Here is a 57532-nt window from a genome sequence, read left to right as displayed (position 1 = left end):
GTTCGGGGCCAGGGCGGTGATCTGCTCGCCGACGTCCGGGTCGGTGAGGACCAGGGTGGCCGCGGAAAGCGACTGGGAGGCCCGCAGCGTCAGCAGGCCCGGGTCACCGGGACCTGCCCCGACGAACGTGATGCGGCCGGTGGTGCGCTGTGGCCCGGTCATGACGTGCTCCTTGCTCGGCGAAGGTGCTCCGGCGCCGTGAACGCGCGCCGGACGGGTGGCCGGGTGTCCCGTGACACCGGCCGATGGGTACTGCGATTCACGTGGAGGCCCCCAGGACGGCTGGTCGGCTGCCGGGGACGTGGCGGGTGACATCCCGCCGCCGCGGTCGGGGAGGAGTGGCCCGGACGGGGGCGGCGCCGGCCACCGACAGCGGCGCCGGGTCAGTGGCCGTCGCCCGCACGGTCGGGCCCGGGGGACGCCGGCGGGCCTCGTGGAACGCCAGCATCTGCAGTTCCAGGGCCAGGTCGACATGCCGCACCTCGACGTCCGCCGGGACCGACAGCGTCTCGGGCGCGAAGGTGAGGATGGATCGGACACCGGCGTCGACGAGGGTGTCGGCCACGGCCTGGGCCGCGTCGGCCGGGACCGCGATCATGCCGATGGTGATGTCGCGGGCCCGGCAGATCGTGGCGGCGTCGGCGATGTCGGAGACGGGCAGGGCGTCCGGCCCGGAACCCACGAGCTGGCCGATGCGCCCCGGGTCGCTGTCGAACAGCGCGGAGAGCAGGAAGCCGCGGCCGGCGAACCCGGCGTATCCGGCCAGGGCCAGACCGAGGTTGCCGAGACCGACGAGGGCGACCCGATGGGCCTGGTGAGCGCCGAGCGTGCGGGTGATCTCTTCGGTGAGGGTCCCGACGTCGTAGCCCACGCCGCGGATGCCGTGACTGCCGAGGAACGACAGGTCCTTGCGGAGCGTGGCGGAGTTGACCCCGGACGCCTGGGCGAGTTCCTCGGAGGAGATCGTCGTGGCCACGCGGCCGCCGTCGGTCAGGGCCGTGAGGCCGCGGAGGTACAGGGCCAGCCGGGCCACGGTGGCTCCGGGGATCTCTCGGGTGCCAGGGATGGCGCCCGGGACCCTGGCCTGGGCCGAACGGGTACCGACCCGACCTCCGCCGACCTGTAGCGTCACCCGCTGCCTCCCTGACGGGGACCCCGCCGGAGCCGTGGCGACCACCATCTGGTAGGCCGCCGGATGCCGGTCACCCTAGTTGCTCGTGACAGACGGAACAAAGTCGCGAACCATCGTCCTCCCACCATGTGGGACGACGCGGCAAGGTGTCACGCAGCGGTCGCAACACGGTCATCGAATGTTCCCGATCCCCCGCCTGCCGAGGTCCCCCGCCGAGCACCCTGGATCGGGTGCCACGCTCTGTTCCCGATCCACCCGCTCGGGTGGATCCGGCACCGGACGGTCAGTACCCGAGTGCAGCGCGCAGCGCAGCGGCCTCGACCGTGTGGTAGCCGTGCACGACGTCGTCGACCAGCACCACCGGCACCAGGTCGCCGTACTCGGCCCGGTCCTCCGGGTCGTCGTCCACGTCGACCTCCCGCCACATCTCCCCGCAGTCGGCCGACACCTGGGCCACCACCCGGCGGGCGTCCTCGCACAGGTGGCACCCGGTCCGGGTGAACAGGGTGATCCGGGGTCGCCGGGCGGACGCGTCTCGTCCGGTGGTCTCCACGATGTCTCCTCGACGGTCGTTCCGGGTGGGCCGGGTGGCTGGCTCAGAACAGGTCGTCGTCGGTGTCCTGACGGCCCCGGTCCGAGCGGTCCCCGGCGGCCGGCAGGCGGACCCCCAGATCGTCCAGGTCGCCGACCGGTTCGGGAGCGACCTCGGGGGCGACCTCGACGGCCTCCGGTTCGGCCGGTTCGACGGCCGCCGGCTCCTTCTCGGTCTCGGACCGTCGCGATCGGCCCTTGCGGGCACGTCCCTCCGCGGGCTTGCCGGGCGGCGGGGAGTCCGCCGCCGACGGGCCGGTCCCGTCCGCGGCGGTGTCGCGCGCCGGCGGCGGCTCGGTCGCAGCCGGATCGGGGACCACGGCCAGCCGGGGAACGGACAGACCCGGGGCCGTGGCGAACCGGCGGCGGGCCGCCACCCGATCCACTCGGCCCACGTCGGTCAACGGCAACTCGGCGACGAAGTGGTAGGCGACGGGCCGCTTGAAGGCGGGCAGCCGGGTGGCCACGTGCTCGGCCAGGACCCGCACCACGTCCTGGTCGCTGGCAACGGCCGGGCCGTCGCCCGTGGAGCCGTCCTCGTCCAGCGCCGGGAGATCGGACCGTTCGGCCTTCAGGACCACGACGGCGACGACCCGACTGTCGCTCATCGCCGACGGACCGGACCGCTCCCCGACGACGGCTGCGGCCCGCACCCACGGGTGGGCGAGCAGTTCCTGCTCGACCTCCAACGGGTACACCGGGAAGCCGGTCACCCGGAGCACGCCGCCGGCCCGGTCGACCACGTGCAGTTCCCCGTCGTCGAGATAGCCCAGGTCACGGGACACCCACCAGCCGTCCGCTCCCGGCCCGCCGCGACCGTCGGGCCAGTAACCGGAGAACAGCGTGGCGCCTCGCAGTGCGATGGGACCGACCTCACCGATCTCCCCGCCGTCCCCGAGCACGTCCAGGGCGTCGTCCCACCCGGCGCCACCGGCAGCCTCGGCGGGAGCGTCCTCGTCGGGGTCGGACACCTGAGCCGGCGTCGTGCCGGTCGCCTCTTGACCGGACACCCGCAGACTCAGGCCCGCCACCGGCCGGCCGGCCGATCCGGGCCGGGGCGGGTCGTCGGGCGCCCCGACCAGCGTGGTCGAGACCACCGAGGCCGACTCGGCCAGCCCGTAACTCGGCCAGACCGGGCCGACCTCGGCGAGCACGTCGGCCGTCCGCCGGTCGTCGCTCTCGAACGGCGGAACCCCCGACGTGAGGATCCGCACCGTCGACAGGTGGTCGACGATTTCCTGCGCCTCCCGCCCGGCCGCCAGCTGGTGGTAGAACGCGGCCGCCCCGGAGATGACGGTGACCCGGTGCTCGGTGACCGCCGCCAGCACACCGTCGATCGCGGACCCGGCCGCCGGCGAACGTCCCTCGGCCCGCACCGCGTCCAGCGACACCGCCGGGAACACCGCCGCGCCGCCGACCGCGGCGACCGGCAGGAACGTGGTGACCCACCCCGACAGGTGGTGCAACGGCAGCACCTGCAGCAGCCGGTCGCCGTCCCGCAGGCCGCCCTCCAGGCCCAGCAACGCGGTGACGGCGGCCCGCACGGCCCGGTGCGACAGCATGACCAGCCGGTCCCCGAAGGGACGCGCCAGCCAGGCCAGGTCCTCGCCACCGGCGGCGGGGCGTTCCGCCGGCCCGGCCGAGGCATCCCACCAGCGGGCGATGCGCTCGGTGTCCACGACCAACGGGAACCCGGTCGGCAGCGTGCTGGCGACCGCTCCGAACGCATCGACGCGCTCCGCCACCGCGCCGACGGCCTCCGGTTGCGGACCGATCGGCACGGCCACGGCCCCCGCCCGCGCGCAGGCCGACAGGACGAGGGCCAGGTCGGCGCCCGTGGGCAGGGCGATGACGATTCGCTCCCCCGGGGTCAGGCCGCGGCGGCGCAGGTCACGGACCCCGGCGTCCACGGCGGCGTCCACTTGGGCCCACGTGCGGGGCCCGCCGGCTCCCAGCACGGCCGGCCGGTCGGGATGGTCGGCGGCGGCCCGACGGATCAGGTCGGCCACGTTCTCGCCCGGCGTCGGGACCCGGGGCGGTCGCTGCTGGTCGTTCATCGCGGTCACCGCACCATTCTGAACCGCTCGCCGTCGGTGAGGGCGAGTCGACGGCGGGTAGCACCCCGCCGGGTGCGCCCCCGGAGCCCGATGACGAACCGCCGCTAGGCTGGCCGGGCCGCCGGGCGCGGCAGGCCCCGGATACCCTGGTCGGGCTCGGGGGCTTGCTGTCACGGGCCGATCACCGAGTGGGGGGACACGCCGTGCGTTTTCGCCGGACGCCGCTGGCTCCCCCGTCATCCGACGACCCGACGCCCACCGAGGTCGCTGGCGCCGCCTCTGCGGAGGCCGCCCACCTGGCCCTGGTCGAGGACGCCGCCGCCGAGCAGGCCGGCGCATCGCCCGGCGCCGACGTGTCGGTCCCGGATCTGACCGCCGCCGCCTTCTTCGACGTCGACAACACCCTGATGCAGGGCGCCTCGGTCTTCCACTTCGCCCGCGGACTGGCGGCCCGCGACTTCTTCCGCAGCCGCGACCTGCTGCGCTTCGCCGCGATCCAGGTGCGCTTTCGGCTCTCCGGCGAGAAGGAGAGCGACACGACGACGGCGCGGGAGGGCGCCCTGGCTTTCGTCGCCGGCCGTCGGGTGGCTGAGATCGTCGAGCTCGGCGAGGAGATCTACGACGACCTGATGGCCGACCGGATCTATCCCCGCACCCTGCTGCTGGCCCGCAAGCATCTCGAGGAGGGTCAGCGCGTCTGGCTGGTGACGGCGACCCCCGTCGAACTGGCCACCATCATCGCGCGCCGCCTCGGCCTGACCGGAGCCCTCGGCACCGTCGCCGAGGACGTCGACGGCATCTACACCGGGCGCCTGTACGGCGAACTGCTGCACGGCCCGGCCAAGGCGGCCGCCGTCCGGGCGCTGGCCGCCCGTGAGGGCCTGGACCTGCGCCGGTGCACGGCCTACTCGGACTCGGTCAACGACGTGCCCATGCTGTCGGTCGTCGGCACGGGCGTCGCGGTCAATCCGGACGGCGCCCTGCGGCAGATCGCCCGCGAACGGGGGTGGCAGATCCTCGACTTCCGGGTCGGCCGCAAGGCGGCCCTCATCGGGGTGCCCAGCGTGCTCGGGGCCGGGGTCGTCACGGCCGGGGTGCTCGCCGGCCGCTACGCCTGGCAGCGGCGACGGTCCTGACGGTCCGACCCGCGGCCGGTCAGCCCAGGAAGGGGTGCCCGCGCCGCAGCAGTAGCCGGTACAGCGTCTGCTGGATGGTCTCCCGGACTTCGTCGGTCAGCCCGAACACGACCGCCGGATCGTCGACCGCCCCCTCCGGGTAGTGGTCGGTGGCGATCGGCTCACCGAACTCGATGATCCACTTGCTGGGCAGCGGGATCGCGCCGAGCGGCCCGAGCAGGGGGAACGTCGGGGTCACCGGGAAGTAGGGCAGACCGAACGCCCGGGCCAGCGGCTTGATGTTGCCGATCAGCGGATAGATCTCCTCCGCGCCGACGATCGACACCGGGATGATCGGCACCCCGGTCCGCAGGGCGGCGGCGACGAACCCGCCCCGGCCGAACCGCTGCAGCCGGTACCGCTGCGAGTACGGCTTGCCGACGCCCTTGAACCCCTCGGGGAAGACGGACACCAGCTCGCCGCTGGACAGCAGGCGCTCGGCGTCCTCGTTGCAGGCCAGGGTGTTGCCGGCCTTGCGGTTCAGTTCCCCCAGGAACGGCGTCTCGAAGATGAGGTCGGCGCCCAGCATCCGGACCGGCCGGGACTGCGGGTGGTGATCGTGCACGGCCACCCCGACCATGACGGCGTCGACGGCGACGGTGCCGGAGTGGTTGGCGACCAGCAGCGCCCCGCCGGTGGCGGGGATGTTCTCCAGGCCCAGGGTCTCCACCCGGAAGTACTTCTCGAACAGCACCCGCAGCGGCGGCAGCAGGACGGTGTCGGTGAAGTCGGGGTCGTAGCCGAACTCGTCGACCGGGTAGTCGCCGGTCAGGCGGCGGCGCAGGAAGGCCAGGCCGCCGGCCACCGACCGCTTCCAGCCGGCCTCGTCGGATCCGGTCGCACCGTGCGCGTCGGTCGGGCCGGTCGCCCGCGGCGGCCCGTCGAGGCCGGCCGCGGTCGCCGGGTCACCCGGGGGGTCGAGGGGGCTCAGGCGGGTCACGGAAGCTCCTTCGGGCCGGTCGGCCCGGTCGGACGGCGCGGTGGGGCGCCCGGAATCGCCCCGGGCGGTCATCGGGTCCGCCGGGGACGGTGCGGTCGCGCCAGCGGGGTGACGACGGCGGCATCGGGGACGCTCACCAGGTGGCGGGTGACGGGAGCCGGCACCGTCGCACCGACCGGCTCGACCACCGGTTCGTCGTCCGGGGCGATGGTCGCGGGCGCGGGGTCGACCCGCAGCGTGCGGGCCACCGTGCGCTCGGCCTGTCGGATCAGGTCGGGGGTCAGCAGCGGCGGCAGGGCCGCGGCGAAGTCGTCGAACGCGGACTCGGTGGTGAACCGGGGAACGAACCCGACGTCACGGGTCATCCGGGTGGTGTCCATGACCCGGCCGGTGGCCAGCTGACTGACCAGCGCCGGGGAGAACCCCCCGATCCGCAGCTGCTGCATGGCCCGGGACAGCACGCCGAGACCGGCACCGGGCACCGGCAGCGGCACCCGTCCGGCCCGGTGGATCGCCTGGGACACCGTGAGCACCCCGTCACCGGCCGCGTTGATCGGACCGGCGACGTCGCCCAGTGCGAGGGTGTGCAGCAGGGCCACCGCATCGGACTCGTGGATGAGCTGGAGACGGGCATTGCGCCCCAGGACCAGCGGCACCACCGGGGTGAGCGCGAAGTAGCGGGCCAGTGGGGTGCGGATGGTGGGTCCGATGAGATCGGCGAACCGGGGCAGGGCGACCCGCACGTCCGGGCGCCGCCGGCTGAACCCGCGGACGTAGGCCTCGATGTCGACCGCGTCGCGGCCGGGACCGGATGACGGCACTGAACGGGCCGGGGTGTCCTCGGTGAAGACGGCCGGGTCCCGCGGCGACGAGCCGTAGACCAGCGACGTCGAACGGACGACGAGGGACCGCACGGTGTCCGAGCGCTGGCAGGCCGCGAGCAGTTGCATCGTGCCGAGGACGTTCATCTCCTTGGCCAGCGCCCGGGCCGCCGAGGAGGGGGCCGGCGCCGATGCCGAGGCGTGGACGACGGTGTCGACTCCGGCGGTCTCCAGCACCCGCGAGATCAGCGGGTTGCGGATGTCCACCCGCACGAACTCCGCATCGCCCATCCGGGACCGGGCCGCCGGTTCGGGCAGCGCCGCGTCGACGCCGACCACCCGGTCGACCCCCGGATCACGGGCCAGTCGGCCGGCCAGCTCGGAGCCGATGTACCGGGTGACCCCGGTGACGAGCACGACCCGTCCGGCCATCTGGCCCCGTCCCTCCCGCTGGTTGCCCGTCGCCGTCCCGTCCGACCCGCCTCCGGCCGAGTAGGCCGGACGGAGGGGCAACGGCACGAGGCCGACCGGTCCTCGACCGGTCGGCCCGATGACCGTCTGCACGGTCGGTCACCGCGGTGACGGCGACCGACACGGAAGACCTACTTGCCGGCCTTGCGACGCGCCACACGGGTCTTGCGCAGCAGCTTGCGGTGCTTCTTCTTGGCCATCCGCTTGCGACGCTTCTTGATGACGGAACCCATGCTGGTGCCCACTTTCCTTGACTGAACAGAACCGGCGAGGGCAGCCCGCCGGGCCGCCCGAACGCAGATGTCCCGGGATGCCCCGGGTGGAGACCGCGAGCGGGGCGATACCCGTCAGCATCCATGGGGACGGACGCGACAGCACCCCGACCGCAGTCGGTGTGCGGACGATCCTACCGGCCTCGACGGCACCCCATGTCCGGTCTCCGCGCAGGTCACGATCGCCGGGCGGCGTGACGGTCGTCAGCCGACGTCGTTGAAGGCGTCCCGCAGGTAGTCGTGCACGGTGCGTTCGGGGACACGGAAGGAGCGGCCGACCCGGACCGCGGGCAGCTCGCCGGAGTGCACCAGCCGGTACACGGTCATCCGGGACACGCGCATCAACGCCGCGACCTCGGCCACGGTCAGAAACCGCATCTGGCCGAGGTCGGCGGCGCGGTCGGACCGCCCGCCGGGCGTCTCGTCGACTCGATCGGGCATCGAGGCACCGTCTTTCTCGTGGCCGAGCCGACCGGCTTCCCCTCCGGCGGTTCGGTACCACGTGTTCGGACGACTTTAGCCCGGCGGCGCCTACCCGGAGCCCCTCGAGCCCCCCGACCTGGTGAAACCCGTCCGGGTGGAGCTGGGTGCGGCATCCGGGCCATGGGCCGGTGGGGGGCTGCTCAGGCCGGGTCGTGCGCGCGCCCCAGCTCGGCCGATCGCACCGCGGCCGCCTCGATGGCCGGGCCACTCAGGCCGGGTCGTGCGCGCGCCCCAGCTCGGCCGATCGCACCGCGGCCGCCTCGATGGCCGACAGCAGGGCCGCCCGCACCTTGTGGTTCTCCAGTTCCCGGATCGCCGCGATGGTGGTTCCGCCGGGCGAGGTGACCGCCTCGCGGAGGATGACCGGATGTTCTGCGGAATCCCGCAGCATCGTCGCGGCGCCGACCGCGGACTGGATGATCAAGTCGGTGGAGACCGCCCGGGGCAGTCCGAGCAGGATGCCCGCGTCGATCATGGCCTCGACCAGATAGAAGAAGTACGCCGGACCGGACCCGGAGAGTGCGGTCACTGCGTCCTGCTGCGTCTCGGGGACCCGGACGACCTTGCCGACCGAGCCCAGCATCTCCTCGACCAGATCCAGGTGCTCCGGCCCGGCGGCCGCCCCCGCCGAGATGGCACTCATGGCCTCACCGACCAGCATCGGGGTGTTCGGCATCACCCGGACCACCGGCGTCCCGGCGGGCAGTCGACGCTCGTACAGGGACGCCGGCAGACCCGCGCACAAGGAGACGACCAGGGTGCCCGGGCGGACGGTGTCGGCCAGCAGGTCCAGCAACGGCTCGATGTCCTGCGGCTTGACCGCGACCACCAGGACGTCGGCCCGCTCGACCGCTTCCGGGGTGTCGACCCCGGCCACCCCGTACCGTTCGGTCAGTTCCGCGGCCCGCTGGTCGTAGCGCTCGGTGAACAACAGGTCGGACGGCGCCCGGCCGGCCTTCAGCAGCCCCGCGAGCAGGGCCTCCCCGATCTTGCCGGCGCCCAGAATGGCGATGGTCGTCATGCCCGTCAGCGTGCCATCCGGCCGGGGCTGTTCACGCACCGACGCCCGGACGGCGCGCAGCGGCGGCGGCGTAGCCGATCGGGCGACGTTCGGTACCCCGTCCGGGTGCGTCGCCCAGCCGGACGGGACGAATGTTGGTAGACACACAGGGATAACGACGTGGGCGGAGGGTCACCCGTGACCGCCGCGGGTGACCGGTGGGGTCGGAAAGGGGTGCTCATGGGCATGCCCGGCTCCTCGGCGCACCCGGCGGGCCCCGGTCAGCCGCCCGATCCGGTGGTCATCGACCCCTGCCCGGGGTGCGGTCTGGTGGTCGGCCCGATCGACGGTCCGCGGCATCCGTACATCGGTAGCTCCCCGGGGTGCTGGTCGCTGCACATCGAGCTGATGACCAGCTTGAAGCCGGCCGACCGGGCGATCGGGCAACTGGCGGGCGACACCTATGCCGTCCAGCACCCGGGCATCCCGGAGCGCCGGGCCGTGCAGTCGGTCTGTGTGCACCTCATCAGCCTCGGCGCCCAGCTCGAGCGCGGCTGGCCGGCGGCCAAGGCGCCGGACCTGGTCAACCGGGCCATCGGCCACCCGGACTGGTGGGTGTGGCTGGATCCGCCGACCCCCCTGGGGTCGATCCGCGTCGACCAGGTCGTCGCGGCGACAGATGCGGTCGAACGCGACCGGCTGGTGCACGCCTGGGCCGACGACCTCTGGCGGGCCTACGAGCCGCACCACCGTCAGGTGCTGCAGTGGATCGACACCCTGCTCGGACCGGCCGGTGGACGCGGCGGACGTCGCCGCTAGTCGTACCCGGGTCAGTGCGCGACGCGGGCGACCAGAGCGGTCGCCACGGCGGCCCGCCCCTCTCCCCGCCCGGTGAGGCCCAGGCCGTCCGTCGTCGTCCCGGCCACCGACACCGGCGCCCCGACCGCCGCGCCGAGCGCCGCCTGCGCCTCCGCACGCCGCGGCCCGACCCGGGGCGTGTTGCCGATGACCTGAACCGACACGTTGATCGGCCGGAAGCCGGCGGTCTTGAGGCGGGCGACGACCTCGGCGATCAGGGTCACGCCGCTGGCCCCGGCCCACTGCGGGTCGGAGGTGCCGAAGACGGCGCCCAGATCGCCCAGCCCGGCTGCCGAGAGCAGGGCGTCGCAGACGGCGTGCGCGGCGACGTCACCGTCGGAATGTCCGGCGCAGCCGGCGTCGTCGGGGAAGAGCAGACCGGCGACCCAGCAGGGACTGTCGGCGTCGATCGGGTGCACGTCGGTACCGGTACCGACCCGTAGGTCGGGCAGCACGGGCGCCGGGGCGGACGGGGCCGGGGCCGGTGTCGTCGTCCGACCGGTGATCCGCACCATGCGTTCGGCCTCCTGCAGATCGTGGGGGGTGGTGACGCGCAATCCGGCCCGGTCGCCGGGCACGGTGGCGACGGGGATTCCGAGCCCGGCGACCAGGCCGACGTCGTCGGTTCCCGCGCCGCCGGTGGGCCGTTCAGCGTGTGCCCGCCTCAGCACGGCCGGGGCGAAACCCTGCGGCGTCTGCACGATGCGCAGCGTGCCGCGATCGACGGTCGCCCCGTCATGACCGTCGCCGTCGACGCGGCGGACGGTGTCGACCACCGGCATGACCGGCGCGACGGCCGGTGCGCCGGCGGTCACCGCGGCCGCGACGGCCCGGACGACGCTGGGCGGGACGAAGGCCCGCAGGGCGTCGTGGACGACGACGACCTGGGGTTCGGGCCAGCCCTGGGCGACCGCGCGATCGAGTTCAGCCAACGCGGCGGCGGTGGCGGCGAGGCGCGTGGGCGCTGCGGGGACGACGCGGACCAGCGAGCCCAGGAGCCGCCGGGCCCGGTCGAGCTGGTGGGGCGGGACGGTCAGCACGATGCGCTGCACACCGGAGGCGAGCAGGCCCTGCACCGCGTGGACGACCAGCGGCACTCCGGCGACGGAGGAGAACGCTCCGGCGTCGGCGCGGCGGTCGTCGGCATCGGCCGATTCGCAGGCGCAGACCAGGGCGACGATCGTCATGGAGGAGAGTGCTCCGACCGAGCACAGGGCCCGCACCCCTGGAGGTGCGGGCCCTGTGACGTCGGATCAGGAAGCGAGAACCTCGTCGAGGATGCCCTCGGCCTTGTCCTCGTTGGTGCCCTCGGCGAGGGCGAGCTCGGAGACCAGAATCTGACGGGCCTTGGCCAGCATCCGCTTCTCGCCGGCGGACAGACCCCGCTCGCGATCGCGACGCCACAGGTCGCGGACCACCTCGGCCACCTTGTTCACGTCACCGGAGGCCAGCTTCTCGAGGTTGGCCTTGTAGCGACGGGACCAGTTCGTGGGCTCCTCGGTGTGCGGAGCACGCAACACCTCGAAGACGTGATCGAGACCGGTGCGATCGACCACGTCACGCACGCCGACGATCTCGGCGTTGTCGGCGGGGACCTTCACGGTCAGATCGCCCTGAGCGACCTTCAGGACCAGGTAGAGCTTTTCGACGCCTTTGACGACCCGGGTTTCGGTCGCCTGAATGAGGGCCGCCCCGTGATGGGGGTAGACAACGGTTTCACCAACGTTGAAGACCATGAGCTTTCAAGACCCCTTTCGCTCACCCCATCCTACCACGCCTACGTCTTTCATGATCCCATCGTCGCAGGTCAGGGCCTATCGAGGAACTTGACAAACCGACCGCACCCTGTATCCGGCGGGTCCGTGCGACGCCCGACGGACGTCCGCCGCAGTGCCGCGGAGCCGGTCCGCGCAGGCCGGCTGGTTCGTGACGTTCGTCCGGACGCGCGCCCGACGCGCACCGGGCCACCGCGGCCGGTTAACCTGAGCCGCGGGGACCGCCGTCCCTGCTCGTCCCCGTTGCTGCATCGCTGTCCGAGAGAAGGGCAACCGCCGTGTCCTCCACCGTCCGTGCTCCGCGTCGACTCCTCGTGCCGGCCCTGGCGATGGCGGCAGCGGTGGCTCTCACGGGCTGCGCGGCCGGCCAGATCTCGCAGACGGCCGACCAGGTCGCCGCGATCGACGGCGCCAACGGCGCCGTCGGTAACCTGACCATCCTGAACGCGCAGCTGGCGCAGCCCCAGGGTGAGGCGATCCAGGCCGGTGGCAACGGTCAGCTGCTGATGTGGGTCTCCAACCAGGGCCTGGAGTCGGACACGCTGACCAGCGTCACCACGCCCTACGCGAGCGACGTCCGGATCACCGGCGCTGGCGAGATCCCCGGGCAGACCCTCGCCGACCTGGCCACCGGGTCCGGCACGCGGGTCGTCGTCCAGGACTTCACCCAGGAGCTCATCACCGGCAACTCGGTGCCGATGACCTTCACCTTCGCCAAGGCCGGCACCATCGACCTGAACGTCCCCGTGCAGCTGCCGGCGGAGCGTTCCACCGGTCGCGAGCCCATCGAGATCCTGCCGCCGCACCCCACCCCGCTGTGGGAGACCGGCAGCCACGGCGAGGGCGGGCACTCCGAGGGATCGGGGTCGGAGGATCACTCCGAGAGCACCGGCACGCAGCTGAACGAGGGCGCCGGGACCACCGCCGCCGTCACCGAGTCGTCGGCCCGTGGCGAGTCCGGTTCCGGCTCCACGGCCGAGAGCTCGTTCGTCCCCTCCGGCACGGCCTTGGCCGCCACCACGGGCGGATCCGAGGGCGAGTCCGGCGCCAGCGACGAAGGCCGCTGAACCCACCCCCACCGCGCGACTGCTCGTTGCGCGGGAGCGCGGTTGCGTGTCCGGAAACCCACTGTCGGACGGTCGCACTAGCGTTCGCCTCATGAGTCCGACCTCCGCCGGCCGTGGCCGCTCCGCCCAGGGCGGTTCTTCCGCCTCCTCCGGTTTCACGTGCACGGAGTGCGGCCAGCAGACGCTGAAATGGCACGGGCGCTGCCCGGAATGTCAGGCCTGGGGCACCCTCGCCGAGGCGGCCCGGCCCCGGTCGCCGCTGCGGCGGGTCGGTGCGGTCAGCGGCCCCCCGGCCGTCGCGGCCCGCCCCATCGCGGAGATCGACGCCACCTCGGCCCGCCCACGGGCCACCGGTGTTCCCGAGCTCGACCGGGTGCTGGGCGGCGGCCTGGTGCCGGGCGCCGTCGTCCTGCTGGCCGGTGAGCCCGGGGTCGGCAAGTCGACCCTGCTGCTCTCGGCGGCCCAGGCCTGGGCGGCCGCCGGCGGTGGACGGGTACTGGTGGTGACGGGTGAGGAGTCGACCAGCCAGGTGCGGCTGCGAGCCGGCCGGATGGGCACCCTGCACCCCGACCTCTTCCTGGCCGCCGAGAGCGAGCTGGGCGCCGTCCTCGGCCATCTGGACCAGGTCCAGCCGCGGCTGCTGATCGTCGACTCCGTGCAGACCATCGCCGCGGGCGACGTGGACGGGACCGCCGGGGGCGTGACCCAGGTCCGGGCCGTGGCCGCCGAACTGACCGCGGTGGCCAAGGAACGTGACATCGCCTGTGTCCTGGTCGGTCACGTGACGAAGGACGGCGCGATCGCCGGGCCGCGGGTGCTCGAGCACCTGGTCGACGTCGTCCTGCACTTCGAGGGCGATCGGCATTCGAGCCTGCGGGTCGTCCGCGGCGTCAAGAACCGGTTCGGCCCGTCCGACGAGGTGGGCTGCTTCGAGATGGTCACCGACGGCATCGTCGGCCTCGCCGACCCCTCCGGCCTCTTCCTCACCGGCCGCTCGGTCCCCATCCCCGGGACGGCCACCACCGTCGCCCTGCACGGCCGGCGGCCATTGCCGGTGGAGGTGCAGGCCCTGCTGACACCGTCATCGGGGGAGGCGGGCCGGCGCACCGTCTCGGGTCTGGACAACGCGCGCACCGCCATGACGCTGGCGGTGGTGCAGCGGTGGGGTGGCGTCCGGTTGGCCCAGCAGGACGTCCTCACCGCGACGGTGGGCGGGGCCCGGGTCACCGAGCCGGGCGCCGATCTGGCCGTCGCGCTGGCCGTGTGGTCATCCGCACGGGACATCCCGCTGCCGGCCGGTCTGGTCGTCCTCGGGGAGCTCGGCCTGTCCGGTGACGTCCGGCCGGTCGCCGGGGTGGAGCGGCGGCTGGCCGAGATGCGGCGGCTCGGCTTCGACCGCGCCATCGTGCCGGTGTCGACCGGGGGGTCGCGCGCGACCGGCCGCTCGTCCGCGCGGCTGCGGGTGGAGGGCATGCGCATCCAGGAGGTCGCCGACCTGGGCGAGGCCCTGCAGTCGTTCGGCGACGGCACCATCGACTGGCGGTCCCGGCGCGGCAGCTGAGGTCGCGCGGCCAGGGGTGCGGTCAGGGGTGCGGTCACCCGCCTGGGCCGGAGCCGGTGCAAGGGTCACCGCTGCCCCACCGGTCGGCCCGGTCCCCGGCCGGCGGCGGTCCGACACCTAGACTGACCCCCGGACCGACGGGCAGGGGGACGGGTGGACGACCGAACGAGCGTCGCAGCGCAACGCGCGGTGCTGGCCCGGGTCGCACCCGGAACCGCCCTGCGGGACGGTCTGGAGCGCATCCTGCGCGGCCGCACCGGGGCGCTGGTGGTGCTGGGCTTCGACCAGGCCGTCGACGACCTGTGCGACGGCGGCTTCCGGCTGGACGTCGAGTTCTCCCCCACCCGGCTGCGCGAGCTCTGCAAGATGGACGGCGCCGTCGTCGTCAACGACGAGGCGTCCCGCATCCTGCGCGCCAACGTCCAGCTCACGCCGGATCCGAGCATCCCGACCGTCGAATCCGGTACCCGGCACCGAACGGCGGAACGGGTCGGGCTGCAGACCGGCCGCCCGGTCGTCGCGGTGAGCCACTCGATGTCGATCATCAGCCTGTACCACGGCGGTCGCCGGCACGTCGTCGCCGATCCCCCGACCATCCTGAGCCGCGCCAACCAGGCGCTGTCGACCCTGCAGCGATACCGGGCACGGTTGGACGAGGTCGCCCGCGCCCTCTCGGCCCTGGAGATCGAGGACTTCGCCACCCTGCGGGACGCCATGACGGTGCTCCAGCGCCTGCTGATGGTGCGCCGCATCGCCGACGAGATCACCAGCAACGTCGTCGAACTGGGCACCGACGGCCGGCTCCTCGGGCTGCAGCTCGAGGAGATGCTGTCCGGCACCCACGGCCTCGCCGAGCTGCTGATCAGCGACTACCTCCCGGCCGACACCCCCCGCGAGCAGGTGGAGGAGATCACCGAGCAACTCGACCAGCTGGACGAGGCCGCCCTGCTCGACCTGACGGCGGTCTCCCGCGTGCTGGGGTTGCCCACCGCGGCCGACGCACTCGACCTGCCCGTCAACCCGCGCGGCTACCGGCTGCTGGCCAACATCCCGCGGCTGCCCCCCGCCGTCCTCGACCGGGTCATCGCCCACTTCGGCAACCTGCAGGGCCTGCTGGCCGCCACCGCGGCCGACCTGCAGGCGGTCGACGGCGTGGGCGAGGCCCGGGCCCGCACCGTCCGCGAGGGTCTGTCCCGGCTGGCGGAGTCGTCCATCGTGGACCGGTACGGGGCCTCGCTCTGAGCGACTGCGCGCCGGCCCTGCGGTCGGCGTCGGTCAGCCGGTGATGGCGAAGGCCGCCGGCGGGCTGGACAGGCCGCCCAACTGGGCCACCAGCGTGTACTCACCGGGGGGTGCCACGGCTCGGTCGCCGGTGCAGCCGGGCGCCGAGGTGGTGCCCGACCATTTCACCGTGAACGAGACGACCTGCCCCGGGGCCAGCTGCTGCACGTCGCTGCCCTGACCCGGGAAGCAGTCGGCGGTCGACCAGACCCGCGCGCCGTCGGCGGCGAACACCGTGAAGATCTGCAGTGGGCCGGACAGGTCGCGGACGCAGGGTTGGGCCCCCCGGTTCGTGACCGTCATCGTCAGCCGGGGTTGCTGCCCGGCCGCGAACGTCGGGGCGGACGGGGCCCCTCCGACCGCCGTGTCGGCGTCCGCGCACAGCAGCCGACCCTGCGGGTCGTAGGAGGGGGGCGGGGCGGCCGGCGTCGGCTCCGGGCTCGGAGCGGCCGCTGGTGAGGCTTCCGTCGGCGACGCCGCGGGGGCGGCGGATCCGCTGGCCGTGGCCTCGACCGACGCCGATGGGCTCGGGGCCGTCTCGGACGGGCTCGGCGACGAATCGGACACGGACGCCGACGCCGACACGGACACGGACGCCGACGCCGACGCCGACGCCGACGGGGATGCCGAGGGCAACGCCGAGGACATCGGCAGCACCGACGGCAGGGCCGAGACACTCGAAGCGGCCAGTTCGCCGGTCAGGGTGGGGACGGCGGAACCGGAGCCGAGCGCGGTGGCATCGGACTGCTGACGGGCGGAACTGGAATTGCGGTTGGCCAGGAACCACACCATGCCGATGAGCACGAGTACCGCGACGAGCACGAGACCGACGCGGCGAATCCAGTACACCCGGGACGACAGAGGGCCGACGGGGTGCATCACTCGGGCGACGGTAGTCTCGCCGCAGATCCTTTTCCGGGAGCAACGCCGGGACCCCCGCCGGGTTGCCCCGGTCACCTCGTGGGTAAGGAGACCGTCGTGACGGCGATCGAAGAAATGCTCAACCGCAACAAGACTGCGGCCGAGTACCACGCGAGTGGGTTGACCCCGATGCCCAGCAAGAAGCTGGCCATCGTCATGTGCATGGACGCCCGCATCGACGCCCATCTGGCGTTCCGGCTGAACCCGGGCGAGATCCACCTGATGCGCAACGCCGGCGGCATCATCAGCGATGACGTCATCCGTTCGCTGGCCATCTCCCAGCACGCCCTGGGCACCCGCGAGGTCATGATCGTGCACCACACCGACTGCGGCCTGGCCCGCCTCAAGGAGGACGAGTTCCGGGCGGAGCTGGCCAAGTTCGCCGGTTACCGGCCGACCTGGTCGATCCAGGCGTTCCTGGATCCGCACGACTCGGTGCGGGAATCCCTGCGTCGCGTCCGGGATTCACCGTTCCTGCACCACACGGACGCGGTGCGGGGCTTCATCTTCGACGTCGAGACCGGGCTGCTCGAAGAGGTCTTCGTCGACGAGCACCCCACCGGCCAGGTGGCCGCCGGGGCGGACAGCGCCTCGGCTGCGCACTGACCATGCCGTCCGGTGGCGACCCGGACCTCCGGGTCGCCACTGCTTCCGCTGCCGAGCCGGACACCCAGGGCACGCGGGGCGACGGAGCGCTGGCCGTCGACCGGCTGCTGCCCTGGTTCGCCGAGCACGGTCGGGACCTGCCATGGCGCGACCCCGATGCCGGCCCGTGGGCCGTGCTGGTCAGCGAGATCATGTTGCAGCAGACGCCGGTGGTGCGAGTGCTGCCGGTCTATCGGGCGTGGTTGCAACGGTGGCCCCGGCCGGCTGACCTGGCCGCCGATGCCCCGGGAGACGCCATCCGGGCGTGGGACCGGCTGGGTTATCCCCGCCGGGCGTTGCGGCTGCACGCCTGCGCCACGGCCATCACCGTCGATCACGGCGGGGTCGTCCCGGACGACGTCCCGACCCTGCTGACGCTCCCCGGCATCGGCGAGTACACCGCCCGCGCGGTCGCGGCCTTCGCGTTCCGCCAGCGGGTGCCGGTGGTCGACACCAACGTCCGGCGGGTGCTGACCCGGGCGGTCCGGGGCCGGGACGAGCCGCGCGAACCGGCCACCACCCGCGACCGGGCCGAACTGGAGACCTTGCTCCCGCCCGACCCGGAACAGTCGGCCCGCTACTCGGCCGCGCTGATGGAACTCGGCGCGCTGATCTGCACGGCACGCTCCCCCGACTGCGATCGGTGCCCGGTGCAGGACCGCTGCGTCTGGCATCGGGGCGGACGGGTCGCCGGGGTCGCCCGGCGCGCGGTGCAGACCTGGCACGGCACGGACCGGCAGATCCGCGGGCGGATGATGGCCGTCCTCCGGGCCGCCGAGCACCCCGTCGCGACCACCGACCTGCTCGCCGTCGCCGACGACACCGATCAGGCCCGGCGGTGCCTGGACGGTCTGCTGGCCGACGGCCTGGCTACGGCCGCGGCCCCGGACCCGGCCACCGGCGCGGAGACGATGACCCTCCCCCGCTGACCGGCGCCGCCGTCGAGGGCGCGGGACAGAGCCCACCGGATCGCGGAGGTCCGACGTCCTGCTGCGGCACACCCGGCGACGGCCCGGAACGGCCGAACGGCCCGGCCCCGCGGGTGCGGGACCGGGCCGTTCGTCAGCGCCGCTAGAGACCAGGCGTCAGCCGGCGTCCTTCTCCAGGGAGATGTCCCCGGCATCGCCGGCCACGCCGGCAGCCACGGGCTCCGGCACGGCCTTGTCCTCACCGCGGAAGGTGAAGACCTTGGTGGGCTTGCCGGTCAGCTCGTCGGTCGCCTCGGCGACGTCGACCAGCACAACCTGCCCGGGACGGACCTCGTCGAAGAGGATCTTCTCCGAGAGCTTGTCCTCGATCTCGCGCTGGATGGTGCGACGCAGCGGGCGGGCGCCGAGCACCGGGTCGAAGCCCCGCTCGCCGAGCAGCGTCTTGGCCGCGTCGGTGACCTCCAGGGCCATGTCCTTGTTCTTCAGCGCGGTCTCGACGCGACCCAGCATCAGGTCGACCATCTGGTTGATCTCCACCGGCGTGAGCTGATGGAAGACCACGACGTCGTCGATGCGGTTGAGGAACTCGGGCCGGAAGTGGCGCTTGAGCTCGTCGTTGACCTTCTGCTTCATGCGCTCGTAGTTCGACTGGTCGGTGTTGCCCTGGGCGAAGCCCAGACTCACGGACTTGGAGATGTCGCCGGTGCCCAGGTTCGACGTGAACACGATGACCGTGTTCTTGAAGTCGACCGTGCGGCCCTGACCGTCGGTCAGCCGCCCGTCCTCCAACACCTGCAGCAGCGTGTTGTAGATGTCCTGGTGCGCCTTTTCGATCTCGTCGAACAGCACGACCGAGAACGGCTTGCGCCGCACCTTCTCGGTGAGCTGGCCGCCCTCCTCGTAGCCGACGTATCCGGGGGGCGCCCCGAACAGCCGGGACGCGGTGTACCGGTCGTGGAACTCGCCCATGTCGACCTGGATGAGCGCGTCCTCGTCGCCGAAGAGGAACTCGGCCAGCGCCTTGGTCAGCTCGGTCTTCCCGACGCCCGACGGGCCCGCGAAGATGAACGACCCCGACGGACGCTTCGGGTCCTTGAGGCCGGCCCGGGTGCGGCGGATCGCCTGGGAGACGGCCTTGACGGCCTGGTTCTGCCCGATGATGCGCTTGTGGAGCTCGTCCTCCATGCGCAGCAGACGGGTCGTCTCCTCCTCGGTGAGCTTGAAGACGGGGATGCCGGTCCAGTTGGCCAGCACCTCGGCGATCTGCTCGTCGTCGACCTCGGAGATGACGTCCAGGTCGCCGTCCTTCCAGGCCTTCTCGCGCTCGTTCTTCTTGGTCAGCAGCTGCTTCTCCGAATCCCGGAGGGCGGCGGCCTTCTCGAAGTCCTGCGCGTCGATCGCCGACTCCTTGTCCTTGCGGACGGCGGCCAGCTTCTCGTCGAAGTCGCGCAGGTCCGGCGGCGCGGTCATCCGGCGGATGCGCATCCGGGCGCCGGCCTCGTCGATCAGGTCGATCGCCTTGTCCGGCAGGTACCGGTCGCTGATGTAGCGGTCGGCGAGGGTCGCCGCGGCGACCAGCGCGTCGTCGGTGATGGTGATGCGGTGGTGCGCCTCGTAGCGGTCGCGCAGACCCTTGAGGATCTCGATGGTGTGGGCCACCGAGGGCTCGCCGACCTGGATCGGCTGGAAGCGCCGCTCGAGCGCCGCGTCCTTCTCGACGTACTTGCGGTACTCGTCGAGGGTGGTCGCGCCGATGGTCTGCAGCTCACCACGGGCCAGCATCGGCTTGAGGATGGACGCCGCGTCGATGGCGCCCTCGGCCGCACCGGCCCCGACGAGGGTGTGGATCTCGTCGATGAACATGATGATGTCGCCGCGGGTGCGGATCTCCTTGAGCACCTTCTTCAGACGCTCCTCGAAGTCACCGCGGTACCGGGAACCGGCGACCAGCGACCCGAGGTCGAGCGTGTAGAGGTGCTTGTCCTTCAGGGTCTGCGGGACGTCCCCGCGGATGATTGCCTGGGCCAGGCCCTCGACGACGGCGGTCTTGCCGACGCCGGGCTCGCCGATCAGCACCGGGTTGTTCTTGGTGCGGCGGGACAGCACCTGCATGACCCGCTCGATCTCCTTCTCCCGGCCGATGACCGGGTCCAGCTTGCCCTCGCGGGCCGACTGGGTGAGGTTGCGACCGAACTGGTCGAGCACGAGCGAGGTCGAGGAGGAGCCCTCGGAGCGTCCGCCCTCGGCGGCCGCCGTCTCCTTGCCCTGGTAGCCCGACAGCAGCTGCAGCACCTGCTGGCGCACGCGGTTGAGGTCGGCGCCCAGCTTCACCAGCACCTGGGCGGCGACGCCCTCGCCCTCACGGATGAGGCCGAGCAGGATGTGCTCGGTGCCGATGTAGTTGTGGCCGAGCTGCAGCGCCTCACGCAGGCTCAGCTCGAGGACCTTCTTGGCCCGGGGGGTGAAGGGGATGTGCCCGGACGGCGACTGCTGGCCCTGGCCGATGATCTCCTCGACCTGCGCGCGGACGCCCTCCAGGGCGATGCCCAGGGACTCCAGGGCCTTGGCCGCGACGCCCTCGCCCTCGTGGATGAGGCCGAGGAGGATGTGTTCCGTGCCGATGTAGTTGTGGTTGAGCATGCGGGCCTCTTCCTGGGCCAGCACGACAACTCGACGAGCTCTATCGGTAAACCGTTCGAACATGTGCACTCCTCACCAGCGTGCGCTGCAGGATGGGTTCGGGCGAACCCTGGTGGTACTCCCCGGCGGGACCGACCAGAGGCAGGACCCGGTCGAAGATGCCGAAGTGGTGACGACACCGCGCACCGTGCCGTCACCTGTAGACAACGTCGCATCAGCCCCCAGGTTTCCGCCACACCACGCGGTAAGCCGTGGGCGAACAACGCCACGGCGCCCCGTCCGGAACGCCGGCCGGATCCCGCAGGAACGGCCGGCGCACCCGGACGGGGCGCCGTGGACAAGCGTGCCGATTGACGGCACCGGCCGACCGATCAGGCGTGGGCTTCCTCGAACGCCTGCAGGACGGCGGCGGACAGCCGGCCGCGCTCGGAGACCTCGTGACCGTTGGCCCGGGCCCACTCGCGGATGGCGGCGGTCTGCTCCCGGTCCGGGGTGGACCGCGACGACTTGGCCGGCTTGGCCGCGGGGGCGGCGCCGCGGGCCCGGCCGCGGGATCCCCGCCGACCACCGTCGACGCGACGGGCGTTGGCGACGAACACGGCCAGCGAATCACGCAGCTTGGCCGCGTTGTCCTCGCTCAGATCGATTTCGTAGTTCGCGCCGTCGAGAGCGAAGGAAACCGATTCCTCGGCCTCCGTGCCGTCGAGGTCGTCCACCAATGTGACGGTGGTCATGGTCGCCATGCGAGTTTCCTTCCCGGTGCCGATGAACGTCGGCATGAAGAGACGTAGATGGATGCTGTCGTATCCGGACGCATTTTTGTCGGGGTTCTGCCGGGCCGAAGTACCGCCGCCGACAACCCCGACATCAGGATAGACGTTGCCCCGCATTCCCGACGCCATTGTCGGCAACCGCGCGCGGCGCCCGACGAGGGGCGCCGCACGTTCCCACCGTCGTGTGGTCAGTCTCCCGGACGGACGAACGGGAACAGGATGGTCTCGCGGATACCCAGGCCGACCAGCGCCATGATCAATCGGTCGATTCCCATGCCCATTCCGCCGGTCGGCGGCATTCCGTACTCCATCGCCCGCAGGAAATCCTCGTCCAGTCGCATGGCCTCGTCGTCGCCCAGACCGGCAAAACGCGCCTGGTCGACGAATCGCTCCCGCTGCGTCACCGGATCGACCAACTCCGAATAGCCGGTGGCGGTCTCGAATCCCCGCAGATACAGGTCCCACTTCTCGGTCAGGCCGGGTTCGGTGCGGTGGGCGCGGACCAGAGGGGCCGTCTCGACGGGGAAATCGCGCACGAACGTGGGGGCGACCAGGCCCGGGACCACCAGCGCCTCGAACAGTTCCTCGGCCAGCTTGCCCGGGCCGTAGTGCGGGGCGACCGGCACGTCGTGCTGCTCGGCGAACGCGACCAGTTCGGCCATCGGCGTCGCGACGGTGACCTCGGTGCCCAGCGCCTGGCTCAGCGAACCGAACAGGGTGATGGACGCCCATTCCCCACCGAGGTCGTACTCCGAACCGTCGGCGTGGATCGCTGTCGTCGAACCGTGCACCGCGACACAGGCGCGCTGGATGAGCGCCTGGGTCAGCTCCGCGATTCCGTTGTAATCGCTGTAGGCCTGGTAGGCCTCGAGCATCACGAATTCCGGGGAATGCGAGGAGTCGACACCCTCGTTCCGGAAATTACGGTTGATCTCGAAGACCCGGTCGATGCCGCCCACCACGGCCCGCTTGAGGTACAACTCCGGTGCGATTCGCAGGTACACGTCCATGTCGGTGGCGTTCATATGCGTCACGAAGGGTCGCGCCGCGGCTCCACCGTGCAACACCTGGAGCATCGGGGTCTCCACTTCCAGGAATCCCCGGCCGGTGAGCGTCTCACGCAGCGACCGATTCACCGCGGCCCGCGTTTCCACCGTCTTGCGCGCCTGCGGGCGGACGATGAGATCAACGTAACGCTGACGGACCCGGCTTTCCTCCGACAACGGCTTGTGGGCGACCGGCAGCGGACGGAGCGACTTCGCCGTCAGCGACCACGAGTCGGCCATCACCGACAATTCCCCCCGGCGCGAGGTGATGACGGTGCCGTGCACGAACAGGTGGTCGCCGAGATCGACGTCGCTCTTGAACGCGGCCAGCGCGTCCGCCCCCACCCCGGCCAGCGAGATCATCGCCTGCAGCTCGGTGCCGGTGTCGCCGGCGCCGCCTTCGCGCAGGGTCACGAAGCAGAGCTTGCCCGAGTTCCGCAGGAAGATGACGCGCCCAGTGACCCCGACGACCTCACCGGTGTCGGTGTCCGGCGGCAGGTCGGGATGGGCGGCGCGGACGTCGGCCAGCGACGTGGTCCGCGACACACCGACGGGGTACGGGTCGACACCGCCGTCCAGCAGCCGCTGCCGCTTCTCGCGCCGCACCCGCAGCTGCTCGGGCAGGTCGTCGGGCTCGGCGGCGGTGGGCGTGGGCTGATCGGAGGGCGTCGCAGTCACGACAGACCAGCCTACTGGCCACCGCAGGTCACACTGGTCCGGTGACTGCCTCCCGGAGCTCCGCGGACGACGAACGACGGGCCCGACTGGCCCGCTCCTTCGACGCCGTCGCCCGGGACTACCACCGGTACCGGCCGGGCTACCCCGAGCGCGCCGTTCGCCTGGCGCTGCCCGACGGCGGGGCCGACAGGTCCGCCCGGTGGGACGTGCTCGACCTGGCGGCGGGAACCGGCATACTCACCGGCGCGGTGCTCCCGTGGTGTCGGTCGCTGGTGGCGGTCGAACCGCTGGCCGGAATGCGGGAGCAGTTGACCGGTCGGCACCCCTCCATCACCGTCCTGGACGGCCGGGCCGAGGCCATCCCGCTGGCCGCCGCGAGCGTCGACGCAGTGCTGGTCGGTCAGGCGTTCCACTGGTTCGAGCCGCACGCCGCGCTGGCCGAGGTGGCCCGCGTCCTGCGCCCGGGTGGGGTGCTCTCACTGCTGGCCAACGAAGCGCGCGACACCCCGGAGACCCGTCGACTTCGGCGCGACATCCAGACGGCCAAGGACCGCCTCGACCGACCGACCCGGCGACGGACCACCGACGGATCGGCGGCCGTGCCCCCGGAACCGACCGGCTCGCCGTTCGCGCACCCCGCGTTCGCGATCCCCGTGCACACCGTGGTGCCGTGGACCCGTTCCCTCACCGGGCCGCAGTTGCTGGCCGAACACCACACGCATTCGATCGTGCTGACCGCGTCAGCGGCCCGACGGGCCACCTTCGACGACGAGGTGCGGGCCGCCCTCGACCGCCACCGGGCCGATCGGCCGGCCGACGAGCCACTGGGCCTGCCGATGCAGTGTCACGTCTGGCGGGCGGTCCGGCGGTCGTGAACGCACCCCTCGGACCGGACCCGGACCCCGTCCACGGTCTGATGCTGCTCGCCGACGCCGACTGGCGGCCGCTGGCCGCCGCCCATGAACAAGCCGCCGACGAGCTGACCGCGAGCCGACGGGCCCGGGCCCGGGTGGGCGCGAGCCACCCGGTGGAGGACTTCCTGTTCACCTACTACCGATTGCGCCCGGGCGAACTCCGGCGTTGGCACCCGGGCGTCGCAACAGCGCTGGTCGGGGCCGACGGCCGGGCCGGCTGGCGGCATCACCGTGTGGTGTCCACTGCGGCCGGCGTCGCGGTCACCGTCGACGCCGCCGCGCTGGCCCGGGACCGGGCCGGCCTGGTCTCCCTGCTCCGCCGGCTGCTGCCGGCCACCGACGCGGCGACGCCCCAGTTCGGCTGCTTCGGACTGCACGAGTGGGCGATGGTCTATCGACCGACCACACCCCCGGCCGGACCGCTCGGCGCCATGCTCCCCGGCGGTTCGCGGGCCGCCGCCCCGTCGTCCGCCGAACCGGACGCCCGGCGGCACCGAGCGTGGCCGCTGCGGCTCGGGCAGTCCGGAACCGATGCCGTCGTCGAGGCTTCGGCGCTGCGCTGCAGCCACTACGACGCGTTCCGCTTCTTCACCCCGGCCGCCGTACCCCGCAACGCGACCACCCCGGACGTCGACCACCGCGTCGCGAACGAACAGCCGGCCTGCCTGCACGCCGGGATGGACGTCTACAAGTGGGCCTACAAGCTGGGCCCGGCGGTTCCTGGCGACCTCCTGCTGGACGCGTTCCGGCTGGCTCGGGACATCCGCGCGGTCGACATGCGGGCTTCGCCCTATGACCTCGGTGACCTGGGCTATCAGCCCATCGCCATCGAGACGGCCGCCGGCAAGGCCGAGTACGTCGCGCACCAGCGGGTGTTCGCCGACCGGGGCCGGACCCTGCGGCGGCGGCTCATCGCCGTGGTCGGGCAGCTCGTCGCGCCGCTGGTGGCAGACCCCCGCCGCTGATCGCCGCTGCGCCCTCTCACACCCCGTCAGGTGGCTCGCGACCGGGCGGAACATGCCGTGTCGGCCGCGGTGCGGCTACGTTACCGGCCAGTGCCAGGCGGGTCAGGAGGCGTCCGGGGTGCGGCAGCACCGCTCGAGGAACAGCGCCCCGGCGACCATGACGGCCGACCCGGCGACGCCGATGAGTGCGGCGATCCCGTCGGCCTGCGCCGCCGCCACGACCGACCAGCTGGGCAGCACGTGCAGCAGCACGCCGATCCACAGCCCGGCCAGCGCGGCGCCGGCCAGCGCCGTCGCCTTGGCCGCCATCAGGGCCCGGGCGGCCGTTAGCGCCGGGACCGGTTCGACCCGGTCGGACCAGTCGCCGGCGGACGTCGGACCGACCTGGGAGCCGCGCGGCCGGCGATCGGCCGACCGGCGCAGCCGTTGCCGCAGCACGTAGCCGTAGACGGCCTCGGCGATGCCCAGCACCGCCGGAGCCAGGCCCGCGAACTGCGGGAGGCGGGGCATCCGGTTGTAGTTGAACCGCACCAGCAGGTAGCCCAGGACCGCGGCGACGACGGCGACGACGGCCAGGTCCCGGGCCCGGGTCAGACCGATGCCCTCCGGCGCGCTCACCGCCGACACTCCTCAGCGCACATGACCGACCCGTTCGATCCCGGTGACGTCCAGCGACTCCAGGAGGTCAGCCACCGGGCCGGCGTCCGGGAGTTCGGCGGCCGGGTCGATCTCCACCCACGGCAGGAGCACGAAAGCCCGCTCGGCGGCTCGCGGGTGCGGCAGCGTGAGCTCCGGATCCGAGCTACGGACCGGCCGGCGATGCACCTCGACGGTGACGACGTCGGCGTCCAACGTCCGCGGTCCCCATCGCACCGCCGCCGGCGACCGGTCCCGACCGGCGGCCCGTTCGAGCTCCCGGCAGCGGTCCAACCAGACGCGGGGCCCACGGCCGCCGTCCTCGGCGATCAGCACCAGGTTGTAGTAGTCGGGCTGGGGCACCGGGCCCCACGGCGGTGTCCGGTACGCCGAGGACACCGCGCGGACCAGGTCGCCCAGGGCGTCGACCGCCGACTGCAGATGCGCCATGCGGTCGCCCTCGTTGCTGCCCAGCGACAGCACCGCGCGGCTCATGGCGCCGGCGCCCCGGCCCGCCCGCTGCGGACCGAACGCCGGATGGTGACGCTCACGTCCGCGAAGGTCAGCGGGATCGGCGCGCTCGGTTTGTGGACGGTGACCTCGACCGCGTGCACCGGGTACCGCGCCATCACGGCGTCGGCGATCTCGGCCGCCACCGTCTCGATGAGATCGCGCGAGGGCCCGGCGACGACGTCGGCGGCCAGCTGGGCCAGCTCGCCGTAGTGCACCGTCCTGGTCAGGTCGTCCCCGGCGGCCGCGGCGGTCAGGTCCAGCCAGAGGACGACGTCGAGGACGAAGTCGTGCCCGTCCCGCTTCTCCTGCGCGAACACCCCGTGCTTGCCGTGGACGACGAGCCCGGTGAGCGTGATGCGGTCAGCCACGGCGCCCTCCCTGGTCGATCGGCTCCGCCGGGCCGGCGGGCCGCGGTCGCCACCGGGCCAGACTGCGGGTCGGCCGGACTCCGGTCGCGTGGTGGGCCACCAGGACCGCGTCCCGGGAGGGGCGGGCCTCGTGGACCCGGACGGCCCACGCCCCGGCCGCCGCGGCCAACCCGGACAGCACGGTGGTGGCGTCCTCCCGACCCTCCGGCGGGCGGGGACCGGACTCGTCGGCCAGCAGCGCGCCCAGGAACCGCTTCCGGGACGCGCCGACCAGGATGGGCAGGCCCCAACCCGGACCGTGCTGGCCGGTCATCCGGGGCAGGGCCCGCAGCAGGGCCCAGTTGTGGTCGGCGGTCTTCGCGAAACCCAGACCGGGGTCGAGGACCAACCGGTCGGCCGCGACGCCGGCGCTGATCGCCGCGTCGACCCGGGCGTCGAGTTCGGCGTGCACGTCGTCGACGACGTCGTCGTACCGGGCCAGGTCGTCCATGCCGGCGCTGTGGCCGCGCCAGTGCATGAGGATCCACGGCACGCCGGCATCGGCCACGACGGCGGCCATCTCCGGATCGGCCAATCCCCCGGAGACGTCGTTGACCACCACGGCCCCGGCGGCCAGGGCCTGGGCGGCGACCGCGGCCCGGGTGGTGTCGACGCTGCAGGCGATGCCGTCCCGGGACAGTGCCGCGATGACCGGCACCACCCGGTCGGTCTCCTCCTGCGCCGACACGCGGTGCGCGCCGGGCCGGGTGGACTCGCCCCCGATGTCGAGGAGATCGGCACCCTGCTCGGCCAGCCGACGGCTCCGTTCGACGGCGGCGGCGGGGTCGAGGAACCGTCCGCCGTCGGAGAACGAGTCGGGGGTGACGTTGACGACCCCCATGACGAGGGTGCGGAGGTCGGCGGGATCCACCGGTGCGGTGCCGTTCACCGGCCGGTGATCAGGCTCATCGCCTCGGCCCGGGTGCGGTCGCGGGACTGGAAGATGCCGCGGACGGCCGAGGTCGTCGTGGTGGCCCCGGGTTTGCGGACGCCGCGCATCGCCATGCACAGGTGCTCGGCCTCGATGACGACGATGGCGCCGGCGGGACGCAACCGCCGGACCAGGGCGTCGGCGATCTGGGTCGTCAGCCGTTCCTGCACCTGGGGGCGCCGGGCGTAGCCGTCGACCAGCCGGGCGAGCTTGGACAGCCCGGTCACCCGGCCGTCCGGACCGGGGATGTACCCGACGTGGGCGCGACCGAAGAACGGCACCAGATGGTGCTCGCACGTCGAGTACATCTCGATGTCCCGCATCAGGATCATCTCGCTGTGCTGCTCGTCGAAGACGGTGGCCAGCACCTCGTCCGGGTCGGTGTGCAGCCCGGAGAACTGTTCGGCGAAGGCCTTCGCCACCCGCATCGGGGTGTCCAGCAGACCGGCGCGGTCAGGGTCCTCCCCCATGGCCAGTAGCAGCTCCCGCACCGCCGACGCCGCCCGGGGCAGGTCGACGACCTGCGCACCGGACGCGGCGGCGGGAGCCTGCTGCGTGGCCGTCACCGGCGGCCGTCCCGCGGCGGGGCCCACGGATCACCCGGCTCGTCGGAACCGGGACCGGCGGCCGGCGGCGGGGTGGCCGGACCGGCCGGCGGCACCGATCCGCCGGGGCCGGGCCAGGAGGGACCGGGGTGGTACGGGTTCGCCGGCGGCTGGGCCTGGCCGTTCCCCGCCGGGTACCCCGAGCCGTTGGCCGGGCCCGCGGAACCCTTGTGCAGGTTCGGGCCGGAACCGTTCGTCCCGCCGTTGCCGTTGCCGTTGCCGGCCGCGGCCCGCTCCTCGTCGGACCAGCCGGGCAACGGGGCCAGCGGGCCGGGCAGCACACCGCCCCGCCAGTCGGCCGTCGACGGCTGGTTCCAGGTGGGACCTGTGGGCGCGCCGCCCGACGAGCCGGCGTTCGGCCCACCGGGGTAGTCGACCCGCGGGCCGGCCGAATAGCCCGACTGCGGCCCGGTGGTGTAGCCGGACTGCCCGCCCGGGCCCTGCAGGGCCCCGATCGGCACCGGAGGCTGACTCGGCTGACCGTTGCGGTCCTGTCCCTGGGCGTCGCTCACCGGGGGCGGCCACTCCTCGCCGCGTTCCAGGGCCAGCTCCCGCGGCGTCTTGATCGGCGGCCGGTCCGACGGCAGGCGGGTCCCGAATTCGTCGAACGTGGTGATCCGGGGGCGCTTCTCGACGTCGGCGAAGATGACCTCGAGATCGCGACGCTCCAGCGTCTCCTTCTCCAGCAGCGCAGCGGCCAGATCGTCGAGGATGTCCCGGTAGGTGTTGAGCACCGCCCAGGCCTCGGTGTGCGCGGCCTCGATGAGCGCCCGCACCTCGCTGTCGATCTCGCTGCCGACCTCGATGGAGTACTCCGGACCCGAGCCGTAGGTGCGGCCCAGGAACGGTTCGTCGTCGCCGTGGCCGTACTTGACGGCACCGAGCTTGGCCGACATGCCGTACTCGGTGACCATCGCGCGGGCGATCTTGGTGGCCTGGGCGATGTCGGAGGACGCGCCCGTGGTCGGCTCGGCGAAGACCAGTTCCTCGGCCGCGCGACCACCCATGGCCATGACCAGCCGGGCGATCATCTCCGAGCGGGTCATCAGGGACTTGTCGTCCTCGGGGACGACGAGGGCATGCCCGCCGGTGCGGCCGCGGGGCAGGATCGTCACCTTGTAGACCGGCTCCAGCCCGGGCATGGCCCAGGCAGCGAGGGCGTGGCCGCCCTCGTGGTACGCGGTGATCTTCTTCTCCTTGTCGGAGATAATCTTGCCCTTGCGCGCCGGCCCACCGACCACGCGGTCGACGGACTCCTCCAGCGCCGCGTTGGTGATGAGCGTGCCGTTCTCCCGGGCGGTCAGCAGCGCCGCCTCGTTGATGACGTTGGCCAGGTCCGCGCCGGACATGCCGACGGTCCGCTTGGCCAGCGACAGGAAGTCGACGTCCGCGGCGAACGGCTTGCCCTTGGAGTGCACGGCCAGGATGGCCTGCCGCCCCTTGAGGTCGGGCTGGCCGACCGGGATCTGCCGGTCGAAACGGCCGGGCCGCAGCAACGCCGGGTCGAGGATGTCGGGCCGGTTGGTGGCGGCGATGAGGATGATGCCGCCCTTGCCCTCGAAGCCGTCCATCTCGACGAGCAGCTGGTTCAGGGTCTGCTCGCGCTCGTCGTGACCGCCACCCATGCCGGCACCGCGGTGCCGACCGACGGCGTCGATCTCGTCGACGAAGATGATCGCCGGCGCGTTCGCCTTGGCCTGCTCGAACAGGTCGCGGACCCGGCTGGCGCCGACGCCGACGAACATCTCGACGAAGTCCGACCCCGAGATCGAGTAGAACGGCACCCCGGCCTCGCCGGCGACCGCGCGGGCCAGCAGGGTCTTACCGGTACCGGGCGGGCCGTAGAGCAGCACGCCCTTCGGGATCTTCGCGCCGAGCGCCTGGTAGCGGGTGGGGTTCTGCAGGAAGTCGCGGATCTCGTCGAGCTCCTCGACGGCCTCGTCGGCCCCGGCCACGTCGGTGAACTTGGTCTGCGGCATGTCCTTGGTCAGCAGTTTGGCCTTGGACTTGCCGAACGACATGACCTTGTTGCCGCCGCCCTGGGCGTTGTTCATCATCCACAGCAGGAACAGGATGATGAGCCCGACGGGTATCAGGTAGATGAGCAGCGAGAACAGCGCCGACTCCGAGGAGACGGTGGTGTTGTAGCCACCCGAGATGTTCGCGCTCTGGACGGCCTGGAAGATCTGGTCGGTCGACTGCAGCGGGTACTGCGTGTAGATCTGCGTGGCGCCGTCGACGGGGTTGTTGAGCGTCAGCCGGAGCCGCTGCTCCTTGTCGTCGATGATCGCGCTCGCGACGTTCTTGTCCGTCAGCTGGGACAGCGCCACCGAGGTGTTCTGCTGCACGTAGCCGCGGGTGTCGTCGGCGAAATAGGAATAGGTCAGGTACAGCAACAACGCCACGGCGACCCACACCAGTGGCGACTTCAACAGACGCTTACGGTCCATGCGGCTTCCGGCCGCTGACGCGGCCTCGACCCTCCTGACGATGTCGAGCGAGTCCGTTCCACCGTCGGGGGACCCTGCGGGTTCCCCGGCGGCTGCTCATCCGGGCAGCGCAGGGGCGCAACCAGAGGATCGAGCGTACCGCGCAGGCCCGACAGTTCTCCGACGTCGCCTACCCGGTCACCCGCACGAACGACTGTCGGACCTCCGGCGTTCCCGTCCGGCCCATGCTCACAGCGAACAGACCAACCGGAAGCGACGAACGGTGACCGGCCGAGCTGCGGGCCCGGCGAGATCTCAGCTGTACCTGGTGACCGGCCGAGCTGCGGGCCCCGCCCGAGATCTCAGCTGTACATGTGAGCGCCGAGCAGCCCCACGAACGGCAGGTCGCGGTAGCGCTCGTTGTAGTCGAGGCCGTAGCCGACGACGAACTCGGTGGGGATGTCGAACCCGACGTAGCGCACGTCGACATCGACCTTGAGGGCCTCGGGCTTGCGGAGCAGGGCGACCACGTCGATCGCCGCCGGTGACCGGGTGGCCAGGTTCTTCTGCAGCCAGGACAGCGTCAGGCCGGAGTCGATGATGTCCTCGACGATCACCACGCGGCGACCGGTGATGTCCCGGTCGAGGTCCTTGAGGATGCGCACCACACCGGAGGACGAGGTGGCCGACCCGTAGGAGCTGACGGCCATGAACTCCAGCTCGCTGGGGATGGGCATGGCCCGGGCGAAGTCGGTCGTGAAGGTGACCGCGCCCTTGAGCACGCAGATCAGCAGCGGCGGCGAGTCCAGCTCGTGGTCCGCGGCCACCGCCGCGGCCAGCTCGACGATCTTGGCCTGCAGCTGGTCCTCGCCGATCAGGGTGGCCTTGAGCTCCCCCGGGTACCCGTGCCCGGCGCCGGGATCACCGTCCGGGCCGTCCGCCGGGATCGCGTCGGCGGCGTCGATCCGGGTGGTGCGGAATCCGCCCGCCGGGGTCGGGTCCGCGTCCGCGTCGGATGCAGGGGTGGTGACGTTCACTGTGCTCCTCGAGGGATCGGCGGGGGCCCTTGTGCGGTGACGTCCCGAGCTTGCCATCCGCCGCGCCACCCCGATGCCGCCGGGTCCCGCCCGACCGGATGAACCGGACGGGACCGCGACGGGCGCACCGCTCAGAGCTCGACGGTGTCGTTCTCCTGGCCGATCATGTTGTCCGGGTTGCGGGTGACGGCGGCGCGCAGAATGCCCAGCAGCTGGACCATCCGGTTGCCGGGACCGTCCCAGTACTCGGCGCTGTCGGCGTGCACCTTGATCAGGCCCAGGTTGGGGGTGTCGAGCCCGTCCGGGAACCAGGCGTTCAGCACCGGGCTCCACAGCTCCTTCGCCTTGGCCTTGTCGTGGACGATCGAGGCGGTTCCGGCGATCGACGTCCACGCGGTGTTCTTGGCGTTACTGAACGAGACGTTGACCGAGGGGTTGGCCTGGATCTCGGCCACCTTGTCGGAGTCGTCCTCGACGAAGAACCACAGGTCCCCGTCGAACTCGATCTCCTGCAGCGCCATGGGGCGGGCCAGGTGCTTGCCGTCGGTGGTCATGGTGGTGAGCATCGCGATCCGGGCGTCCTTGACCAGCTCGGCCACCTTGGCGACGCCTTCCTCGTGCTCGGCGGCGGTCGTGCCGCCGGGCCCGGCGGGCGTGCTGAGCGGAGTGTTCATGTCCTGTTCCTCACGGTGGGCGGTCGGGGTCAGGTGCACTCGGTTCCCGAGCCGTCCGGCGTCGAAACCGCCGGGCAGCCGCACCCTCTCGTGGCCACCGGGGGTCGTCACCCGGCGGTCGAGCCGGTGCAGGTGATCGGCGGTGAGCGTCGTGACGCCGTGGTCGGCGGCCCAGCGTCGCAGCACGCGGGTGCGCACGGCCCGGGGCCACCCGGCCAACCGGTCGGCGGTCAGCGCCCCGTCCGGGCGGCGGCACTCCCGGTCGGCGCGGGCGGCCAGCTCGTCCAGTCCGTGCAGGTCGTCGGCCATCAGCGTGGCCGTCCGGGCCAGGGCCGGGGCCACCCCGCCCCCGAGGACGTTTTCCAGCAGGGGCAGCACCTCGGTGCGGATGCGGACCCGGGTGAAGGTCCGGTCGCGGTTGTGCGGGTCCTGCCAGGGTCGTAGCCCCGCGGCCCGACAGGCCGCCTCGGTGTCGGCGCGGCCGACGTCGAGCAGGGGGCGCCCCCACGGCTCCCGCCACGGGAGCATGCCGGCGATCGACCGTGGCCCGGACCCGCGGGCCAACCCGAGCAGGACGGTCTCGGCCTGGTCGTCGCGGGTGTGGGCGAGCAGCACGGCGCCCGCGCCGCAGGCGGCGGCCGACTCGCGCAGGGCGGCGTACCGGGCTCGCCTAGCGGCGGCCTCCGGGCCGCCCGGGCCGGCGACCCGCACCGTCCGGACGTCGACCTGCGGATAGCCCAGGGCCAGCAGGTCGGCCCGTACCTGGCCGGCCCGCGCGGCGGACCCGTCCTGCAGGCCGTGGTCGACGGTGACGGCGGCGATACGGCGGTCCCCCGGCTCCGCCGCTGCGACCCGTGCGACGGCCAGCGCCAGCGCCAGCGAGTCGGCGCCGCCGGAACACGCGACCAGGACCGGCCGATCGCCGGGGGCGTGGCGGTCCAGCCACGCGCGGACGGCCCGCTCGACCGGTCCGGTGGCGACCCCGTTCACGACGCGCCGCGGACCCGGGTCAGCCCAGGACCCGACGCACCCAGACCTCGGGTGCGGTGATCTCGGCCCGGGTCGGCAGGGTGTCCGCCGAGGTCCAGACGGTGTTGAAGCCGTCCATGCCGGCCCGGTCGACGACGGCGCGGACGAACGCCGCGCCCTTGACGTACTGGCTCATCTTCAGGTCCATCCCCAGCAGCGCCCGGATGAGCCGGTCGACGGGGCCGCGCGTCTTGGCCCGCCGCGCGGTGAACGACGCGCGGATGCTGGCGACGGAGGGGACGACGGCCGGGCCGACGGCGTCCATCACGTGGTCGGCGTGGCCCTCCAGCAGGCTCATGAAGGCCATCAGCCGGTCGAAGATCTCCCGCTGTTCCGGGCTCTGCAGCGTCTCGACCCAGTTGCCGGAGTCGCGACCCGCGCGCCCCCGCCGGGCGGTGACGGCGGCGACGGCCCGGCTGACGACGGCCGACGGGTCGGTCTCCGAGCGGTCGGCGAATTCGGCCACCAGGCCGCGGAAGTGTTCCCGCAGCCACGGGTTGGCGGTGAACTGCAGCCGGTGGGTGCTCTCGTGCAGACACACCCACAGGCGGAAGTCGACCGGGTCGGCCCGCAGTTCGCGTTCGACCTTGACGACGTTCGGGGCGACCAGCAGCAGCCGCCCCGGGTCGCCGGCGGCGGACGGCACCATCGGGTCGTACTGACCCAGGACCCGGCCGGACAGGAACGCCAGGACCGCGCCGATCTGGGCGCCGGTCACTCCGCGGGTCAGACCCTGGGCCGGTCCGGTGAGCTGGGCGCCGAGCTTGTCGGTGATCGGGGCGGTCAGCTCGGCCATCCCGGCGGCCGTCGCGGCCACCCACCCGGGCCGGTCGACGACCTCGGCGTCGGCCACCGGCAGGTCGGCGCCGAGCCCGGTCGTGTCCCGGACGGCCAGTTCGGCCTGGGCCGACAGTTCCCGCAGGTCGGCGACGACAGTCGCGGCCTCCGCGGGGGTCACCTTCGGCCCGGCGGGCGCCAGCCGCTGCCCGGTCCGGACGGCGGTGGTCCAGTCGATCGGCGACGGCGCGGACCCGTCGGCGGGGTGCGGACTCATCGGGCCGCTCAGGTGCAGCCGCAACCGCGGAGCGCGGAGGCGACGGCGTCGAGGGCCGGACGGGTCCCGGAGGTGACCCCGTTGGAGACGAACGCGAAGACCAGGATGCGGCCGTCCTGGTCGGGCACGTAGCCGGTCAGGGCGTAGGTGACCTGCAGTGATCCGGTCTTGGCCCGCACCCAGCCGGCACCGGCCCGGGAGGCCCCCTCGGCGTACCGGTCGGCCAGGCTGCCGGACACCCCGGCGACCGGCAGCCCGGTCAACAGGTTCCGCAGGGTCGCCGGGTCGCCCTTGACGGCCCGGTCCATCAGCTGGGCCATCACGATGGGCGCCACGCGGTCGTCGTTGGACAGCCCGGAACCGTCGTAGATCTCGACGCCGATCGGGTCGACGCCCAGGGCCTGCAAGGCCTCGCCGATGGCGGCGGTGGCTCCGGCGAAGCTGGGCGGCGCGCCGCGGGCGATGGCGACCTGCCGGGCCAGCGCCTCGGCCAGCACGTTGTCGGAGTTGACCAGGGCCTGCGAGAGCAGCACCGACAGCGGCTGGGAGGACACCTGGGCGATGACCTCGCCGCCCTCCGGAGCCGTGCCGTTGACCAGGGTCAGGTTCTCGTTGCCGAGCAGCCGGGCGAGCGCCTTGCCGGCGGTGTTCGCCGGGTCGCCGGTGCGGGGCGAATTCTCGTTGGACGGGTCCACACGGTCGCCGTCGACCATCAGCGGCGACATCTTGGTGATGTAGCCCTGGGCGTTACCCGAGGTGCCTTGGATGTCGCCGGTCAGCCAGCCCTGGGCGAAGTCGGGTCCGGTCCAGTACGAGGTGTCCAGGACGATGCGTTTGACGACGACCCCGCTGGCCTTGATCTGTGCGGCCAGGTCGGACATCAGGGGCGCGCCCTCGTAGACGGTGCCCACCTTCGGGTCGCGGGCCGACAGCGTCACGTCACCCCCGCCGACCAGGACGATGTCGCCCTCCTGGTCGCCCTTGACGACCCGGGTGACCAATCTCTCGGTGGGGTCGGCCGACGTCAGCAGGGCCGCCCCGGTGAGCACCTTGGTGGTCGACGCCGGGATCTGCAGGGCATTGGGGTTCTCGCTCCACAGCGTGGTCCCGGACGCCGGGTCCATGATCACGCCGGAGAACTGGCCCAGGGCCGGATTGGCCAGCGCGGAGGCGAGCTGCGCAGCGACGCCCGCTTCGGTCGGGGCCTGGCCCGACCCGGTCAGCGGGGCCAGCGCGGCCGCCGGAGCGGTCACCGCGGGATCGGAGACCGAGGCCGCCGTCGAGGACCCGCCATTGCTGCTGTTACCCGGCCGGAGCAGGACGAATGCCGTCACCGCCAGGGCGACCACCACGACCAGGCCCACCACGATCAACGCCGTGCGCCGATTTCCCCGCACCGTGGCCACGCCGTACCTCCTGCCGTCTCCGGCCCGGATGGTCCCCGGCCCGCCCCTCGTCACCGGCCGGCGACACCGTGCCCGCCCGCATTCGGCGACGGCACGGCGGCGCTCGTCGCGCCCGGCACCGGTCCAGACTAGAGTCTGACGAGTTCTCGATCGGCGTCCTGATCTCGGGACACGTCCTGGGGGGCCTCACGAAAGCCGGTGCCGTTCGCGCGCGCCGAGCCGACGTCCCGTCCCCGTGTGCGTGACGAACCGGACGGGACGACAGAATCAGACACTGAGACAGCACCTGACTGACACTGTCGCCGACCTGGAGTCGGCGCCGGCCGAGCGAAAGGCGACACGGTGGAATTCGACGTCACCATCGAGATCCCCAAGGGCAGCCGCAACAAGTACGAGGTGGATCACGAGTCCGGTCGGATCCGCCTGGACCGGACCCTGTTCACCGCGACGCAGTACCCCGCGGACTACGGCTTCATCGACGACACCCTGGGCCAGGACGGCGATCCGCTGGACGCGCTGGTGCTGCTCTCCGAGCCCACATTCCCGGGTTGCCTGGTCACGGCCCGGGCCATCGGGATGTTCCGCATGACGGACGAGAAGGGCCCGGACGACAAGGTCCTCTGCGTGTCGGCCACCGACCCGCGGCAGAACCACCTGCAGGACATCACCGACCTGCCGATCTTCGAACGGCTGGAGATCCAGCACTTCTTCGAGGTCTACAAGGACCTGGAGCCCGGCAAGAGCGTCGAGGGCGCCGAGTGGGTCGACCGCGCGGCCGCCGAGGAGGAGATCAAGATCTCCTACGACCGTGAGCGCAAGCACCTGGCCGCCCTCGAGGCCGCGGGGAACGTGCACGAGGTGAGCTCGGACAAGACGGTCGAGGCGCCGAGCCCGGGCCGTCACTGACACTCCCGTCCACTCCGGGCGACCGGAGCGGATACCCGACGGGGCCGGACACACCACCGTGCGGTGGAGGTGTCCGGCCCCGTCGTCGTTGGGTCGGGTGGGGGTCTACCAACGGCCGCCGCTCTGCACCTCACGCAGCCGCGGACGGACGTCGAGCAGGTAGACGAGGCTGCCGGTCAGCGCGGCCAGCCAGAAGATGGTCTGCGGGGCGAACAGCCCGAAGACGATCGACATGCAGAGCACCACGCCGCAGGCGCCGGTGATGCCCGTCCAGGTGCCCTTGGTCTGCTTGTCCGCGGCCGCGAACGCGTCGGGTCGCCGGCTGAAGGCGTCGACCATCGCGAAAATTCCCAGGGCCGCTCCGGCGAAGGAGAGCGCCAGGTTGATGGCACCGGTGATCGTGTAGGCGATCTGCACCACCCCAGGGTAACCGGAGCCGGTCGCCGGCCGGCGTCGCCGACCTGGGTGGACGTGGCGCCGGGATCAGGACGGTGTCCGCCGCCCGCGGGTCTTTGTCGTGCGCGGGGCCGGGGTGCGGGGGGCGGCGGCCTTGGTGGCGGCCTGTCGGCTGGCCGTCTTCCGCGGCGGGGGCACCGCGACCGGCGCCGGCGTGCTGGCCGGGGCCGGCTTGCGGGACGGGGACGGCGTGCGGGGCGGTGACGCATCGGCAACCGCCGCCGCGGCGGCCCGGGCGGTCTTCCCGGACCGTCCGGGCGCCGCCGGAGCGGTGGACGCCGCCGCCTTCTTCGCTCGCGTCGGGGCCGCCGCGGCGGTCGCCGTTGCCGGCTTCGCCGCCGAGCGACGGGGGACCGCCTTGGCCGGCGCGGCCACGGACACCGGGGCGGCCGCGGACGTGGCGCGCGGGCGGCTCCGGCGGACGGCAGCCGGGCGGGTCACTCCCGGCCGCTCGGCCGGCACCGGGGCCGGAGCCGTGGCCACCCGCACGGTTCCGGCGGCTCGGTCGGCGGTGGCCTCCACCACCGTGCCGGGCCGGGAGGACGCGGAGCGGACGTCGGACCAGATGCGGTCACCCCGGCGGGCCAGCCCGCCGTAGATGACGCCGGCCGCCTCGGTGTAGGCCTCCAGGGTGCTGCGGACGGCGGCGGGATCGAGCTCACCGGTCGCCCGGGTCAGCGCGGCGACCCGCCCCGGCAGCTCCGCGGCTAGTCCCTGCAGACGGCCGGGCAGTTCCCCGGCGAAGTGCTGCACCGATGCGGCGACCCCGGCGGCCGCGGCGACGACCTCGTCACCGTCGACCGGGAGTCCGGCGACCTGCTCACGGGCCATCTCCCGCAGCACGGCCAGGTGCTCCACGGCCAGGTCGCCCGCGCCGATGGCGGCGAGCAGGGGACGGGGCAGCCCCGCGAAGCGGCCGGCCAGCTGGTCGATGGCCCCGTCGGAGACGGCCCGCAGGGCCTCCCCCGAGATGGTCCGCAGGTCCGGGACGAGGCCCATGACGTCTCCCTTCGGCCGGCGCCGGAGCTGGACGACTCCCGCTCGCGCGCACCCACGGTAACCGCCCGATACCGGTGTGCCGAGGCCCCGTGACCGGACCCACGCCCGGATCCGGGCCGGAGTCCACGGCGGGGACTCAGAGGAACAGCTGCGCCAGGGTGTAGATGACCAGGCCGGCCAGCGCGCCGACGACGGTGCCGTTGATACGGATGAACTGCAGATCCCGACCCACCTGGAGCTCGATCTTGCGACTGGTGGCCTCACCGTCCCAGCGGGCGATGGTCTCGTCGATGATCCCGGTGATGTTGCGGGCGTGATGGCGGGACACGTATCCGGCGGCGTCGGCGATCCAGCCGTCCACCTTGGTCGCCATCTCCCCTCCGTCGACGAGCTGCTGACCGAAGTTCCGCAGACCCTCGGTCACCGACGTGCGCAGCGGGGACTCGGGGTCCTCGGCCGCCTGCAACAGGGATGCCTTCACCGACGTCCAGGCGCTGGCCGCGAGCGAGCGCACCTCGGCGTTCTCGATGATCCGTTCCTTGATCGTCTCGGCCTGGGCGATGGTCTTCTCGTCGTGCTGCAGGTCCTGGGCGAACTCGGCCAGGAACCGGTCCAGCGCCCCCCGCAGCTGGTGGTTCGGGTCGGTCTTGACCGCGAGCATGAACGACTCGACCTCGTGGTAGATCCGGTCGGCGATCACCCCGTCGAGGAACCGCGGCGACCAGGACGGCGCCCGCTGCGAGACCACCCGGGCGACCACCGTGTAGTTGTTACGGACCCAGTCGTAGCCGTGGTCGATGACGAAGTCGACCAGCGGACGGTGGTCGCCCCGTTCGAACACCTCGGCGGCGATCCGCCCGAGGTACGGGCCGATCTGCACCTCGTCGACCTTGCGGCGGACCAGACCTTCGAGCACCTCGGCCACCTGGTCGTCCGACAGCACGTTGCTGATGCCGCGCACCGCGGTGGCCAGTTCCGCGGTGACCCGCTCGGCCGACCCGGGGGCGATCAGGAACTCCCCGGCCCGGGCGGCCACCGAGAACTGGGCCAGCTTGTCGCGGACCACCGTCTCGGACAGGAAGTTGGTGGCCACGAACTCCGAGAGCGAGGAGCCGATGGCGTCCTTGCGGTTCGGGATGATCGCGGTGTGCGGGATCGGCAGTCCCAACGGCCGGCGGAACAGTGCGGTCACCGCGAACCAGTCGGCCAGGGCGCCGACCATGCCGGCCTCGGCCATCGCCCGGACGTACCCGAGCCAGGGGTAGGTGTCCTGCAGCGAGTAGGCGATGACGAACAAGACCGCCATGAAGACCAGCGCGCCGGTGGCCACCGTCTTCATGACGCGGAGCCGACGGCGGCGCTCGGCGTCGGCCGGATTCAGCATTTCGGTGGTGGTCACCCGCGCATTGTTCCCCGCCGGGTAGGAATGACGAGTGCTGACCGACCCGATGGTGTCCCGGTTGCGACCGTTCACCACCACGATCTTCGCCGAGATGTCGGCGTTGGCCGTGGCCACCGACGCGATCAACCTGGGCCAGGGCTTCCCGGACACCGACGGTCCGCCGGCCGTGCTGGAGGCCGCCCGGCAGGCCATCTCCGACGGGGTGAACCAGTACCCGCCCGGTCCCGGTCGACCGGAACTGCGACAGGCGATCGCCGCCGTTCGGGCGCAGACCTACGGCCAGCACTTCGATCCCGACACCGAGGTGCTGGTGACGGTCGGCGCCACCGAGGCGATCGCTGCCGCCGTGCTCGGCCTGTGCGAACCGGGTGACGAGGTCATCGCCCTCGACCCCTGCTACGACTCCTACCCCGCGGTGGTCGCGATGGCCGGGGCCGTGCTGCGGCCGGTGCCGCTGCGTCCGGACGCGACCGGGCGGTTCGCCCTGGACGTCGACCAGCTGGCCGCGGCGATCACGCCGCGGACCCGGCTGCTGCTGCTCAACACCCCGCACAACCCGACCGGCACGGTGCTCACCGATGCCGAGCTCGACGGGGTCGCGGAGCTGGCCGTCCGGCACGACCTCATCGTCGTCACCGACGAGGTGTACGAGTACCTGACGTTCGACGGGGTCGCCCATCGGCCGCCGGCGACGTTCCCGGGGATGGCCGAACGGACGGTCACGGTGTCCAGCGCGGGCAAGTCGTTCAGCGTGACCGGCTGGAAGATCGGCTGGGCCTGCGGGCCGGCGCCGCTGATCGCCGCCGTGCGGGCGGCCAAGCAGTTCCTCACCTACGTCGGCGGCGCACCCTTCCAGCCCGCCGTCACGGTCGCCCTGACCAGCGAGCTGGAGTGGGTCCGGCAACTCCGGGGCGACCTGCAGCGCAAGCGGGACCGCCTCTCGGCCGGGCTGCGGGCCGCCGGGTTCGAGGTGCTGCACCCGCAGGGCACCTACTTCGTGATGACCGACATCCGGTCCCTGGGAGAAAGCGACGGCATGCGGTTCTGTCTGGAACTACCGCACCGGGTGGGCGTGGTCGCCGTTCCCGGCGAAGTCTTCTTCGCCGATTCCGAACGCGGAAAACCGTTCGTACGCTTCGCGTTCTGCAAGCGGGACGAGGTCATCGACGCCGCGTGCGAGCGGCTGGCCGGTCTGCACCGGGAATCAGGCCGATGACCGCCGCCACCGACCGGATCGCGACCCTGCTGAACCGGGCACCGGTCTTCGACGGACACAACGACGTCGCCTGGGCGCTCCGTCGACTCGTGGCCGGCCGACCCGAGACCGCCCTGGACGGCGTCGATCTCGGCGCAGCGCAACCGGCCCTGCACACCGATGTCCCCCGTCTGCGGGCCGGCGGGGTGGGGGCGCAGTTCCTCTCCGTCTACGTTCCCGGCACCCTGTCCGGCGGGGCGGCGGTGACGGCGGTCCTAGAGCAGATCGACTGCGCGCACCGCATCATCGCCCGGCACCCGAAGACGTTCCGGTTCTGCCGGTCGGCGGACGACGTGCGCGCGGCCCACGCATCGGGACGGATCGGCGCACTGCTCGGAGCCGAGGGCGGGCACAGCATCGACGATTCACTGGCCGTCCTGCGCATGCTCGACCTGCTGGGCGTGGCCTACATGACGCTGACCCACAACGAGAACACCCCGTGGGCCGATTCGGCGACGGACGTGCCGGCGGTCGACGGTCTGAACGACCGTGGGCGTCAGGTGGTGGCGGAGATGAACCGGCTGGGCATGCTCGTCGACCTGTCACACGTCGCCGCCACCACCATGCACGCCGCGTTGGACGCCACCCGGGCGCCGGTGCTGTTCTCGCACTCGTCGTGCCGGGCGGTCACCGACCACGTCCGCAACGTGCCGGACGACGTGCTCGAGAGGCTGCCGGCCAACGGCGGCGTGGTGATGGTGACGTTCGTCCCGGACTTCGTCTCGCAGGCCTGCGCCGACCACACCCGCGCCCAGGAGGCACAGGCGCAGCGACTCGGACTCTCCCGGGTGACCGTCTACACCCAGGACGACGGGCGCGATCACGACCCGGGGGCGGTCGATGCCCTGCGGCAGTGGCAGGCCGCGCATCCCCGGCCGCGGGCGACCGTGACGGATGTCGCCGACCACGTGGAGCACGCCCGGGCGGTGGCGGGTCCGGCGCACATCGGACTGGGCGGGGACTACGACGGCACGGCGGACCTGCCCGACGGCCTGTCGGACGTCTCCGGCTACCCGGCCCTGCTGTCCGAGCTCGCCGAGCGGGGGTGGTCGGACGCCGATCTGGCCGCGCTGACGTGGGGCAACGCGCTGCGGGTCCTGGGGGCCGCGCAGGACGTCGCCTCATCGGGTGACCCTGTGTGACCGGCATGCGGCCATCGGTGGACCGAGATGAACGCCGTGTCAACGAGCGGCAAAATGTGTTCGACTGTGTCGCTTCGCGTTCACCATTGTGTGACTGAGATGGGCGTTTATGCGCGACTCAACGGGTTATAGACAATTGTCCCCGTAAGGGTTGCCCTGACCCCGGAGCGGGAGTAGACATGAGCCCGCAGGAGGGACGGCTGACGCCGAAGTCGGTTCTGATCCCTAGTGAGCTGAAGCCCCCGACCGGATGACCTGGTGACGCCGTGCGTCACTCCCCCGATGTGGCATCGGGCGCGGATCCGGCAAGGGACTTCGGTGCGGCGGGCGGTTGTCGCGCGTGGACGAGCCATCGATGGTCTCGTTCGCTGCAGCGATGAGAGCGGGTGGCCACCCCGTCGTCCGGTAGCGGAGCAGCGTCGCCCCGCCCGGATCCGGCACCGCGCAGCGGGGCTCGGCGCAATGGCGCGCCGGGCCCCGCTTCCATGTCTGCCGTCGTCCTGTCGCCCGATGCTCCCGGCCCTCAGCCCACCGAACTCCGTTGGCGCGCTCGTCCCGTCGGGCGGACCATGACCGGGGCCGTCCCGGCCGACGACGAGAGGTGTCCGCATGCGCATCGCGATGGCCAACGACCACGCGGGGTTCGCCCTCAAGACCGAGATCGCCGCCCAGTTGCGGGGCCTCGGACACGAGGTGGTGGATTTCGGGACCCATGACGAGAATGCCTGCGATCTGCCCGACGTCGTCTATCCGGCCGCGCTGGCGCTCAGCCGCGGCGAGGTGGACCGGGCGATCTTCGTCGACGGGGTCGGCTACGGCAGCGCGATGATCGCCAACAAGGTGCCGCGGGTGTTCGCGGCGGTCTGCCAGGACCCGTTCTGCGCCGAGCTGTCCCGCTCGCATTCGGCCACCACCGCACTGTGCCTGGGCGGCAAGATCATCGGCTCGGCCCTGGCCCTGGAGATCGTCCGGGTGTGGCTGACCACCGAGCCGCTGACCGACGAGAAGTACCGGCGCCGGGTGGACAAGGTCGTCGCCATCGACGCCCGGCACGTCGGTGACGCCACCCCCGGCCCGACCGCGGTCTGAGTCGGGTAGACATCACCCGCTGCCGACTGCGGCACTGGGGACCTGGGTCCATTGTTGGATCTTGGGGTCGTTCCTAGCGTCAGGGAGTTCGCACGCTGCGAGCACCCGGACGGATCACCAGCCGGGGCCGTGTCCCGGAAGGACCGTCATGTCCACCATCCCCGTCGCCCGTCGTCCCGTGCTGATCACCGTCCTGGTGGTCCTGGTCGTCGTCGCCGGCATCTCCGCCGCTCTCGCCGCGCTCGTGCTGCTGACGCTGCCGCAGGTGCCGTTCGTCACCGGCATCGGGCAGGCCGTCGTGGCCGTCGCCTACTTCGCGGTGGCCAAGGGCCTGCTCGACGGCAACCCCACGGCCCGCCTGGTCGCCGCTGTCGTGGCCGTGCTGCAACTCGTCCTGGCGATCACGGCCTTCATCACGGTCAACGACGCCAGCGGTGGTGCGGTGACCACCCGCTGGACCAGCATCCTGTTCCCGATCCTGGTGCTGGTCGTGCTGTTCACGCCCAAGGCCAACGCGTTCTTCAGCGGCCGCCGCTGACCCGTACGGCGACCGGCCATGGTGCGGGTCGGTAAAGGCTGCCGCCACCCGTCGCGCGGTAGCGACAGCCTTCACCGACCCACGGGCTGGGCAGCGGCCGGCCGGACCCCGGCGAACGGGGAGCGAACGAACCAGCCGGGCAGCGCCCGCCGCAGCTCGGCCGGCCCATGCACCCGGACGTCACCGGACCGCAGCACGTCGTCCCACTCCAGGTCGCCCCGCCAGTAGCGGACGAGCGGCGCGAGCCGGGCGTGCAGGGTGAGCGCCACCGGGTGGCCGGGGTCGCTGTCGCAGACGTCCGCCTCGGGCGCTTCGATGACCAACCACCAGGACCGTGCCCGGGGTGGGCCGTCCGGGAAGTGCAGCTGCAGGACGGTGCGGGCGGCCGGCGCCGCCGCGCTCAGGCTGCGGTGCATGTCCCAGAGCAGCAGCTTGGGGTCCAGGTCGGCGTCACCGAGCTCACCGATCCATCGCATCCCCCACGACCCGACCGCCTCGATGACCGGACGCAGCTCGTAGCCGGCCGGCTCGAGGACCCAGCGGTCACCGCGCCGGGCGACCAGCCCGGCCCGTTCCAGCTGTTGGAGCCGACGGGACAGCAGGCTGGGCGACATGCGCGGCAAGCCGCGCCGCAGCTCGTTGAAATGCTCGCTGCCGGCGATCATCTCGCGGATCAACAGCAGCGTCCACCGCTCGTCGAGCAGCTCCATCGCCTTGGCCACGGGGCAGAACTGCCGGTATCCGGCACCCATCGGGACAGCGTAGGACCGCGTCTGTTTCCTGTCACGATGCCGGTTCCCGACGGGGCGAGGGCGCCCGGCGGCCGGTACAGATCTCGAACTGGTGGCGGCGGGTTCCCGATTCCTACGGTCGACGGACCGGCCCAGCCGTGCCGGTCCCACTCGCCGCCCTCGGCGGCCCCGACCGGGAGGTCGTCCCATGACCAGCGGTTCCCTCACGTCCACCAGCGGCGCCACACCGTCGACCGACGACGCCGCCGACTCCGCGCTCAAGGCCCGCCACCGGGCGCTGTGGGCACTGGGTGACTACCCGTCGGTCGCCGCCGAAGTCATCGCCGACCTCGGTCCCGAACTGGTCGCCGCCGCACAAGTGTCGGCCGGCGACCGGGTGCTGGACGTCGCGGCCGGCACCGGCAACGCGGCCATCCCCGCCGCCCGGACCGGCGCCGCGGTGACCGCCTCCGACCTGACCCCGGAGCTGCTGGCCACCGGCGAGAACGCCGCCCGGGCCGAAGGTCTGACCCTGGACTGGCAGGAGGCGGACGCCGAGCACCTGCCGTTCGCCGACGCCACCTTCGACGTCGGCCTGTCCTGTGTCGGCATCATGTTCGCCCCGCACCACCAGGCGGCCGCGGACGAGTTGCTGCGGGTGGTCCGGCCGGGCGGGCGGATCGCCCTGACGTCGTGGACCCCGGCCGGATTCATCGGCCGGCTCTTCACGACGATGAAGCCGTTCGCTCCCCCACCCCCGCCCGGCGTGTCGCCGGCCCCGCTGTGGGGGGACGAGGACCACGTCCGCGGTCTGTTCGGCGACCGTGTGCAGGACGTGCGCGCCGATCGCCGACGGCTGCCGGTGTCCCGCTTCCGGACTCCGGCTGAGTTCCGCGAATTCTTCGGCACCCGCTACGGCCCGACCATCGCCGTCTACCGGGCCCAGCAGAACGACGCAGAGCGGGTCGCCCTGGACACCGCACTGGAGGACCTGGCCGCGTCAGACATGGATGCGGGCGGGGCGATGGAATGGGAGTACCTGCTGCTGACCGCCCGCCGCGCCTGAGCCCGGGAGGTTCCTGTGGTTCGTCCGGGTCGTCCGCCTAGGCTCACTTCATGGCCCACCACCGCATCCGGGAGTCGCGCTGAGCCGCGCGGCCGGCCGCGAACCGGCCAGGGCGCCGGCGCGGGGAGGCGCGACGAGCAGAAGCACACCGGCGGGCCGGGACCCGGACGCCGCGGTGGTCGGGGCGCGGATCCGGACGTTCCGGGTCGAGCAGGGCCTGTCGCTGCGCAAACTCGCCGAGCGCAGCGGCCTGTCGGCCGGCTTCCTCTCCCAGGTCGAACGGGGCCTGAGCTCGATCGCGCTGTCCAGCCTGCGCACCGTCGCGACCGCCTTGCAGCGTCCGGTGGCGGACTTCTTCCCGATCACCGATGCGGCCGGGGAGGCCGGGGACGGTGTCGTGTTCACCCTGAACCGGGCGACGGGCGGACCGACCGGGCAGCGGGTGGTCTCCGGTGGGCGCCACTACGAGCTGCTGTCGTCCCGGGCACCCGGACTCGTCCTGGAACCGATGCTGGTCGTCATCGAGCCGGGCGGCGATCTGGAGGAGCCGACCGCGCACGCCGGCGAGGAGTTCGCCTACGTGGTGCGGGGCACGCTGAGCTACGAGGTGGACGGGGTGACCCACCGTCTGGGGGTCGGCGACAGCCTGCACCTGCGGTCCAACACCCCGCACCGCATGCACAACGACACCGACGAGCTCACCGTGGTGGTCTCGGTCGTCACTCCCCGGCTGCTGTGAGCGACCGGACGCTCACGAAACGTCGGCGGTTCGTCAAAACTCTGTTACGCCTCTTCTAACGGGGTGTTTGATGCAGTAAAACACTGGGCAGCGCCAACGTCGGGTGGCGTGGCACCAGCAGCCCCGTGGAGGTTCCGTGTCCTCGCATTCTTCGCTCCGGTCGCGCCGGGTCCGGACCCGTGCGGCCGGCGCGGCCGTGATCGCCGCGCTCCTGCTGGGCGGCTGCGCCGCCGGCAGCAACCAGTCCTCGACCACGTCCGGCACCGCCGGCTCCGCCGCCGGAACGTCCGGCAGCGGCAGCGCGCCGGCCGGCGCCAGCGGGGAGCTGCGCATCGCCATCCCGGCCTACCCGGGCAGCTGGGACCAGGACTTCGTCGCCTTCGATCCGGTCGCCCTGGCCGTCTTCAAGAACGTCTACCCGTACCTGGTCGACTACGGAGTCACCCAGGTCGACGGCAAGCCGGTCATGGACACCGCGACCATCCTGCCCGCCTGGGCCGAGTCGTTCACCTCCACCGACGGTGCCCTGTGGACGCTGAAGCTGCGCGAGGGGGCGAAGTTCCCCAGCGGCAATCCGATCACCGCCGAGGACGTGAAGTGGTCCAAGGACCGCGCGTTCGCGGCCAAGGCCAACGTCGCCGGCGTCTACAGCCTCATCGGCCTGACCGACCCGTCGCAGATCACCGTCGTCGACGACCGCACGGTGACCTTCCAGCAGGCCTTCCCCAGCGCGCTGAGCGAGCAGATCCAGGCCATCAGCCTGTTCATCTACGACTCGAAGAAGATGAAGGAGCACGCCACCGACGCCGACCCGTGGGCGAAGGAGTGGGCGGCCCAGAACCCGAGTGACGGTGGGCTGTACAACGTCTCGGCCGCCACCCCCGGCCAGGAGATCGTGCTGACCGCCAACCCGGACTACCCCGCCGAGGACGGGCCGAAGACGCAGACCATCCGGCTCACGGTGGCCTCCGACCCGGCCGCCGAGAGTCTGCTGCTGCGCAACGGCGACGTCGACATCGCGCTGGGCCTGGGTCGCCAGGAGATCGCCGACCTGTCCGGCGTGAACGGCCTGACCACGATCACCTCGCCGTCCAACGAGATGATCTCGATGCCGATGAACGTCGCCGCCGCCCCGTTCGACAACCCGCAGGTCCGGCAGGCCGTCGCGCTGGCCGTCCCGTACGACTCGATCATCAGCAGCGTGTACAACGGCGGCGCCCGCCGCCCGAAGAGCATCGTGCCGATCGACATGCCCGGATACAGCGAGGCCGGGTTCCCGTACGACACCGACCTGGACAAGGCCAAGGCCCTGATGGCCCAGGCCGGCAACCCGGCGATCACCACGCAGATCGTCTACGCGGCCGAGAGCGGCGAGCAGCAGCAGATCGCCGTCCTGGTCTCCGATGCACTGGCCAAGATCGGCATCACCGCGACCCCCACCCCGCTGGACGCCGCCACCCTGGGCCAGCGGCGGGCGGCCAAGGACATCCCGCTGCAGATCACCTCCGGCCAGCAGTGGGTCAACGACGTCGAGTACCTGATGAACGGCTGGACCACCGGGGCGTACCTGAACTGGAGCAACTACTCCAACCCGACCGTCGACGCCGCCGTCGAGAAGTCGCACACCACCACCGATTCCGCCGAGCGCACCGCGCTGTGGACGCAGATCCAGCAGCAGTTCGCCACCGACGTCCCGGTGATCCCGCTGGCCCAGCCGGACTTCGTGCTGCCGGTGGCCGACAGCGTCGGCGGCTACGTGCAGCCGGTCGACGGGTTGATCCGCCTGCGCTACCTCACCAAGGGCTGACGGGCAGCCCGTGCGTCTGCTCCGCTTCGCCGCCCTGCGACTGCTGCTCGTCATCCCGGTGCTCTTCGGGGTCGTGACGGTCACCTTCGTCCTGGTCCGGGTGCTCCCCGGGGATCCGGTGCAGGCGTTCGTCTCCGCCGGATCCACGGCGACCGACGTCGAGGCGATCCGGGCCCGCCTGGGCCTGGACACCTCGATCTGGCAGCAGTACCTGACCTACCTCGGTGGGTTGTTCCGCGGCGACCTCGGCACCTCGGTGGCCACCGGGGTGCCGATCAGCACCGAGCTGTCCACCCGGGTCGGGCCGACGTTCGAGCTGGTATTCCTGGGCGTCGGTCTGGCCCTGGTGATCTCGGTGGTCCTGGGGGTGTGGTCGGCGCTGCGCGCCCACCGCCCCCTGGACCACGTCACCCGGGTCGGCTCCCTGGTCGGCACCGCGCTGCCGGAGTTCTGGCTGGCCCTGGTGCTGATCGTCATCGGCTACCAGTGGCTCGGCTGGTTCCCCGGACCGGGCGGCCGGGTGGACCGCGGCCTGGCTCCCACCCCGCTGACCGGGGCCGAGGCGGTGGACGCCGCGCTGACCGGCAACCTGCCGTCGTTCACCTCCGCCGTGGCGCACCTGGTCCTGCCCGTGCTGACCATCGTCGTCGGGGTGAGCGCAGCGCTCATCCGCACCGTGCGGGCCACCGCGCTGGAGATCCGGGCCGCCCAGCCGTGGGCCTGCGCGCAGGCCCACGGCCTCACCGGGAGCACGCTGGTGCGCGGCTACCTGATGCGCGGCACCCTGGCCCGGCTGCCCACCCTGGCCGCCCTGGTGCTGGGCAACGTCCTGGGCGGGGTCGTGCTGGTCGAGCTGGTCTTCTCCTGGCAGGGCATGGGGCAGTGGCTGCTGCGCGGCCTGCTGACCCGCGACTACCCGGTCGTGCAGGCCGGTGTCGTCATCTCCGCCCTGGTCTTCACGCTGGCCTACCTGGTGGCCGACATCGTCCAGGCCGCCCTCGACCCCCGGGTGCGGGTGTGAGCGCCCCCGCGCTGCGCGGCCGCGATGCCGCGCCCCGGGTGCGCACCGGCCGCGGACTGCTGATCGCCGGCAGCATCATGCTCGGCCTGGTCGTGCTGGCCGGGCTGATCGGCCCGCTGCTCACGCCGTGGGGACCGACCGAGATCGACGACGGTGCCGTCCGCCGGCCGCCCGGTGGGGCCCACCTGCTCGGCACCGACCTCAACGGCATGGACGTCCTCACCCGGACGCTGGCCGCCGTGCGGATCGACCTGGGCATCGCGGTCATCTCCGTCGCGGTGGCGGTGGTGCTCGGCGCCCTCATCGGCGCGCTGTCCGGGTACGCCGGCGGGTGGTTCGACGCCGTGGTCATGCGGGTGCTGGAGATCGTCCAGGCCTTCCCCACGTTCATCCTCGCGCTGGCCATCGCCGCCCTGGTGGGACCGGGCTCGGTGAACATGGCCATCGTCATCGCGGCCGTCTCCACCCCGGCCTACGCCCGGCTGGTCCGCTCGGAGGTCATGGTCGTGCGGGAACTGCCGTACCTGGACGCCGCCCGCACCTCGGGGCTGTCGGCCCGGCGGGTGCTGTGGCGGCACGTGCTGCCCAACTCCCTCACCCCGGTCCGCACGGTGGCCCCGCTGAACATCGGCTGGGCCGTCCTCATCCTGGCCGGGCTGTCCTTCCTCGGACTGGGCGTACCGGTCCCGCAGGCCGAATGGGGCGCGATGATCAGTCAGGGCACCACCGACGTCATCGCCGGACGGCTGTGGACGACCCTGCCGCCGGGGATCGCGCTGGTGCTCTGCGTGCTGGGCTGCGCGCTGATCGGTGAGGGTCTGCAGGAACGCGCCACCGCGAAGGCCGCGCGATGACCGACCTGGCGAAGGAATTGTCATCGGTCACGCCCACCGGTCCGCTGCTGCGGATCCGCGATCTGCACGTCGACATCCCCACCGCGGCCGGCACCGTGCACGCGTTGCGGGGGGTGGACCTGGACGTCGCGGCCGGCGAGGTCGTCGGTCTGGTCGGTGAGAGCGGCGGCGGCAAGTCCATGCTGGCCCGCTCGGTCAGCGGCCTGCTGCCCACCGCCGGCCGGACCACCGGCCAGGTGCTGTTCCGCGGACAGGACGTCCTGACCATGGACGCCGCCACCCTGGCCGCCCACCGCGGGCACGGTGCGGCGATGTGCTTCCAGCACCCGCGCAGCGCGCTCGAACCGCTGCGCACGGTGCGCCGCCAACTGCGCGACCGGCTGGCCCGGCACCAGCACCTCGCCGGACGGGATGCCGACACCCGGGCCGCAGAGCTGCTCGGGTCCGTCGGCATCGTCGACGTCCCGCGGGTGCTGGCCAGCTACCCGCACCAGCTCTCCGGTGGCATGGCCCAACGGGTGATGATCGCCCTCTGCCTGGCCTGCGACCCCGGACTGCTGCTGGCCGACGAGCCGACCACCGGGCTGGACGTCACCCTGACCCGCGGCATCCTCGACCTGGTCCGCGGCACGGCCGCCGGCGGTGACCGCGGCGTGCTGCTCATCACCCACGACATCGCCGCCGCCGCCCGGGTGTGCGACCGGGTCGTGGTGCTCCGCGCCGGTGAGGTCGTCGAGACCGGTTCCACCGCCGAGGTCCTCGACCGGCCGCGGGACGTTTATACGCGGGAGCTGCTGGCTGCCGTGCCCGACCCGGACCGGCCGCTGCCACCCCGGGTCCGTGCCACCCCGGGCGAGGCGGTGGTGCGGCTGCGCGGCGTCGGTGTCCGCTACCGCGGGCATCTGGGCGTCCCGGCCCACGACGCGCTGATGGGGCTGGACCTCGACGTGCGGCGCGGCGAGACCGTCGGCATCGTCGGGGAGAGCGGTTCCGGCAAGACCTCTCTCGCCCGGGTGCTGCTCGGCCTGGTCCCGGCCACCGCCGGCGAGGTCACCGTCGCCGGGGCCGACCTGCGGGCCGGTCGCTTCGGCCGCCGGCCCGGTTCCCGGGTCACCACCCGGCGGCTGGCCGGCCGGGTGCAGATGGTGTTCCAGGACCCGTCCGGTGCGCTGGACCCGCGGCGCACCGTGCTCGACGCGGTGGCCGAGACCCTGCTCGCCCGCGGAGTTCCCACCGACGAGCGGCGGGCCCGGGCCATCGAGGTGCTGGAACGCACCGGTCTGGACGCCGGGTTCCTGGACCGGCTCCCGCACGAGCTATCCGGCGGGCAGGCCCAGCGGGTCGGCATCGCCCGCGCCCTGGTCGCTCGACCGGACCTCATCGTCTTCGACGAGCCGACCTCCGCCCTGGACGTCACCGCCCAGCGGACGGTGCTCGACCTGATGGCCGAACTGGCCGCCGACGGCGACCGCGCCCAGGTGTTCATCTCCCACGACCTGGCCACCGTCCGGTCGGTCTGCGACCGGGTGGTCGTCGTCCGGCACGGCCGGCTGGTCGAACAGGGCCCGGTGGAGCAGCTGTTCACCGCGCCGCAGCAGGAATACACCCGCGACCTGCTCGCTGCCGCGCCCCGGCTGCAGGCCATCCGTCCCGGCTGAGGCCCCACCCATTCCGTGACCGACCCGAGACCCACCCGAGACCGACCGTCCGCCCGCCGGGCGACCCGAGAGGACCGCACGTGCCCGACAGACCGCTGCGCCTGGCCGTCGACATCGGCGGCACCTTCGTCGACGCCATGGAGCTGGACGACCGCACCGGGCGGGTCCGTTTCCGCAAGGCCTCCACCACGCCGGAACGGCCCTGGGACGGCGTCCTGGCCGCCGTGGCCGACCTGGGCACCGACCTGTCGCAGGTCTCGGTGTTCATCCACGGGACCACGCTCGGGCTGAACGCCGTGCTGGAGCGGCGGGGCGCCCGCACCGGCATCGTCACCAACGACGGGTTCCGGGACATCTTCCTGCTCGGCCGGGGCAACGTCCCCGACGAGAAGATGTACGACTTCCGCTACCACCGGCCGCCGTCGCTGGTGCAGCGCCGGCACACCGCCGGGGTCCGCGGTCGGCTCGACCACCGCGGGACGGTGCTGACCGAGCTGGACGAGGACCACCTGCGGGACGTGGTGCGGGACCTGGTCGAGGTACAGGACGTGCAGTCGCTGGCCGTCTGCTTCCTGCACGCCCACCGCAACCCGGAACCGGAACGCCGGGCGGCCGCGCTGATCTCGCAGTGGTACCCGGACGTCCGGGTGTCGATCTCCACCGACATCGCCCGCGAGCACCGCGAGTACGAGCGCACCAGCACCACCGTGCTGGAGGCCTACATCCGGCCGATCTTCCAGCGCTACGTCGACGAACTCGAGACCGGTCTGCGGGAGCGGGGGCTGGCCGGGGACTTCCTCATCATGCGGTCCGGCGGCGGGTCGATGACCGCGGCGGCCGCCCGGACCTCCCCCACCCACACCGTGCTGTCCGGACCGGCCGGCGGCATCGTCGGCGCCGCCCACCTGGCCGAGCTGCTCGGCCGCCGGCACCTGCTCACCTTCGACATCGGCGGCACGTCCCTGGACGCCTGCGTCATCGAGGACGGCAGCGCGGCCACCGGCCACGAGGCCCAGCTCGAACGCTTCCCCCTGCTCATCCCCTGCTACGACATCCGCACCATCGGCGCCGGCGGCGGGTCCATCGCCCGCGCCGACGGCGGGCTGCTGACCGTCGGTCCGCAGAGCGCCGGGGCGATGCCCGGCCCGGTCTGCTACCGGCGGGGCGGCACCGAGCCCACCGTCACCGACGCCTCCGTGCTGCTCGGCTACGTCGACCCGGCCAGCTTCCTGGCCGGCACCATGCCGCTGGACGCGGAGGCCGCGCGCGACGCCGTGGCGAGCCGCGTGGCGGAGCCGCTGGGGCTGACCGCGGACGCGGCGGCCGCCGGCATCCTGGACGTGCTGGTCGCCCGCACCGTAGGCGCCCTCCGGCAGATCGCCGTGGAACGGGGCCTGGACCCGCGGACGTTCACGCTGCTGGCCTACGGCGGCGCCGGACCACTCGTGGCCCCCTGGGTGGGACGCGAGATGGGGGTCGCCGAGATCCTGGTTCCGCTGGCCCCGTCCGGGTTCTCGGCCTGGGGGATGCTGTCGGCCGACATCGTCGACGACGTCTCCCGCACCTGGGTGGCCCGCCTCGCGCAGGCGCCGGTCGACGAGCTGCTCGCCGACCTGGCCGAGCTGGACGAGCTGGCCCTGACCTCGCTGGGCCGCCAGGGCGTCCCCCGGGACCGGGCCCGACTGATCCGCACCCTGGAACTGCGCTACCTCGGCCAGGAGCACAGCCTGCCGGTCACCGTGGGCGCCACCATCGACCCCGACGCGGTCGCCGCGGCGTTCCACGAGCTGCACACCGCCCGGTACGGGCACGCCATCGACACCGCGGTGGAGATCCTGGCCCTGCGAGTCCGGGCGATCGGCACCACCGCCCGGCCGCAGCTGGTCCGGCCCCCGGCGGGCGACGGCGACCCGGCCGCGGCCCGCACCGGCCGCCGAGACGCCTTCGACGCGGCCACCCGCGCCACCGTCCCGTTCGACGTCTACGACCGGCCGTCGCTGGCCCCCGGCGACCGGTTCCCCGGGCCCGCCCTGATCGACGAGGGCACCTGCACCACCGTCGTGCACGGCGACCAGCAGGTCCGGGTCGACGAGTACGGGCACCTGGTCATCACCACCACCACGGCCGGCACCTCGGTCGCAGGAGGAAGCGCATGAGCGAGCACCCCGCTGTCGACCCCGCTGCTGTGGATGCGGTCACCGTCGAGGTGGTGCGCAGCTACCTGCTGGCCGCGGCGCAGGAGATGCGGACCACCCTGGTGCGCACCGCGTTCAACCCGGTGATCTACGAGGTGCTGGACTTCGGGATCTCGCTCTACGACGAGCATCTCGCGCTGATCGCCGAGGCCCCCGGGCTGACCTTCTTCCTGGGCGCCAACGACTTCTCGCTCCGCAAGGGGGTCGAGCACGTCGGCCGGGAGAACCTGCACCCGGGCGACATCGTCATGCTCAACTACCCGTACTGGAACGCCGCCCACGCCTACGACGCCACCCTGTTCGCCCCGGTCTTCCTGCCCCCAGAGTCGACCGAGACCAGCGGAGGTGACGGGTTTCTCGTCGGGTTCGTGTGCGTGCGGGCGCACTGGATGGACCTGGGCGCCAAGGACCCCGGCTACGTGCTCGACTCGACCGACGTCCACCAGGAGGGGCTGCTGTTCCCGGGCACCAAGGTCTACTCCCGTGGCGAACCGGTCCGCGACATCCACGACCTGATCCGCTTCAACTCCCGGCTACCCGACCTGGTGCTGGGTGATCTGCACGCCCAGGTCGCCGCCATCCGCACCGGGGAGCGGCGGCTGCTGGAGACCATCACCAAGTTCTCCAAGCCCACCGTGGACGCGGCCGTCGCCGTCGTCCGGGCCCGCAGCGAGGCCCGCACCCGGGCCGCGCTGGCCGCCCTGCCGCAGGGCAGTTGGACCGCGGAGGACTGGCTGGACGACGACGGCATCACCGCCGACCCCATCCGCATGCGGGTGACGGTGACCATCGCCGACGGCACCTTCACCGTCGACTTCGCCGGCTCCGCCCCGGCCGCCCGCGGCCCGGTCAACATGCCGTTCGGTGCGACCATCGCGCTGTGCAAGGTGGTGCTCAAGGCGCTGACCGGGCCGGACGAACCGGGCGACGAGGGCAGCACCGCCCCGCTGACCGTGCTGGCCGAGCCGGGCACGCTCTTCCACGCCGTCTACCCGGCGCCGACCTTCACCCTGTGGACCGGCATCGTCGCCCTGGAGCTGGTGCACAAGGCGCTGGCCCAGGGCATGCCCGACCGGGTGCCCGCGTCCTCCGGTGGCGACGTCCCCGGCTTCATGATGGTCGGCACCCATCAGGACACCGGCGAGTTCTACGCCATCAGCAACAACGACCCGGTCGGCTGGGGCGGCACCGCCGAGCACGACGGCCTGGACGCCACCATCCACCTGTCCGAGTCGACCGTGCGCAGCACGCCGCTGGAGGTCCTGGAGGCCCGCAGCGGGATGCTGTTCGAACGGCTGGAGATGCGCACCGACTCCGGCGGGGCCGGCCGGTACCGGGGCGGGGTCGGCATCCGTCGGGACATCCGCTTCGTGCAGCCCGGCGAGTTCCTCTCCGTCATCAAGAAGACCGGCAGCGCCCCATGGGCGCTGGACGGCGGGCAGCAGAGCGATCCGAACCAGGTCATCGTCTTCCCGGGCACCGAGCGGGAGCGGCGGATCAGCACCGAACGGGTCGTCGTCGAACCCGGCGACCGCATCACGCTGCTCACCGCCGGCGGCGGCGGGCACGGCGACCCGGCCGACCGCGACCCGGCTCGAGTGCGCGACGACGTCGACCAGGGCCTGGTGTCGCCCGAGGCGGCCCGCACGGTCTACGGGATCGGGGTGCGCGATGCCTGACCGCGCGTCCGACGCCGGGCTCCGCTGGACCGGGGCGCAGGTCGTCGACGTGCACACCGGCACTGCCCGCCCGGCCCAGGTCTGGGTCCGGGCCGGGCGCATCGAGGCCGTCGGCACCGCCGACGAACTGCCGGCCGCCGCCGCGGCCGCTCCCGCGCGCGACCTGGGCGGCGGGTGGCTGCTGCCCGGGCTGATCAACATGCACACGCACTTCTCGCTGGCCCTACCCGGCGAACTCGGCCGGCGGATCAGCGCGATGGACGAGCACGAGATCGCCCTGCATATGGCCGGCGGCGCCGCGCAGGCCCTGCAGGCCGGGCTGACCACGGTGCGCTGCGTGGCCGAGCGGAACGGGGCGGACTTCGCCCTGCGCCGCGCCATCGCCGCCGGCACCGTCCCCGGACCCGACATCCTCACCGCGGGAAGGGCTCTGGTCTGCACCGGCGGTCACGGCCACGAGAACGCCGACACCCTGGAGTGCGACGGTGCCGACGGGTTCCGCCGCGGGGTGCGCAGCCAGATCCGGGCCGGGGCGGACCTCATCAAGGTGATGATCTCCGGCGGCATCGCCGGGCAACACGAGGGCATCGCCACCCGCCAGCTGACCCGGGCCGAGATGGCCGCGGTCATCGAGACCGCCCACGACTGGGGCCGCAAGGTCACCGCGCACGCCGGACCGGCCGACGTCATCGCCGAGGCGGTCGAGCTGGGCCTGGACTGCGTCGAACACGGCTACCAGCTCACCGCCGAGGTCGCCGCGGCCATGGCCGCCGCCGGTACCGCGCTGGTGCCCACGCTGGTGGTCACCCGGTGCGGCGAGTTCTTCGACGAGCTGGGCGTCCCCGCCTGGATGCAGCAGCGGTCGCTGGCCGCCGGACAGGAGCACCTGGCGTCCTACCGCACCGCCCTGGCCGCCGGGGTGCCGGTGCTGGTCGGCAGCGACATGCCCCCGTGGTGGCCGTTCGAGGGGACCACCGCGGTGGTCCGCGAGATGGAGCACATGAGCGCCGGCGGCCTCGGCCCGGCCGGCACCCTGCGGGCCGCGACCATCGACGCCGCCCGCTGGCTCGATCGTGACCACGAGGTGGGGTCGATCGAGGCCGGTCGCCGGGCCGACCTGGTGCTCGTCGACGAGGACCCGCTGGCCGACATCTCGGCCCTGCGGACGCTGCGCTGGGTGATGCAGGACGGCCGGGTGGTCCGCGACGACCGGGCGGCGCCGCGATGAGCCCGGAGGCGCAGATCCTGGCCGGACTGGACGACATGTACGACGCGTTCCTGGCCGGCGACCGGGCCCGGTTCGACATCCACCTCGACGCCGCCGTCACCACCTGGGAATCGGGACTGCCCGGTCTGCTGGACCGGGCCCGGCTGGACGCGATGCGCGACGCCCGCAGTCCCGGCCGGCCCGGCGGGATCAGCCGGCTGCAGGTCGATCCGCAGCAGGTCGACGTGTGGGGTGAGCACGCCGTCGCCCGGTACCTGCTGACCGTCCACCCGGAGCAGGGTGAGCAGGAACGCGCCCGGGTCACCGACGTGCTGCGCCGGGACGGCGCGGGCTGGCGGATCGTGCACCATCACGCCGAGACCCGGCCCGGCGCCTGGGGTGAGGCATGACCACCGGGCCCGACGGGTCGGGGCCGGACGGTCGGGACGTGAGGAGCGCGATGGACGAGCAGCAGGTTCCTGTCGGCAGCTGGGACTCGGACGGGGCCGCCGGGCCATCGACGTCGGACGGTGACATGGCGCTCTACGACCTGCGCGTGGTCGTCGACCGCATCGAGGGCCGGTCGGTGTGCTCGATGCAGGTCGGCGACTCCTTCGATCTCACCGAGTCGAGCCGGCTGCGGATCCCCGGGGCGTTCTGCCTGTACGCGCTGCAGGCCGTGCTGCCGCTGCTGCCGGCCAAGCAGCGGCCGTTGCCGGCCCACGACTGGCTGGAACGGGACGCCTACGTGGCCTGCCCCGACCCCGACGAGCGGCTGATCATGCGGATCGAGCGCGGCCCGCTGCGGTCGATGAACTCCCAGGATCTGACGTGAGGGCGGAGATCGGTCTGGGTCTGCAGTCGGACAAGCCGGCCGGGGCGTTCGCCGAGCTGGCCCGGGCGGCCGAGGGTCACGGGGTCGACGTCATCAGCGTGTTCAGCGACCTGCTGTTCCCGCCGCCGCTGGCCGCCCTGCTGGAGATGGCCGCGGCGACCGAACGGGTGCGCCTGGGCGCGGCCTGCTGGAACCCGTACACGCTGCACCCGTACGAGATCGCCGGCCAGCTCGCCC

55 protein-coding genes (2 of these 55 cut by a window edge) are annotated in these 57532 nt (G+C 72.7%); 26 read left to right on the top strand and 29 right to left on the bottom strand.

All coding sequences use genetic code 11. The features are described 5' to 3' along the window. From FDO65_RS13575 to FDO65_RS13560, 4 genes are all read right to left on the bottom strand, one after another. Positions 1-162, bottom strand: the 5' portion of a protein-coding gene (locus FDO65_RS13575; RefSeq protein WP_137450229.1) for a bifunctional uroporphyrinogen-III C-methyltransferase/uroporphyrinogen-III synthase. It extends 1362 nt beyond the left edge of the window; only the first 162 of its 1524 coding nucleotides appear in the window; the start codon lies at positions 160-162; the stop codon falls past the left edge of the window. 97 nt (positions 163-259) lie between these two features. After that, a complete protein-coding gene (locus FDO65_RS13570) occupies positions 260-1132 on the bottom strand; it encodes a redox-sensing transcriptional repressor Rex (RefSeq protein WP_240757608.1) in 873 nt (290 codons plus the stop codon). Positions 1133-1415: 283 nt separating this feature from the next. Next, positions 1416-1685, bottom strand: coding sequence for a glutaredoxin family protein (locus tag FDO65_RS13565; RefSeq protein ID WP_240757607.1), 270 nt, complete (start codon positions 1683-1685; stop codon positions 1416-1418). 43 nt (positions 1686-1728) lie between these two features. Beyond that, the gene (locus tag FDO65_RS13560) at positions 1729-3780 is read right to left on the bottom strand and encodes a class I adenylate-forming enzyme family protein (protein ID WP_240757652.1); all 2052 of its coding nucleotides are present in this window, start codon (positions 3778-3780) and stop codon (positions 1729-1731) included. Between the two features lie 203 nt (positions 3781-3983). On the opposite strand from FDO65_RS13560, the gene FDO65_RS13555 reads away from it, so the two are divergent. Next, positions 3984-4916, top strand: a complete 933-nt coding sequence (locus FDO65_RS13555; protein WP_240757606.1) for an HAD family hydrolase — start codon at positions 3984-3986, stop codon at positions 4914-4916. 19 nt (positions 4917-4935) lie between these two features. Here FDO65_RS13555 and FDO65_RS13550 read toward each other — a convergent pair whose 3' ends face one another. From FDO65_RS13550 to proC, 5 genes are all read right to left on the bottom strand, one after another. Further along, complete coding sequence (locus FDO65_RS13550) at positions 4936-5967, bottom strand: lysophospholipid acyltransferase family protein (protein ID WP_137450225.1); 1032 nt, start codon at positions 5965-5967, stop codon at positions 4936-4938. Further along, a complete protein-coding gene (locus tag FDO65_RS13545) occupies positions 5964-7235 on the bottom strand; it encodes an NAD-dependent epimerase/dehydratase family protein (RefSeq protein WP_240757604.1) in 1272 nt (423 codons plus the stop codon). Before FDO65_RS13545 ends, FDO65_RS13550 begins: the two co-directional genes overlap by 4 nt. Before the next feature lie 83 nt (positions 7236-7318). Next, positions 7319-7420: a 30S ribosomal protein bS22 gene (locus tag FDO65_RS13540; protein WP_015746237.1), complete on the bottom strand. Its 102-nt coding sequence runs from the start codon at positions 7418-7420 to the stop codon at positions 7319-7321. A 243-nt stretch (positions 7421-7663) separates the two neighbouring features. Further along, a complete protein-coding gene (locus FDO65_RS13535; protein WP_137450224.1) occupies positions 7664-7900 on the bottom strand; it encodes a helix-turn-helix domain-containing protein in 237 nt (78 codons plus the stop codon). A gap of 250 nt (positions 7901-8150) precedes the next feature. Continuing rightward, entirely contained in the window at positions 8151-8963 is an 813-nt protein-coding gene (gene proC, locus FDO65_RS13530) for a pyrroline-5-carboxylate reductase (RefSeq protein ID WP_137450223.1), read from the bottom strand. Between the two features lie 219 nt (positions 8964-9182). On the opposite strand from proC, the gene FDO65_RS13525 reads away from it, so the two are divergent. Then, positions 9183-9761 (top strand): DUF5946 family protein, encoded by a 579-nt coding sequence (locus FDO65_RS13525; RefSeq protein ID WP_137450222.1) that lies wholly within the window; start codon positions 9183-9185, stop codon positions 9759-9761. A gap of 11 nt (positions 9762-9772) precedes the next feature. Here the strand turns inward: FDO65_RS13525 and ispF are convergent, their stop codons facing one another. Both ispF and FDO65_RS13515 read right to left on the bottom strand, forming a co-directional pair. Next, on the bottom strand, positions 9773-10987 hold the full coding sequence (gene ispF / locus FDO65_RS13520; protein ID WP_137450221.1) for a 2-C-methyl-D-erythritol 2,4-cyclodiphosphate synthase: 1215 nt from the start codon (positions 10985-10987) through the stop codon (positions 9773-9775). Positions 10988-11053: 66 nt separating this feature from the next. After that, entirely contained in the window at positions 11054-11536 is a 483-nt protein-coding gene (locus FDO65_RS13515; RefSeq protein ID WP_137450220.1) for a CarD family transcriptional regulator, read from the bottom strand. Between the two features lie 317 nt (positions 11537-11853). Here FDO65_RS13515 and FDO65_RS13510 point away from each other — a divergent pair, with 317 nt between their 5' ends. The 3 genes from FDO65_RS13510 to disA all read left to right on the top strand — a co-directional run bounded on the left by FDO65_RS13510 (position 11854) and on the right by disA (position 15445). Further along, a complete protein-coding gene (locus tag FDO65_RS13510; RefSeq protein ID WP_137450219.1) occupies positions 11854-12642 on the top strand; it encodes a copper chaperone PCu(A)C domain-containing protein in 789 nt (262 codons plus the stop codon). 91 nt (positions 12643-12733) lie between these two features. Beyond that, a complete protein-coding gene (gene radA / locus FDO65_RS13505; protein ID WP_137450218.1) occupies positions 12734-14203 on the top strand; it encodes a DNA repair protein RadA in 1470 nt (489 codons plus the stop codon). A 153-nt stretch (positions 14204-14356) separates the two neighbouring features. Further along, on the top strand, positions 14357-15445 hold the full coding sequence (gene disA, locus FDO65_RS13500; RefSeq protein WP_137450217.1) for a DNA integrity scanning diadenylate cyclase DisA: 1089 nt from the start codon (positions 14357-14359) through the stop codon (positions 15443-15445). 33 nt (positions 15446-15478) lie between these two features. Here the strand turns inward: disA and FDO65_RS13495 are convergent, their stop codons facing one another. Next, positions 15479-16366, bottom strand: coding sequence for a hypothetical protein (locus FDO65_RS13495; protein ID WP_137450216.1), 888 nt, complete (start codon positions 16364-16366; stop codon positions 15479-15481). Positions 16367-16462: 96 nt separating this feature from the next. Between FDO65_RS13495 and FDO65_RS13490 the strand changes: the two genes are divergently transcribed. Then, positions 16463-17011 carry a beta-class carbonic anhydrase gene (locus FDO65_RS13490; RefSeq protein WP_137450215.1) on the top strand — a complete coding sequence of 183 codons (549 nt, stop codon included), beginning with the start codon at positions 16463-16465 and terminating at the stop codon, positions 17009-17011. 2 nt (positions 17012-17013) lie between these two features. Continuing rightward, entirely contained in the window at positions 17014-17979 is a 966-nt protein-coding gene (locus FDO65_RS13485) for an HhH-GPD family protein (RefSeq protein ID WP_137450214.1), read from the top strand. A 156-nt stretch (positions 17980-18135) separates the two neighbouring features. Here the strand turns inward: FDO65_RS13485 and FDO65_RS13480 are convergent, their stop codons facing one another. The 3 genes from FDO65_RS13480 to lysS form a co-directional block, all read right to left on the bottom strand. Further along, positions 18136-20682 carry an ATP-dependent Clp protease ATP-binding subunit gene (locus FDO65_RS13480; RefSeq protein WP_137450213.1) on the bottom strand — a complete coding sequence of 849 codons (2547 nt, stop codon included), beginning with the start codon at positions 20680-20682 and terminating at the stop codon, positions 18136-18138. 308 nt (positions 20683-20990) lie between these two features. Continuing rightward, complete coding sequence (locus FDO65_RS13475) at positions 20991-21362, bottom strand: histone-like nucleoid-structuring protein Lsr2 (protein WP_137450212.1); 372 nt, start codon at positions 21360-21362, stop codon at positions 20991-20993. 218 nt (positions 21363-21580) lie between these two features. Beyond that, complete coding sequence (gene lysS, locus FDO65_RS13470; protein ID WP_137450211.1) at positions 21581-23116, bottom strand: lysine--tRNA ligase; 1536 nt, start codon at positions 23114-23116, stop codon at positions 21581-21583. A 41-nt stretch (positions 23117-23157) separates the two neighbouring features. Here lysS and FDO65_RS13465 point away from each other — a divergent pair, with 41 nt between their 5' ends. Together FDO65_RS13465 and FDO65_RS13460 are read left to right on the top strand one after the other, a co-directional pair. Beyond that, positions 23158-23991: a class I SAM-dependent methyltransferase gene (locus tag FDO65_RS13465; RefSeq protein WP_166442187.1), complete on the top strand. Its 834-nt coding sequence runs from the start codon at positions 23158-23160 to the stop codon at positions 23989-23991. Next, positions 23988-24995: a 3-methyladenine DNA glycosylase gene (locus FDO65_RS13460; RefSeq protein ID WP_205850026.1), complete on the top strand. Its 1008-nt coding sequence runs from the start codon at positions 23988-23990 to the stop codon at positions 24993-24995. Before FDO65_RS13465 ends, FDO65_RS13460 begins: the two co-directional genes overlap by 4 nt. Positions 24996-25097: 102 nt before the next feature. Here FDO65_RS13460 and FDO65_RS13455 read toward each other — a convergent pair whose 3' ends face one another. The 10 genes from FDO65_RS13455 to dacB all read right to left on the bottom strand — a co-directional run bounded on the left by FDO65_RS13455 (position 25098) and on the right by dacB (position 35716). Then, positions 25098-25613, bottom strand: coding sequence for a DUF3180 domain-containing protein (locus FDO65_RS13455; RefSeq protein ID WP_205850025.1), 516 nt, complete (start codon positions 25611-25613; stop codon positions 25098-25100). A gap of 12 nt (positions 25614-25625) precedes the next feature. Continuing rightward, complete coding sequence (gene folK / locus FDO65_RS13450; protein ID WP_137450209.1) at positions 25626-26126, bottom strand: 2-amino-4-hydroxy-6-hydroxymethyldihydropteridine diphosphokinase; 501 nt, start codon at positions 26124-26126, stop codon at positions 25626-25628. Further along, on the bottom strand, positions 26123-26512 hold the full coding sequence (folB, locus tag FDO65_RS13445) for a dihydroneopterin aldolase (RefSeq protein WP_137450208.1): 390 nt from the start codon (positions 26510-26512) through the stop codon (positions 26123-26125). The genes folK and folB overlap by 4 nt, the downstream gene beginning before the upstream one ends. Then, positions 26505-27392: a dihydropteroate synthase gene (gene folP / locus FDO65_RS13440; RefSeq protein ID WP_137450650.1), complete on the bottom strand. Its 888-nt coding sequence runs from the start codon at positions 27390-27392 to the stop codon at positions 26505-26507. Before folP ends, folB begins: the two co-directional genes overlap by 8 nt. 44 nt (positions 27393-27436) lie before the next feature. Further along, a complete protein-coding gene (gene folE, locus FDO65_RS13435; protein ID WP_137450207.1) occupies positions 27437-28048 on the bottom strand; it encodes a GTP cyclohydrolase I FolE in 612 nt (203 codons plus the stop codon). Further along, complete coding sequence (ftsH, locus tag FDO65_RS13430; RefSeq protein WP_137450206.1) at positions 28045-30537, bottom strand: ATP-dependent zinc metalloprotease FtsH; 2493 nt, start codon at positions 30535-30537, stop codon at positions 28045-28047. The genes folE and ftsH overlap by 4 nt, the downstream gene beginning before the upstream one ends. A gap of 341 nt (positions 30538-30878) precedes the next feature. After that, on the bottom strand, positions 30879-31463 hold the full coding sequence (hpt, locus tag FDO65_RS13425) for a hypoxanthine phosphoribosyltransferase (protein ID WP_137450649.1): 585 nt from the start codon (positions 31461-31463) through the stop codon (positions 30879-30881). Between the two features lie 221 nt (positions 31464-31684). Then, the gene (gene tilS, locus FDO65_RS22545) at positions 31685-33217 is read right to left on the bottom strand and encodes a tRNA lysidine(34) synthetase TilS (RefSeq protein ID WP_137450205.1); all 1533 of its coding nucleotides are present in this window, start codon (positions 33215-33217) and stop codon (positions 31685-31687) included. Positions 33218-33236: 19 nt separating this feature from the next. Then, the gene (locus FDO65_RS13415; protein ID WP_137450204.1) at positions 33237-34310 is read right to left on the bottom strand and encodes a zinc-dependent metalloprotease; all 1074 of its coding nucleotides are present in this window, start codon (positions 34308-34310) and stop codon (positions 33237-33239) included. A gap of 8 nt (positions 34311-34318) precedes the next feature. Continuing rightward, positions 34319-35716 (bottom strand): D-alanyl-D-alanine carboxypeptidase/D-alanyl-D-alanine endopeptidase, encoded by a 1398-nt coding sequence (dacB, locus tag FDO65_RS13410; RefSeq protein WP_137450203.1) that lies wholly within the window; start codon positions 35714-35716, stop codon positions 34319-34321. Positions 35717-36058: 342 nt separating this feature from the next. Between dacB and FDO65_RS13405 the strand changes: the two genes are divergently transcribed. Further along, positions 36059-36622, top strand: coding sequence for an inorganic diphosphatase (locus FDO65_RS13405; RefSeq protein ID WP_137450202.1), 564 nt, complete (start codon positions 36059-36061; stop codon positions 36620-36622). A gap of 105 nt (positions 36623-36727) precedes the next feature. Here the strand turns inward: FDO65_RS13405 and FDO65_RS13400 are convergent, their stop codons facing one another. The 3 genes from FDO65_RS13400 to FDO65_RS13390 all read right to left on the bottom strand — a co-directional run bounded on the left by FDO65_RS13400 (position 36728) and on the right by FDO65_RS13390 (position 39476). After that, entirely contained in the window at positions 36728-37039 is a 312-nt protein-coding gene (locus tag FDO65_RS13400) for a DUF2516 family protein (RefSeq protein ID WP_205850024.1), read from the bottom strand. A 66-nt stretch (positions 37040-37105) separates the two neighbouring features. Continuing rightward, a complete protein-coding gene (locus FDO65_RS13395) occupies positions 37106-38077 on the bottom strand; it encodes a hypothetical protein (protein ID WP_137450201.1) in 972 nt (323 codons plus the stop codon). 136 nt (positions 38078-38213) lie between these two features. Continuing rightward, positions 38214-39476, bottom strand: coding sequence for a DUF445 domain-containing protein (locus tag FDO65_RS13390; RefSeq protein ID WP_240757601.1), 1263 nt, complete (start codon positions 39474-39476; stop codon positions 38214-38216). Positions 39477-39510: 34 nt separating this feature from the next. On the opposite strand from FDO65_RS13390, the gene FDO65_RS13385 reads away from it, so the two are divergent. The 4 genes from FDO65_RS13385 to FDO65_RS13370 all read left to right on the top strand — a co-directional run bounded on the left by FDO65_RS13385 (position 39511) and on the right by FDO65_RS13370 (position 43503). Continuing rightward, entirely contained in the window at positions 39511-40695 is a 1185-nt protein-coding gene (locus FDO65_RS13385) for a pyridoxal phosphate-dependent aminotransferase (protein WP_240757600.1), read from the top strand. Next, the gene (locus FDO65_RS13380) at positions 40692-41876 is read left to right on the top strand and encodes a dipeptidase (RefSeq protein ID WP_137450200.1); all 1185 of its coding nucleotides are present in this window, start codon (positions 40692-40694) and stop codon (positions 41874-41876) included. The genes FDO65_RS13385 and FDO65_RS13380 overlap by 4 nt, the downstream gene beginning before the upstream one ends. A gap of 609 nt (positions 41877-42485) precedes the next feature. Beyond that, a complete protein-coding gene (locus tag FDO65_RS13375) occupies positions 42486-42965 on the top strand; it encodes an RpiB/LacA/LacB family sugar-phosphate isomerase (RefSeq protein WP_137450199.1) in 480 nt (159 codons plus the stop codon). 148 nt (positions 42966-43113) lie between these two features. Next, positions 43114-43503 carry a hypothetical protein gene (locus FDO65_RS13370; RefSeq protein WP_137450198.1) on the top strand — a complete coding sequence of 130 codons (390 nt, stop codon included), beginning with the start codon at positions 43114-43116 and terminating at the stop codon, positions 43501-43503. A 71-nt stretch (positions 43504-43574) separates the two neighbouring features. On the opposite strand, the gene FDO65_RS13365 is transcribed toward FDO65_RS13370, so the two are convergent. Then, positions 43575-44255 (bottom strand): winged helix-turn-helix transcriptional regulator, encoded by a 681-nt coding sequence (locus tag FDO65_RS13365; protein ID WP_137450197.1) that lies wholly within the window; start codon positions 44253-44255, stop codon positions 43575-43577. 187 nt (positions 44256-44442) lie between these two features. Here FDO65_RS13365 and FDO65_RS13360 point away from each other — a divergent pair, with 187 nt between their 5' ends. The 12 genes from FDO65_RS13360 to FDO65_RS13305 all read left to right on the top strand — a co-directional run. Continuing rightward, positions 44443-45300, top strand: coding sequence for a class I SAM-dependent methyltransferase (locus tag FDO65_RS13360; protein WP_137450196.1), 858 nt, complete (start codon positions 44443-44445; stop codon positions 45298-45300). Positions 45301-45475: 175 nt separating this feature from the next. After that, a complete protein-coding gene (locus FDO65_RS13355) occupies positions 45476-46039 on the top strand; it encodes a cupin domain-containing protein (RefSeq protein ID WP_137450195.1) in 564 nt (187 codons plus the stop codon). Between the two features lie 136 nt (positions 46040-46175). Next, the gene (locus tag FDO65_RS13350) at positions 46176-47846 is read left to right on the top strand and encodes an ABC transporter substrate-binding protein (RefSeq protein WP_137450194.1); all 1671 of its coding nucleotides are present in this window, start codon (positions 46176-46178) and stop codon (positions 47844-47846) included. Between the two features lie 10 nt (positions 47847-47856). After that, complete coding sequence (locus FDO65_RS13345; protein ID WP_137450193.1) at positions 47857-48867, top strand: ABC transporter permease; 1011 nt, start codon at positions 47857-47859, stop codon at positions 48865-48867. After that, positions 48864-49721, top strand: coding sequence for an ABC transporter permease (locus tag FDO65_RS13340; RefSeq protein ID WP_205850023.1), 858 nt, complete (start codon positions 48864-48866; stop codon positions 49719-49721). Before FDO65_RS13345 ends, FDO65_RS13340 begins: the two co-directional genes overlap by 4 nt. Next, positions 49718-51379 carry an ATP-binding cassette domain-containing protein gene (locus FDO65_RS13335; RefSeq protein ID WP_137450192.1) on the top strand — a complete coding sequence of 554 codons (1662 nt, stop codon included), beginning with the start codon at positions 49718-49720 and terminating at the stop codon, positions 51377-51379. Before FDO65_RS13340 ends, FDO65_RS13335 begins: the two co-directional genes overlap by 4 nt. Positions 51380-51459: 80 nt before the next feature. Further along, positions 51460-53535 carry a hydantoinase/oxoprolinase family protein gene (locus FDO65_RS13330; protein ID WP_137450191.1) on the top strand — a complete coding sequence of 692 codons (2076 nt, stop codon included), beginning with the start codon at positions 51460-51462 and terminating at the stop codon, positions 53533-53535. Further along, complete coding sequence (locus FDO65_RS13325) at positions 53532-55253, top strand: hydantoinase B/oxoprolinase family protein (protein ID WP_137450190.1); 1722 nt, start codon at positions 53532-53534, stop codon at positions 55251-55253. Before FDO65_RS13330 ends, FDO65_RS13325 begins: the two co-directional genes overlap by 4 nt. Continuing rightward, a complete protein-coding gene (locus tag FDO65_RS13320; protein ID WP_137450189.1) occupies positions 55246-56481 on the top strand; it encodes an amidohydrolase family protein in 1236 nt (411 codons plus the stop codon). The genes FDO65_RS13325 and FDO65_RS13320 overlap by 8 nt, the downstream gene beginning before the upstream one ends. Next, positions 56478-56870, top strand: a complete 393-nt coding sequence (locus FDO65_RS13315; RefSeq protein ID WP_137450188.1) for a nuclear transport factor 2 family protein — start codon at positions 56478-56480, stop codon at positions 56868-56870. The genes FDO65_RS13320 and FDO65_RS13315 overlap by 4 nt, the downstream gene beginning before the upstream one ends. A 50-nt stretch (positions 56871-56920) precedes the next feature. Then, a complete protein-coding gene (locus FDO65_RS13310; RefSeq protein ID WP_137450187.1) occupies positions 56921-57295 on the top strand; it encodes a TIGR04076 family protein in 375 nt (124 codons plus the stop codon). Continuing rightward, positions 57292-57532: the start of an LLM class flavin-dependent oxidoreductase gene (locus tag FDO65_RS13305; RefSeq protein WP_137450186.1), read on the top strand. It continues 758 nt past the right edge of the window; only the first 241 of its 999 coding nucleotides appear in the window; its start codon is at positions 57292-57294; the stop codon falls past the right edge of the window. The genes FDO65_RS13310 and FDO65_RS13305 overlap by 4 nt, the downstream gene beginning before the upstream one ends.

Source organism: Nakamurella flava, from assembly GCF_005298075.1.
GTDB lineage: Bacteria > Actinomycetota > Actinomycetes > Mycobacteriales > Nakamurellaceae > Nakamurella > Nakamurella flava.
The sequence above is the reverse complement of the archived record's forward strand: the minus strand, read 5'-3'. Positions and strand labels throughout refer to the sequence as shown.

Excerpts from the sequence above, each read along its gene's own strand:
- radA (WP_137450218.1), top strand. The coding sequence starts at position 12,734 with ATGAGTCCGACCTCCGCCGGCCGTGGCCGCTCCGCCCAGGGCGGTTCT.
- FDO65_RS13535 (WP_137450224.1), bottom strand. The coding sequence starts at position 7,900 with ATGCCCGATCGAGTCGACGAGACGCCCGGCGGGCGGTCCGACCGCGCC.
- FDO65_RS13370 (WP_137450198.1), top strand. The coding sequence starts at position 43,114 with ATGTCCACCATCCCCGTCGCCCGTCGTCCCGTGCTGATCACCGTCCTG.
- FDO65_RS13315 (WP_137450188.1), top strand. The coding sequence starts at position 56,478 with ATGAGCCCGGAGGCGCAGATCCTGGCCGGACTGGACGACATGTACGAC.
- FDO65_RS13325 (WP_137450190.1), top strand. The coding sequence starts at position 53,532 with ATGAGCGAGCACCCCGCTGTCGACCCCGCTGCTGTGGATGCGGTCACC.
- FDO65_RS13365 (WP_137450197.1), bottom strand. The coding sequence starts at position 44,255 with ATGGGTGCCGGATACCGGCAGTTCTGCCCCGTGGCCAAGGCGATGGAG.
- ftsH (WP_137450206.1), bottom strand. The coding sequence starts at position 30,537 with ATGGACCGTAAGCGTCTGTTGAAGTCGCCACTGGTGTGGGTCGCCGTG.
- FDO65_RS13310 (WP_137450187.1), top strand. The coding sequence starts at position 56,921 with ATGGACGAGCAGCAGGTTCCTGTCGGCAGCTGGGACTCGGACGGGGCC.
- proC (WP_137450223.1), bottom strand. The coding sequence starts at position 8,963 with ATGACGACCATCGCCATTCTGGGCGCCGGCAAGATCGGGGAGGCCCTG.
- FDO65_RS13380 (WP_137450200.1), top strand. The coding sequence starts at position 40,692 with ATGACCGCCGCCACCGACCGGATCGCGACCCTGCTGAACCGGGCACCG.
- FDO65_RS13560 (WP_240757652.1), bottom strand. The coding sequence starts at position 3,780 with ATGAACGACCAGCAGCGACCGCCCCGGGTCCCGACGCCGGGCGAGAAC.
- FDO65_RS13360 (WP_137450196.1), top strand. The coding sequence starts at position 44,443 with ATGACCAGCGGTTCCCTCACGTCCACCAGCGGCGCCACACCGTCGACC.
- FDO65_RS13485 (WP_137450214.1), top strand. The coding sequence starts at position 17,014 with ATGCCGTCCGGTGGCGACCCGGACCTCCGGGTCGCCACTGCTTCCGCT.
- FDO65_RS13475 (WP_137450212.1), bottom strand. The coding sequence starts at position 21,362 with ATGGCGACCATGACCACCGTCACATTGGTGGACGACCTCGACGGCACG.
- FDO65_RS13320 (WP_137450189.1), top strand. The coding sequence starts at position 55,246 with ATGCCTGACCGCGCGTCCGACGCCGGGCTCCGCTGGACCGGGGCGCAG.
- ispF (WP_137450221.1), bottom strand. The coding sequence starts at position 10,987 with ATGACGATCGTCGCCCTGGTCTGCGCCTGCGAATCGGCCGATGCCGAC.
- FDO65_RS13525 (WP_137450222.1), top strand. The coding sequence starts at position 9,183 with ATGGGCATGCCCGGCTCCTCGGCGCACCCGGCGGGCCCCGGTCAGCCG.
- FDO65_RS13515 (WP_137450220.1), bottom strand. The coding sequence starts at position 11,536 with ATGGTCTTCAACGTTGGTGAAACCGTTGTCTACCCCCATCACGGGGCG.
- folP (WP_137450650.1), bottom strand. The coding sequence starts at position 27,392 with ATGGGGGTCGTCAACGTCACCCCCGACTCGTTCTCCGACGGCGGACGG.
- FDO65_RS13375 (WP_137450199.1), top strand. The coding sequence starts at position 42,486 with ATGCGCATCGCGATGGCCAACGACCACGCGGGGTTCGCCCTCAAGACC.
- FDO65_RS13480 (WP_137450213.1), bottom strand. The coding sequence starts at position 20,682 with ATGTTCGAACGGTTTACCGATAGAGCTCGTCGAGTTGTCGTGCTGGCC.
- FDO65_RS13395 (WP_137450201.1), bottom strand. The coding sequence starts at position 38,077 with ATGGGCCTCGTCCCGGACCTGCGGACCATCTCGGGGGAGGCCCTGCGG.
- FDO65_RS13415 (WP_137450204.1), bottom strand. The coding sequence starts at position 34,310 with ATGAGTCCGCACCCCGCCGACGGGTCCGCGCCGTCGCCGATCGACTGG.
- FDO65_RS13335 (WP_137450192.1), top strand. The coding sequence starts at position 49,718 with ATGACCGACCTGGCGAAGGAATTGTCATCGGTCACGCCCACCGGTCCG.
- FDO65_RS13540 (WP_015746237.1), bottom strand. The coding sequence starts at position 7,420 with ATGGGTTCCGTCATCAAGAAGCGTCGCAAGCGGATGGCCAAGAAGAAG.
- folK (WP_137450209.1), bottom strand. The coding sequence starts at position 26,126 with ATGAGCCGCGCGGTGCTGTCGCTGGGCAGCAACGAGGGCGACCGCATG.
- FDO65_RS13550 (WP_137450225.1), bottom strand. The coding sequence starts at position 5,967 with ATGACCGCCCGGGGCGATTCCGGGCGCCCCACCGCGCCGTCCGACCGG.